52 protein-coding genes and 1 pseudogene (2 of these 53 cut by a window edge) are annotated in these 57671 nt (G+C 73.4%); 25 read left to right on the forward strand and 28 right to left on the reverse strand.

Annotation, left to right across the window (positions count from 1 at the left end):
- From QRN89_RS28050 to QRN89_RS28095, 10 genes are all read right to left on the reverse strand, one after another.
- Positions 1–810 carry the 5' portion of an MCE family protein gene (locus QRN89_RS28050; RefSeq protein ID WP_290352194.1) on the reverse strand. The gene continues 483 nt to the left of window position 1, outside the view, so 810 of the gene's 1293 nt are visible here — the first part of the coding sequence; it begins with the start codon at positions 808–810; its stop codon lies off the left edge, out of view.
- The gene (locus QRN89_RS28055) at positions 807–1970 is read right to left on the reverse strand and encodes an MCE family protein (protein ID WP_290352195.1); all 1164 of its coding nucleotides are present in this window, start codon (positions 1968–1970) and stop codon (positions 807–809) included. The genes QRN89_RS28050 and QRN89_RS28055 overlap by 4 nt, the downstream gene beginning before the upstream one ends.
- On the reverse strand, positions 1967–2947 hold the full coding sequence (locus QRN89_RS28060; protein WP_356948699.1) for an MCE family protein: 981 nt from the start codon (positions 2945–2947) through the stop codon (positions 1967–1969). The genes QRN89_RS28055 and QRN89_RS28060 overlap by 4 nt, the downstream gene beginning before the upstream one ends.
- A gap of 20 nt (positions 2948–2967) precedes the next feature.
- The gene (locus QRN89_RS28065) at positions 2968–4011 is read right to left on the reverse strand and encodes an MCE family protein (protein WP_290352197.1); all 1044 of its coding nucleotides are present in this window, start codon (positions 4009–4011) and stop codon (positions 2968–2970) included.
- Positions 4008–5249 (reverse strand): MCE family protein, encoded by a 1242-nt coding sequence (locus tag QRN89_RS28070; RefSeq protein WP_290352198.1) that lies wholly within the window; start codon positions 5247–5249, stop codon positions 4008–4010. The genes QRN89_RS28065 and QRN89_RS28070 overlap by 4 nt, the downstream gene beginning before the upstream one ends.
- A 5-nt stretch (positions 5250–5254) precedes the next feature.
- On the reverse strand, positions 5255–6082 hold the full coding sequence (locus QRN89_RS28075) for an MlaE family ABC transporter permease (RefSeq protein ID WP_290352199.1): 828 nt from the start codon (positions 6080–6082) through the stop codon (positions 5255–5257).
- 2 nt (positions 6083–6084) lie between these two features.
- Positions 6085–6855, reverse strand: a complete 771-nt coding sequence (locus tag QRN89_RS28080; protein ID WP_123189822.1) for an MlaE family ABC transporter permease — start codon at positions 6853–6855, stop codon at positions 6085–6087.
- Entirely contained in the window at positions 6852–7802 is a 951-nt protein-coding gene (locus QRN89_RS28085; protein ID WP_290352200.1) for an ABC transporter ATP-binding protein, read from the reverse strand. Before QRN89_RS28085 ends, QRN89_RS28080 begins: the two co-directional genes overlap by 4 nt.
- A gap of 364 nt (positions 7803–8166) precedes the next feature.
- Entirely contained in the window at positions 8167–9288 is a 1122-nt protein-coding gene (locus tag QRN89_RS28090; protein WP_290352201.1) for an RNA polymerase sigma factor, read from the reverse strand.
- Positions 9289–9343: 55 nt separating this feature from the next.
- A complete protein-coding gene (locus QRN89_RS28095; protein ID WP_290353889.1) occupies positions 9344–10453 on the reverse strand; it encodes a lytic transglycosylase domain-containing protein in 1110 nt (369 codons plus the stop codon).
- 178 nt (positions 10454–10631) lie between these two features.
- Between QRN89_RS28095 and QRN89_RS28100 the strand changes: the two genes are divergently transcribed.
- The 7 genes from QRN89_RS28100 to QRN89_RS28130 all read left to right on the forward strand — a co-directional run bounded on the left by QRN89_RS28100 (position 10632) and on the right by QRN89_RS28130 (position 16696).
- On the forward strand, positions 10632–10925 hold the full coding sequence (locus QRN89_RS28100) for a YkoF family thiamine-binding protein (protein WP_290352202.1): 294 nt from the start codon (positions 10632–10634) through the stop codon (positions 10923–10925).
- Entirely contained in the window at positions 10922–11299 is a 378-nt protein-coding gene (locus QRN89_RS28105) for a helix-turn-helix domain-containing protein (protein WP_290352203.1), read from the forward strand. Before QRN89_RS28100 ends, QRN89_RS28105 begins: the two co-directional genes overlap by 4 nt.
- A gap of 155 nt (positions 11300–11454) precedes the next feature.
- The gene (uraD, locus tag QRN89_RS28110; RefSeq protein WP_290352204.1) at positions 11455–11967 is read left to right on the forward strand and encodes a 2-oxo-4-hydroxy-4-carboxy-5-ureidoimidazoline decarboxylase; all 513 of its coding nucleotides are present in this window, start codon (positions 11455–11457) and stop codon (positions 11965–11967) included.
- Complete coding sequence (uraH, locus tag QRN89_RS28115; protein WP_290352205.1) at positions 11964–12353, forward strand: hydroxyisourate hydrolase; 390 nt, start codon at positions 11964–11966, stop codon at positions 12351–12353. Before uraD ends, uraH begins: the two co-directional genes overlap by 4 nt.
- A gap of 6 nt (positions 12354–12359) precedes the next feature.
- Positions 12360–13307: a factor-independent urate hydroxylase gene (gene pucL / locus QRN89_RS28120; RefSeq protein WP_290352207.1), complete on the forward strand. Its 948-nt coding sequence runs from the start codon at positions 12360–12362 to the stop codon at positions 13305–13307.
- 270 nt (positions 13308–13577) lie between these two features.
- On the forward strand, positions 13578–14969 hold the full coding sequence (locus QRN89_RS28125; protein WP_290352208.1) for an 8-oxoguanine deaminase: 1392 nt from the start codon (positions 13578–13580) through the stop codon (positions 14967–14969).
- A gap of 263 nt (positions 14970–15232) precedes the next feature.
- Positions 15233–16696 carry a nucleobase:cation symporter-2 family protein gene (locus QRN89_RS28130; protein WP_290352209.1) on the forward strand — a complete coding sequence of 488 codons (1464 nt, stop codon included), beginning with the start codon at positions 15233–15235 and terminating at the stop codon, positions 16694–16696.
- A gap of 238 nt (positions 16697–16934) precedes the next feature.
- Here QRN89_RS28130 and QRN89_RS28135 read toward each other — a convergent pair whose 3' ends face one another.
- Positions 16935–17573 (reverse strand): TIGR03086 family metal-binding protein, encoded by a 639-nt coding sequence (locus tag QRN89_RS28135; protein ID WP_290353890.1) that lies wholly within the window; start codon positions 17571–17573, stop codon positions 16935–16937.
- Between the two features lie 453 nt (positions 17574–18026).
- Here QRN89_RS28135 and QRN89_RS28140 point away from each other — a divergent pair, with 453 nt between their 5' ends.
- From QRN89_RS28140 to QRN89_RS28150, 3 genes are all read left to right on the forward strand, one after another.
- A complete protein-coding gene (locus QRN89_RS28140) occupies positions 18027–20189 on the forward strand; it encodes a hypothetical protein (protein WP_290352210.1) in 2163 nt (720 codons plus the stop codon).
- A gap of 8 nt (positions 20190–20197) precedes the next feature.
- Positions 20198–20518 carry an Rdx family protein gene (locus QRN89_RS28145; protein WP_290352211.1) on the forward strand — a complete coding sequence of 107 codons (321 nt, stop codon included), beginning with the start codon at positions 20198–20200 and terminating at the stop codon, positions 20516–20518.
- A 152-nt stretch (positions 20519–20670) separates the two neighbouring features.
- Positions 20671–21645, forward strand: a complete 975-nt coding sequence (locus QRN89_RS28150) for a fibronectin type III domain-containing protein (protein ID WP_290352212.1) — start codon at positions 20671–20673, stop codon at positions 21643–21645.
- Positions 21646–21756: 111 nt separating this feature from the next.
- Here QRN89_RS28150 and QRN89_RS28155 read toward each other — a convergent pair.
- Positions 21757–21870, reverse strand: a pseudogene (locus QRN89_RS28155) (hypothetical protein); the annotation flags it as partial.
- On the opposite strand from QRN89_RS28155, the gene QRN89_RS28160 reads away from it, so the two are divergent.
- A complete protein-coding gene (locus QRN89_RS28160; RefSeq protein WP_290352213.1) occupies positions 21869–22024 on the forward strand; it encodes a hypothetical protein in 156 nt (51 codons plus the stop codon). The pseudogene QRN89_RS28155 and the gene QRN89_RS28160 sit on opposite strands and share 2 nt — an antisense overlap.
- Positions 22025–22150: 126 nt before the next feature.
- Here QRN89_RS28160 and QRN89_RS28165 read toward each other — a convergent pair whose 3' ends face one another.
- From QRN89_RS28165 to QRN89_RS28180, 4 genes are all read right to left on the reverse strand, one after another.
- A complete protein-coding gene (locus QRN89_RS28165) occupies positions 22151–22999 on the reverse strand; it encodes a glutaminyl-peptide cyclotransferase (protein ID WP_290352214.1) in 849 nt (282 codons plus the stop codon).
- Between the two features lie 187 nt (positions 23000–23186).
- A complete protein-coding gene (locus QRN89_RS28170) occupies positions 23187–24095 on the reverse strand; it encodes an LPXTG cell wall anchor domain-containing protein (protein WP_290352215.1) in 909 nt (302 codons plus the stop codon).
- A gap of 585 nt (positions 24096–24680) precedes the next feature.
- The gene (locus QRN89_RS28175; RefSeq protein ID WP_290352216.1) at positions 24681–25673 is read right to left on the reverse strand and encodes a GDP-L-fucose synthase family protein; all 993 of its coding nucleotides are present in this window, start codon (positions 25671–25673) and stop codon (positions 24681–24683) included.
- A complete protein-coding gene (locus QRN89_RS28180; RefSeq protein ID WP_290352217.1) occupies positions 25670–27295 on the reverse strand; it encodes a tyrosine-protein kinase domain-containing protein in 1626 nt (541 codons plus the stop codon). The genes QRN89_RS28175 and QRN89_RS28180 overlap by 4 nt, the downstream gene beginning before the upstream one ends.
- Before the next feature lie 210 nt (positions 27296–27505).
- Between QRN89_RS28180 and gmd the strand changes: the two genes are divergently transcribed.
- The 8 genes from gmd (at position 27506) to QRN89_RS28220 (ending at position 36630) form a co-directional block, all read left to right on the forward strand.
- The gene (gene gmd / locus QRN89_RS28185; protein ID WP_290352218.1) at positions 27506–28546 is read left to right on the forward strand and encodes a GDP-mannose 4,6-dehydratase; all 1041 of its coding nucleotides are present in this window, start codon (positions 27506–27508) and stop codon (positions 28544–28546) included.
- Positions 28547–28550: 4 nt separating this feature from the next.
- Positions 28551–29480, forward strand: a complete 930-nt coding sequence (locus QRN89_RS28190) for a glycosyltransferase family 2 protein (protein ID WP_356948664.1) — start codon at positions 28551–28553, stop codon at positions 29478–29480.
- A gap of 87 nt (positions 29481–29567) precedes the next feature.
- Complete coding sequence (locus QRN89_RS28195) at positions 29568–31064, forward strand: O-antigen ligase family protein (protein ID WP_290352219.1); 1497 nt, start codon at positions 29568–29570, stop codon at positions 31062–31064.
- 299 nt (positions 31065–31363) lie between these two features.
- On the forward strand, positions 31364–31909 hold the full coding sequence (locus QRN89_RS28200) for an acyltransferase (RefSeq protein WP_290352220.1): 546 nt from the start codon (positions 31364–31366) through the stop codon (positions 31907–31909).
- A 356-nt stretch (positions 31910–32265) separates the two neighbouring features.
- Positions 32266–32970, forward strand: coding sequence for a class I SAM-dependent methyltransferase (locus QRN89_RS28205; protein WP_290352221.1), 705 nt, complete (start codon positions 32266–32268; stop codon positions 32968–32970).
- A gap of 60 nt (positions 32971–33030) precedes the next feature.
- Positions 33031–34584: an oligosaccharide flippase family protein gene (locus QRN89_RS28210; protein WP_290352222.1), complete on the forward strand. Its 1554-nt coding sequence runs from the start codon at positions 33031–33033 to the stop codon at positions 34582–34584.
- A gap of 2 nt (positions 34585–34586) precedes the next feature.
- A complete protein-coding gene (locus QRN89_RS28215) occupies positions 34587–35747 on the forward strand; it encodes a glycosyltransferase family 4 protein (protein WP_290352223.1) in 1161 nt (386 codons plus the stop codon).
- Between the two features lie 115 nt (positions 35748–35862).
- Positions 35863–36630 (forward strand): class I SAM-dependent methyltransferase, encoded by a 768-nt coding sequence (locus QRN89_RS28220; protein ID WP_290352224.1) that lies wholly within the window; start codon positions 35863–35865, stop codon positions 36628–36630.
- Between the two features lie 102 nt (positions 36631–36732).
- Here the strand turns inward: QRN89_RS28220 and QRN89_RS28225 are convergent, their stop codons facing one another.
- The 6 genes from QRN89_RS28225 to QRN89_RS28250 all read right to left on the reverse strand — a co-directional run bounded on the left by QRN89_RS28225 (position 36733) and on the right by QRN89_RS28250 (position 43338).
- Entirely contained in the window at positions 36733–37563 is an 831-nt protein-coding gene (locus QRN89_RS28225) for an FkbM family methyltransferase (protein ID WP_290352225.1), read from the reverse strand.
- Positions 37550–38755 carry a glycosyltransferase family 4 protein gene (locus QRN89_RS28230; RefSeq protein ID WP_290352226.1) on the reverse strand — a complete coding sequence of 402 codons (1206 nt, stop codon included), beginning with the start codon at positions 38753–38755 and terminating at the stop codon, positions 37550–37552. Before QRN89_RS28230 ends, QRN89_RS28225 begins: the two co-directional genes overlap by 14 nt.
- Positions 38749–39996, reverse strand: coding sequence for a glycosyltransferase family 4 protein (locus tag QRN89_RS28235; protein WP_290352227.1), 1248 nt, complete (start codon positions 39994–39996; stop codon positions 38749–38751). Before QRN89_RS28235 ends, QRN89_RS28230 begins: the two co-directional genes overlap by 7 nt.
- 83 nt (positions 39997–40079) lie before the next feature.
- Complete coding sequence (locus tag QRN89_RS28240) at positions 40080–41417, reverse strand: glycosyltransferase family 4 protein (RefSeq protein WP_290352228.1); 1338 nt, start codon at positions 41415–41417, stop codon at positions 40080–40082.
- Positions 41414–42343: a WecB/TagA/CpsF family glycosyltransferase gene (locus tag QRN89_RS28245; RefSeq protein WP_290352229.1), complete on the reverse strand. Its 930-nt coding sequence runs from the start codon at positions 42341–42343 to the stop codon at positions 41414–41416. Before QRN89_RS28245 ends, QRN89_RS28240 begins: the two co-directional genes overlap by 4 nt.
- Positions 42340–43338, reverse strand: coding sequence for a UDP-glucuronic acid decarboxylase family protein (locus QRN89_RS28250; protein ID WP_290352230.1), 999 nt, complete (start codon positions 43336–43338; stop codon positions 42340–42342). Before QRN89_RS28250 ends, QRN89_RS28245 begins: the two co-directional genes overlap by 4 nt.
- 200 nt (positions 43339–43538) lie before the next feature.
- On the opposite strand from QRN89_RS28250, the gene QRN89_RS28255 reads away from it, so the two are divergent.
- Both QRN89_RS28255 and QRN89_RS28260 read left to right on the forward strand, forming a co-directional pair.
- Complete coding sequence (locus tag QRN89_RS28255; RefSeq protein ID WP_490235920.1) at positions 43539–44180, forward strand: sugar transferase; 642 nt, start codon at positions 43539–43541, stop codon at positions 44178–44180.
- A 42-nt stretch (positions 44181–44222) separates the two neighbouring features.
- Positions 44223–46049: a DUF4012 domain-containing protein gene (locus tag QRN89_RS28260; protein ID WP_290352231.1), complete on the forward strand. Its 1827-nt coding sequence runs from the start codon at positions 44223–44225 to the stop codon at positions 46047–46049.
- A gap of 84 nt (positions 46050–46133) precedes the next feature.
- Here the strand turns inward: QRN89_RS28260 and QRN89_RS28265 are convergent, their stop codons facing one another.
- The 3 genes from QRN89_RS28265 to QRN89_RS28275 all read right to left on the reverse strand — a co-directional run bounded on the left by QRN89_RS28265 (position 46134) and on the right by QRN89_RS28275 (position 49780).
- The gene (locus QRN89_RS28265; RefSeq protein ID WP_290352232.1) at positions 46134–46739 is read right to left on the reverse strand and encodes an arsenate reductase/protein-tyrosine-phosphatase family protein; all 606 of its coding nucleotides are present in this window, start codon (positions 46737–46739) and stop codon (positions 46134–46136) included.
- Positions 46740–47214: 475 nt separating this feature from the next.
- On the reverse strand, positions 47215–48837 hold the full coding sequence (gene aceB, locus QRN89_RS28270; protein WP_290352233.1) for a malate synthase A: 1623 nt from the start codon (positions 48835–48837) through the stop codon (positions 47215–47217).
- Between the two features lie 331 nt (positions 48838–49168).
- Positions 49169–49780 carry a nucleotidyltransferase family protein gene (locus tag QRN89_RS28275; protein WP_290352234.1) on the reverse strand — a complete coding sequence of 204 codons (612 nt, stop codon included), beginning with the start codon at positions 49778–49780 and terminating at the stop codon, positions 49169–49171.
- Positions 49781–50148: 368 nt separating this feature from the next.
- On the opposite strand from QRN89_RS28275, the gene QRN89_RS28280 reads away from it, so the two are divergent.
- Positions 50149–50460 carry a DUF5955 family protein gene (locus QRN89_RS28280; protein ID WP_290352235.1) on the forward strand — a complete coding sequence of 104 codons (312 nt, stop codon included), beginning with the start codon at positions 50149–50151 and terminating at the stop codon, positions 50458–50460.
- Positions 50461–50587: 127 nt separating this feature from the next.
- The gene (locus tag QRN89_RS28285; RefSeq protein ID WP_290352236.1) at positions 50588–51301 is read left to right on the forward strand and encodes a class I SAM-dependent methyltransferase; all 714 of its coding nucleotides are present in this window, start codon (positions 50588–50590) and stop codon (positions 51299–51301) included.
- 257 nt (positions 51302–51558) lie between these two features.
- Here the strand turns inward: QRN89_RS28285 and QRN89_RS28290 are convergent, their stop codons facing one another.
- The gene (locus tag QRN89_RS28290) at positions 51559–52365 is read right to left on the reverse strand and encodes an IclR family transcriptional regulator (protein ID WP_290352237.1); all 807 of its coding nucleotides are present in this window, start codon (positions 52363–52365) and stop codon (positions 51559–51561) included.
- A gap of 334 nt (positions 52366–52699) precedes the next feature.
- Here QRN89_RS28290 and allB point away from each other — a divergent pair, with 334 nt between their 5' ends.
- Positions 52700–54052, forward strand: a complete 1353-nt coding sequence (gene allB / locus QRN89_RS28295; protein ID WP_290352238.1) for an allantoinase AllB — start codon at positions 52700–52702, stop codon at positions 54050–54052.
- 4 nt (positions 54053–54056) lie between these two features.
- The gene (alc, locus tag QRN89_RS28300) at positions 54057–55178 is read left to right on the forward strand and encodes an allantoicase (RefSeq protein ID WP_290352239.1); all 1122 of its coding nucleotides are present in this window, start codon (positions 54057–54059) and stop codon (positions 55176–55178) included.
- Between the two features lie 154 nt (positions 55179–55332).
- On the opposite strand, the gene QRN89_RS28305 is transcribed toward alc, so the two are convergent.
- Together QRN89_RS28305 and QRN89_RS28310 are read right to left on the reverse strand one after the other, a co-directional pair.
- Entirely contained in the window at positions 55333–56520 is a 1188-nt protein-coding gene (locus QRN89_RS28305; protein ID WP_290352240.1) for a DUF418 domain-containing protein, read from the reverse strand.
- A 342-nt stretch (positions 56521–56862) separates the two neighbouring features.
- Positions 56863–57671: the 3' portion of a glycerol-3-phosphate dehydrogenase/oxidase gene (locus QRN89_RS28310; protein ID WP_290352241.1), read on the reverse strand. 748 nt of this gene lie beyond the right edge of the window; the window shows 809 of its 1557 coding nt (coding positions 749–1557); its start codon lies off the right edge, out of view; the stop codon is at positions 56863–56865.

Genomic DNA, 57671 nt, shown 5'->3' on the forward strand with positions numbered 1-57671 from the left:
CGCCACGGTGTCGTCCCGCGAGGCGTTGATCACCTGAGTGCCGGTCTTCCCCAGCTTCGACAGCGACGTGAGCATGGCCGTCAGGCTGCGCCGCTGGTCGGCGAGGACCTTCAGCGCCGGAGGCACCGTGTCGAGGGCCCCGGCGATGGTCTTCTTCTCCCGGGCCAGCCGCTTGGCGAGCCGGTCGACGCCGGCCAGCGCGCGGACGATCTCCATGCGCCGGTCGTCGAGGCCGCCGATGAAGGTGTCCAGCTCCGTCAGCAGGGACTTGACCCGGTTCTCACGGCCTTCCAGCGCCTTGTTGAGCTCGGTCGTGATCGTCTTCAGCTGGGCCACCCCGCCGCCGTTGAGCAGCGCGGACAGGGCGGACAGCACCTCCTCGATCTCCGGATTGCGGCCGCTGCGGGAGAGCGGGATCCGGGCGCCGTCCTTCAGCCGGCCGGCCGGGGCGGCGTCCACGGGCGCGGACAGCGCCACGTACTTCTCGCCGAGCATGCTGGTCTGCCGCAGTTCGGCCACGGCGTTGGCGGGCAGCTTCACCGAGTCCTCGATGCGCAGCCGCACCCGGGCGTGCCAGCCGTCCAGTTCGACCTTCTCCACCGCGCCGACGGTGACGTCGTTCACCTTCACCGCAGACTGGGGCACGAGGTCGAGCACGTCCCTGAACTCGACGGTCACCCGGTAGGCGTTGCCGTCGGCCGCCGCGCCGCCGGGCAGGCCGACGTCGTGCAGTCCGCTGAACTCACAGCCCGTCAGCAGCAGCGCACCGGCCGCCGCCCACACCGCTGTGCCGGTGCGCAGCGCCCTCATGCGCGGGCCTCCAGGATTCCGCCGAGCGTCCGGTCGACCGCGCCGGTCCCGGACACCGCCCGCGTGCCGGCAGGCCCGAGCTCCGGCAGGGAGTCGAACAGTTTCCGCAGGTCCGCGCAGTCCTTGCTCTTCGCGTCGCCGGTCGTCCGCAGCAGCGAGCAGAGCAGCGCCGCCGGATCCTGCGGATGGTCGGGGTTGTTGCGGGTGTCGAGCGTCCCGGCGGACGGGTTGTAGGCGTTCTGCAGGTTGGACAGTCCGGCCGGGGCGACCTCCAGCAGCTCCGCGAGCGCGGCGCGCTGGGTGACCAGCACCTTGGTGACCTTGCTCAGACCCTCCACGTTCGACGCCAGCGACCGCTTGTTCGCCCGTACGAAGTCGGACACGTCGGCGAGCGCCACTCCCAGGTGCCGCAGCGCCGCCGCGAGGTCCTTGCGCTCCGCGGCGAGCTGCCCGGCCACCTTCGCGAGGCTGTCGTTGAACGACCGGACGTTCTTGTCGTCGGCGGCCAGCGCCGCGGTGAACACCTGGAGGTTGCGGACGGTGGAGAACAGGTCCTGCCGGCCGTCGGACAGCGTGGTCACCGCCAGGGAGAGGTCCTCCACCGACTGGTGGATCGCGCCGCCCTGCCCTTCGAGGTTGTCCGCGCTCACACCCAGCAGCCGCGACAGCGCGCCCTTGTCGTTCGCGCCGCGCGGACCGAGCGCCTCCGACGTCGTGTGGAGACTGTCGAAGACCCGGTCCAGCTCCACCGGTACGGCCGTGCGCCGCTCCGGGATGACAGCGCCGCTGCGCATCACCGCGCCGTTCCGGTACACGGGCAGCAGCTGCACGTAACGGTCGCTGACCACCGAGGAGTTGATGATCGCGGCCTTGGCCGCGGCGGGGACCTTCCGCCCTGAGTCCCACTCCAGTACTACCCGCACCCGGCGTCCCTCCGGGGTGATCTCCTTGACCTCGCCGATCCGGACGCCCAGCACCCTGACGTCGGATCCGGGATAGATGCCGACCGTCCGCGGGAAGTACGCGGTGACTCGGACCGGATCTTCCCGCGGCCACAGGACCACGGCGCTCGCGGCGGCCAGCGCGAGGGCGGTCACCAGCGCGACCCTGCGCAGCACGGGTGTGCGCGGGACGCGTATGCGCGACAGGGGCGCTTTCACGAGGGACCTCCCGTCCGCGGGACCACCGGAGTGGCGACCATGTTCTGGATGTAGCTGTCGAACCATCGGCCGTTGCCGAGGGTGTTGGTGAAGACGCGCACGTAGGGCGCGAGCAGCCGCACGCTGCGGTCGAGAGCGGCCTGGTTGCGTTCGAGCATGCCGACCACCTGGTTCAGGCCCTTGAGCGCCGGCCCGATCTCCTTGCTGTTGTCCTCGACCAGCCCCGACAGCTGGATCCCCAGCGCGGCGGAGCTCTTGAGCAGGGCGTGGATCGCCGCCCGCCGCCGGGAGATCTCCTGGAACAACGCGTCACCGTCCTTCACCAGAACGGAGAACTCGCGGGATCGCTCGGCGAGGACCCCGCTGACGCCGTTGGCGTGGTCGAGGAGTTCGCGCAGCGCCCGGTCGCGGGAGGCGACCGTGCGGGAGATCTGCGACAGGCCCTTCACCGACTCCCGTACCTCGGCGGGGGAGTCCTCGAAGGTGGTGGAGATCGTGTTCAGCGCCGTGGCCAGCCGCTGGGTGTCGACCTTCTCCGTGGTCGTGGTCAGATCGCTGAAGGCGGTCACGACGTCGTAGGCGGGCGTGGTCCGGTTCAGCGGGATCTCGCTGCCCGGCCTCAGCCGGCCCGGGCCCTCGGGCCTCAGCGCCAGGTACTTGGCGCCCAGGATCGTCTTGACGCGGATGGCCGCACCCGTCCTGGTGCCGAAGGCCGGCTCGCCCTTGACCCGGAAGACCACCCTGACGTGGTCCCCGTCCAGATCCACCTCGTCGACCTTGCCGACCTTCACCCCGGCGATGCGGACCTCGTCGCCGGGCTTCAGGCCGCCCGCCTCCGAGAACGCCGCGGTGTACGTCTCGCCGTCGCCGATCAGCGGCAGGTCGTCGGCGTTGAACGCGGCGACGGCCAGCAGCGCCAGCGTGGTGAGGCCGACCGCCCCGATGGTCACGGGATTCCGCTCCCGGAACGGGATCATGCGCATCCTCAGGCGTCCCTTCATGCGCACCTCGCCCGGGCGACATGGAGCTCCGGTGTGATGACCTCCCTGGTCTTCGGCAGCACCACCCGGCCGTCGAAGTCACAGAGGTAGAAGTTGAACCAGGAGCCGTACGAGGCGGTCCCCGTCAGCTTGTTGAGCTTGTTCGGCAGCCGCTTCAGCACGCCCTCCACGGTCTTCTCGTTGTCGTTCAGCGTTCCGGTGAGGTCCCGCAGCTCCGCGATGTCGTCGCGCAGCGGAGGGCGGGCGTCCTCCAGCAGGCCCGAGGTCGCCTCCGTCAGCTCGTTGATGTTCACCAGCGACTCGCCGATCGGCTTGCGGTCGGCGGAGAGACCGGAGACCACCCGCTGGAGCTGCTTGATCAGCCCGGAGAACCGGGCGCCGCGCTCGTCCAGGGTCGTCAGCACCGTGTTGAGGTTGTCGATCACCGACCCGATCAGCTCGTCGCGGTCGGCGAGGGTGCTGGTGAGCGAAGCGGTGTGCGCGAGCAGGCTGTTCACCGTGCCGCCCTCGCCCTGGAGCGTCTTGATGATCTCGGTGGCGAGCTGGTTGACGTCCTCGGGGCTGAGCGCAGCGAACAGCGGCTTGAAACCGTTGAGCAGCGCGTTCAGATCGAGCGCGGGCTGGGTGCGGGAGAGGGGGATCAGGCCGCCGGCCGGCAGCCTCGTGCCGTCGCCGGGGCCCTCCGTCAGCGCGATGTACCGGGAGCCGACCAGATTGCGGTAGCGGATCACCGCGCCCGTGCCGGCGTACAGCGGGCGGTTCTCCGTCACCGTGAACGTGACCTCCGCCAGTGTCCGGTCCCGTATGCCGATCTCCCGCACCTCCCCGACCCGCACCCCCGCGACGCGGATGTCGTCGCCCTCCTCCAGGCCGGTGACATCGCTGAACACGGCCCGATAGGTGTGCTCGGGGGCGAAGGAGAAGGTGGCGATGGTCGCCGCGAGCAGCGCCGTCGCGAGCACGGTCACCACCGCGAAGAGGCTGAACTTGATCAGCGGCGACGCGGTCTCGCCCGCCCGTCGCAAACGCACCGACCTCATGCGACGCTCACCGCCGTCCCCCGGGCCATCGGGCCGAACAGCAGGGTGGCCACCGCGGGCACCTCGTCCGCGGGCACACCCATGACGGGCGCGACGAGCGACCCGACGGCGCGCTGCTCGGCCCCGGTCGCGGACACCGGCCTGCCCGCCGCTCCGCCCGGGGTGACCCTGGCGGTGCCGTCGTCCAGCTTCACGTCCGGTGCCGGGACCTGCGGCCGGGGCATGCCGTGGCAGTTGGGTCCTGAGCGCTCCCCCCAGCGGGGTTCCTCGCCGGGCCGGTACCCGGGCCGCGGACGGACGAACTCGAGGGTGATGTGCATCTTCCCGCCTCTGAAGGTCTGTTCCGACGCGGCCTCCTGCCTCACCAGCCCGTCCAGGAGGCAGGGATACTCCGGCGAGTAGCGGGCGAACAGCGCCAGCGTGGGGCGCGAGACCCGGCCCAGGGTGATCAGCCGCTCCCCGTTGTCGTCCAGGAACCCGTCCGCGGTCCCCGCGACGCCGGCCGTCGCGGTGAACATGGCGGCCAGCTGCTCCTGCTTCGCCACGACGGTGCGGCTGGTGGTGAGGGTGTTCCGCAGGATCCTCATCAGGTCCGGCGCGGCGTCCCCGTACACCTCGGCCACGTCCGCGAACCGGGAGATGTCCTCCTCGAGCGACGGCAGATGGGGATTGAGCCGGCGGAGGTACCCCTCGACCCGCGTGAGGTTGTCGCCGATCCGGTCGCCCCGGCCCTCCAGCGCGGTGGAGAACGCCGAGAGCGTGGCGTTGAGTTCGGCGGGGCGGACGGTGCGCAGCAGCGGCAGCAGATCGTTCATCAGCCGCTGCACCTCGATACCGGCCGCGGTGCGGTCCTGGGTGATGACGTCACCGGCGCGGATCGACCGCGCCGGGGGGCCGCCGGGGGCCGCCACCAGGTCGACGTACTTCTCCCCGAACAGCGTCTTGGGCAGCAGCCTCGCCCGGACGTCGGCCGGGATGCGCGGGACGTGCTCCGGGGCGAGCGCGAGGTCGAGCGTTGCCTTCTCCCCGTCGGCCCGCACCCCGCGCACCTCGCCGACCAGCAGCCCGCGCAGCTTGACGTCGGCCTGCGGCTCCAGCTGGTTGCCGAGGACGCCGGTCTCCAGCGTCACCCGGACGACGGGGGTGAAAGCCTTCCGGTACACGGCCACGGACAGCGACAGCAGCAGCGCCAGCACGGCGATGAAGACGATTCCGTGGATCCTCCGTCGGACACGCATCGGCCCTACCCCGCAATCCGTACGGTCGTGCTGGCGCCCCAGATCGCCAGGCTGAGGAAGAAGTCCAGGACGTTGATGGCGACGATGGAGGTGCGCACGGCACGGCCGACCGCGACGCCGACGCCGGCCGGGCCGCCGCTCGCGTGGTAGCCGTAGTAGCAGTGCACCAGGATGATCACGACGGCGAAGACGATCACCTTGCCGAACGACCACAGCACGTCGACCGGCGGCAGGTACTGCTGGAAGTAGTGGTCGTACGTGCCGGCCGACTGGCCGTGGTAGCCGGTCGTGATCGTCCGGGCGGCGAAGTACGAGGACAGCAGCCCGATCACGTAGAGCGGGACGACGGCGACGAACCCGGCGACCATCCGGGTCGTCACCAGGAACGGCAGCGACGGGACGCCCATCACCTCCAGGGCGTCGGTCTCCTCGCTGATCCGCATCGCGCCGAGCTGGGCGGTGAAGCCGGCCCCGACGGTCGCCGACAGCGCCAGGCCGGCCACCAGCGGGGCGATCTCCCGGGTGTTGAAGTACGCGGAGAGGAACGCGACGAAGTTGGAGGTGCCGAGCTGGTTGAGGGCGGCGTACCCCTGCAGGCCCACCTCGGTGCCGGTGAAGAAGGACAGGAACGCGATCACGCCCACGGTCCCGCCGACGACGGCGAGCGCGCCGCGGCCGAAGCTGACCTCGGCGAGCAGCCGCAGGACCTCCTTCCGGTAGCGGCGCAGGGTGCGTCCGGTCCAGGCCAGCGAGCGTCCGTAGAAGGACAGTTGGGCGCCCAGCTCCTCCAGGGAGCGCAGCGGTCGCCCCACGAGACGGTCGATCAGCGCCACGGTCAGCCCTTCTGCGGAACGACTTGGAAGTACACGGCGGTCATCACGAAGTTCGTGACGAACAGCAACATGAAGGTGATGACCACCGACTGGTTCACCGCGTCGCCGACGCCCTTCGGACCGCCCTTGGCCGTCAGCCCCTTGTACGAGGCGACGATGGCCGCGATCGCCCCGAACACCAGCGCCTTCAGCTCGGCCGCCCACAGGTCGGACAGCTGGGCGAGCGTGGTGAACGACGCCAGGTAGGCGCCGGGAGTGCCGTTCTGCAGGACGACGTTGAAGAAGTAGCCGCCCGCGACCCCGACCACCGACACCAGGCCGTTGAGCAGCACCGCGACCACCATCGACGCCAGCACCCGGGGGACCACCAGACGGTGGATCGGGTCGATGCCCAGTACCTGCATCGCGTCGATCTCCTCGCGGATCTTGCGCGCGCCCAGGTCCGCGCAGATCGCGGTGCCGCCGGCGCCCGCGATCAGCAGGGCCGTCACGATCGGCGACGCCTCCCGCAGCACGGCGAGCACCGAGGCCGCGCCCGAGAAGGACTGGGCGCCGAGCTGCCGGGTCAGACTGCCGATCTGCAGCGCGATCACCGCGCCGAAGGGGATCGAGACCAGCGCCGTCGGCAGGATCGTGACACTCGCGATGAACCAGGCCTGCTGGATGAACTCCCGTATCTGGAAGGGCCGTCGGGGCAGCGTCCTCAGGACGTCCAGCGCCATCGCGAACAGGCTGCCGGAGTGCCGGAGCGCCCCGGTGGGGGAGAGGCTCATGCTCCTGCCACCTCCTTGCGTCCGCGCAGCTCCGCCTCGCGCCGTGCGATGGCCTCCCAGCGGGGCGGCCGGGTGATGCCCGGGCTCGGCAGCAGTCGGGGGGTCATCCCGTGGGCTCCCCCGTCGTCCCCGGCTCCCGTGCCCCGGTCCAACTGCGCGAGCTCCCGCTCGACCTGGGCGGCGTCCTTCTCCTCCGCCATGCCGATGGGCCCCTGCATCCGGCCGTGGAGGAACTGCCGCACGACGGGCTCGTCACTGGTCAGCAGCCGCTCGCGGGGACCGAACATCACCAGCTCCCGGCGGAACAGCAGCCCGATGTTGTCCGGGACCTGGCGGGCGGAGGCGATGTCGTGGGTGACGATGAGGAAGGTGGCGTCGATCTGCGCGTTGAGATCGACGATCAGCTGGTTGAGATAGGCCACCCGTACCGGGTCGAGTCCCGAGTCCGGCTCGTCGAAGAGGATGATCTCCGGGTCGAGCACCAGGGCGCGGGCCAGCCCGGCCCGCTTGCGCATCCCGCCGGAGATCTCGCCGGGCAGCTTCTCCTCGGCGCCGATCAGACCGACCATGTCCATCTTCTCGAGGACGGTCCGCCGGATCTCGGTCTCGGACCTGCGGGTGTGCTCGCGCAGAGGGAAGGCGATGTTGTCGTACAGATTCATCGACCCGAACAGAGCGCCGTCCTGGAAGAGGACGCCGAACAGTTTCCGCACCTCGTACAGGTCGTGCTCGCGCAGCCGGGTGATGTCCCGGTCGGCGATCCGCACCGACCCCCGGTCGGGTCGGAGCAGCCCGACGAGCGTCTTGAGGAACACCGACTTCCCCGTGCCCGAAGGGCCGAGCATGACCGAGATCTCCCCGGCGGGCAGCGTCAGCGACACGTCCTGCCAGATGATCTGCCGGCCGAAGGACTTGGTCAGTCCCTCCACGCAGATCTCGACACCCATCCGGTACACCCTTCAGCCGTTGAGCAGCTCCGACACCTGCTCTACGGGGAGGGGCGGGGCGTCCGTCGCGGCGAGGACGAGATTTTTTCGCCGCAGGGCGGAGGGGTGCTCAGGGTCGCGCCGCGGTGCGTGCGCGCCGGGACGGGCGAACGGCTACGGAGGGGCCCGCCCGCGGTGCGTGCGCGCCGGGACGGGCGAACGGCTACGGAGGGGCCCGCCCGCGGTGCGGGAACGGCCCGGCGGGCGCGTTCCCGCGCGCCGGGGGTTGCGGGCGGGGCCTGGTCCGCGGGTACGGGAGGGTGCGGGGTGGGGCCAGGGGGAGTGGTGTCGCCTCCGGGACCGGCGGGTGCGGCCCGGCCCGGGGTCAGGGCGAGGGCGTCTTCCCCGGGAGCGACGGTGCGGACGACGGCTCCGACGGCAGGACCCGGTCAGGGACGCTGAGGGCCGGAGCGTCCGCGGTGGGAGCTTCGGCAACGGCCTGCCCGGTCACGGCGGGTGTGGGCGGGGTGTCCGGAGCGGTCGGCAGCCCGGGCAGCGCCGGCAGATCGGAGACCGCGGGCACCTTCGGCACCTTCGGTACGTCGGGGACCGACGGCACCGCGGGCGCGGGCACCGGCGGCAACGAGGGCAGCGCCGGGTCCGGCAGGAGCAGCGGCGCGACCGGTCCGGCGCCGGTCGGCCCGTCCGGCGTGGGCGTCACGGGGCCGGAGGAGGCCGTCGCCCCGTCGGCGCCGCGTGCCGCGTCGTCGGCCGCCGGCCACACGTCGGCCGTCTCGGACGTGGCCGGGGCCGGTCCCGGAGTGTCCCCCTCGTAGGCGTACGGCACGACGAAACCGGCGACCGCCAGTGTCGCCGCGGTCGACGCCGCGACCACCAGATGAGCGTGGCCGCCCGTCCGGGGCCGGCGCCCCAGCAGCCACAGGACCAGCCCCAGCGTGCCCGCGAGCGACGCGCGCAGCGTCCGCCGCGCCCGGGCCAGCAGCGACTCCACCGTCCGGTAGCTCAGCCCCATCTCCCGGGCGACCTCACCGACGTCGAGGTCCTCGGACTTCAGCCGCAGTGCCTCGGCCTGCCGCGCGGGCAGCTCACCGCTGCGCACGGCCAGCCACCTGGCCTCGGCCCGGTCGCAGACGACCTCGTCGACGGGCGCCGGCCGCGGCGCCACCAGCCGCGGGCTGCTGCGCACCTCCGCCTCCCGGTTGACCTGCCGGTACCGGTCGACGCACAGCCGCATCGTCACCGTCGTCAGCCACGCACCCAGCCGCTCGTCGTCGAGATGCGGGTTCTCCGCCGCGCGCAGCATCGCCTCGTGCACGGCGTCCTCGGCGTCCTCCGGGCTCATCGAACGCCGGCGCGCCACCTTGAGCAGGTCCTCGCGGTGGCTCCAGGCGCGCTGCCAGCGTTCCTGCGACCGCTCGCGCGGCGGGCCGTACGCCGCCCGATTCTCCAGCCCGCCCGAATGCGTCGCATGCGTGTCCGTCGCCATGAGGGCCCCTTCGCACTCACCCCGCCGGTCCCGTCCTGCCCGGCGGGGGGCGACATTACCGCCCGGTATCGAGGGTTGTGGAGGGGGTGCGGCGCATCGAGTCCGTACCGTTGCCGACCAGCGGATCCGTGCCCGAGGGCACTCCGCCGCCGGGCAGCGGTGTCACGGGCCCCGGGACGGGCGGCACCGGGCCGGCGGGGCCCGCGGGTCCCTGCGCGCCCCCCTCGGCGGGCCGGGGATCGGGGGCCGCGGTGGACCCCGGGGGCCGGGTGCCCTCCCCTCCGCCCGGTCCGTCCGGGCGCGCTGAAGCGGACGGCTGGGACGCGGCGGGCCGGGGCGTACGGGACGGCGCCGGCTGCGGACGGGGAGCGGCCGGACCCGCCGCTCCCAGGTCCGGCACCACCAGGTGTCCTTCCAGGAAGTAGGCGTACCAGGCCCGCACCGTGCGCAGATAGGCCCTCGAGCGGTTGTACCCGAGGACCGCGCGGTCCAGGTCGCCCGGGTCGGACAGGTCCCGTCCGCCCGCGCACAGATACCGGCCCGCGGCGAGCGCCGCGTCGTAGACGTTGGACGGGTCCGCGCGGCCGTCGCCGTTGCCGTCGGCGCCCCAGACCGCCCAGGTCGACGGGATGAACTGCATCGGCCCGACGGCGCGGTCGTACACCGTGTCCCCGTCGTACGCGCCGCCGTCCGTGTCCGTGATCCGCGCGAAGCCGTTGCCGTCCAGCCGCGGCCCGAGGATCGGCGGAGACGCCGTGCCGTCCGGGCCCACCCGGCCGCCGCGCGCCTGCCCGGACTCCACCTGGCCGATGGCGGCGAGCAGCTGCCGGCGGAGCCCGCAGCCGGGCGTGCTGCGCGACAGTTCCGCTTCGGCCCGCAGGTAGGCGGCGAAGACGGTGGAGGGGAGCGTGCCCCCGGTCGTCACCGCGCTCCCGTCGACCGCGCCTTCCGGGGCCATGCCCTCGCGCCCGCGCGGCCGCAGCGGCGGTAGTTCCGTGCGGTAGGCGGAGTCGCCCGAGACGCTCGGTCCGGGCGCCGCCGGTACCCCCTCCGTGCCCGCGGTCGCCGAGGGCACGGCCCCCTGCGCCTGCGAGGCGGTCAGCACCGCCATCGCCGCCGCCGCGACCGCCGTCCCCCGCACCGCTCTGCGTCCGTGACCCGTCAACACGGCCCACCCCTCCCTCGTCGTGCCGCCGCACCGTTCCGACCGGGGGTGCGGCTTCCGTCATCGGCTCTACGCGGGACGCGGGCGGATCCGTCGCACGGCGGCCGCTTCTTTCCGGTGTCGCTGTATTCCGGCACCGCCCGGCGGACGCCCGTGCGGGCGGGCTTAACGTGGGGGCATGCGATTGCGAGTGGAGTTCACGACAGAACCCTTCGACCTCGACGAGGCCCCGGCCCATGCGGTGGTCGCCCGCGAGGTCATCCAGGCCGCCGACCTGGACGCCGTGGACGTGGGCCCCTTCGGCAACACGGCCGAGGGCGGCGCGGACGCCGTGCTCACCGCAGTCGACTCGCTGCTGCGCCGGGCGTTGGGCGCCGGGGCCACCCGGGTCTCGCTGCAGGTCAACGTGATCGGGCAGCACGACGCCGCGCCGGCGGTCCGTGACGGCGCGGACGAGGAGGGGGAGCAGTGACCGAGCCCGGAGACCACCCTCTGGTCAACGCCGTGAAGCCGCTGGTGGACGCGATGGGCGCGGAGATCCTCCGCCCCGAGCAGGCCCAGGCGGACGATGTCGTCCTCTCCTGGGAGGGCGCCGAGGTGCTGGCCGTGCGGCTGCCGCAGCTGTCCGACTCGCTGGACCACATCCTGGCCGCCATGGAGCGGCGTCACGGCATGCCGCTGTCGGCCCTCGACCGCAAGGCGAAGCAGTCGGTGGTGCGGACGCTGGAGGCACGCGGGGCCTTCTCCGTACGGCACGGGGTGGAGACGGTGGCGAGCGCCCTCGGGGTCAGCCGGTTCACCGTCTACAACTACCTGAACAGGGAGAACGCCGCCAAGGGTGACTAGGTGGCCACGATCCGTACGCAGCCGCCGTCCATATGTCGGGACGGCGGCTTTTCTGTCCACGAAGTTTCAACAAAGTGTTGACGGGCTGTCGGGGGAAGGCGTTAGCTATCCGCAGCCCGTCCGACGCACCCTGCAGAACAGCCACGGAGGCTCCCGTGTCTTCGACTTCCGTACCGGGCCTCACCCGGTTCAACACCTCGACGGACAGCGAGGCCCAGGCCGTGCTGCACGAGGTGTGCGCCAGCTCGGCATGGGGCGGCGAGCTGCTCGCCCGGCGCCCCTACGCCACCGTCGAGGCCCTCTTCGCCGCCAGCGACGCCGCCATGGCCGGGCTGACCGCCGAGGACCTGGCCGAAGCGATGGCGGGGCACCCGCCGATCGGCCGGCCGAAGCCCGGGGACCCGACCTCCTCCCGCGAGCAGAGCGGGATGGCCGATGCCTCCGAGGAACTCAGGGCCGAGATGCTCGAACTCAACCTGGCCTACCAGGACAAGTTCGGCCATGTCTTCCTGATCTGCGCCACCGGCCGCACCGGTGAGCAGATGAGGGACGCCGTCCGGGAGCGGATCGACCACTCGCCGGAGCAGGAGCGCGAGATCGTCCGCGCCGAACTGGGGAAGATCAACCGGATCCGGCTGAACCGTCTCGTGGAGGAGGAGAGCGCATGAGCACCGACACCACGGCGTCCGTGTCCACCCACATCCTGGACACCAGCGTCGGCCGCCCCGCCGAGGGCGTCGCCGTCTCCCTGTCGGCCCGCGAGGGTTCCGGCGGCGAGTGGAGGGCGCTCGGGGGGTCCGCGACCGACGCGGACGGCCGGTGCAAGGACCTGCCGGCGCTGCCGGAGGGCACCACCCACGTACGGCTCGACTTCGAGACCGAGCCGTACTTCGCGAAGAAGCAAGCCGAGGCCCAGCAGGACGCCCCCGCGAATCGGGACAGCGGTGCGTTCTTCCCGGAGGTGGCGATCACGTTCGCCGTCGTGTCGGGCGAGCACTACCACGTACCGCTGCTGCTCAACCCGTTCGGCTACTCCGTTTACCGAGGGAGCTAGCAGACAATGACAGCCACATCCCGACCCGGCCGCCCCGTACTCCTGGGACAGAACCAGTACGGCAAGGCCGAGAACCGCGTCGTGAAGATCACGCGGGACGGCGACACCCACCACATCAAGGACCTGAACGTCTCGGTAGCGCTCTCCGGCGACATGGAGGACGTCCACTACTCCGGTTCGAACGCCAACGTGCTCCCGACCGACACCACCAAGAACACGGTGTACGCGTTCGCCAAGGAGCACGGCATCGAGTCCGCCGAGCAGTTCGGCATCCACCTCGCCCGCCACTTCGTCACCTCGCAGGAACCGATCCACCGCGCGCGCATCCGCATCGAGGAGTACGCCTGGGAGCGCATCGCGACCTCCGACGCCAACTCCAGGTTCATCGGCGCCGACGAGGTCAGGCACTCCTTCGTCCGCAAGGGCCAGGAGACCCGCCTCACCCAGATCACCTACGACGGGGAGTCGTGGGAGGTCGTCTCCGGGCTCAAGGACCTGGTCGTCATGAACTCGACGAACTCCGAGTTCTGGGGCTACGTCAAGGACAAGTACACGACGCTGCAGGAGGCGTACGACCGCATCCTGGCCACCGAGGTCTCCGGCCGCTGGCGGTTCAACTGGACCGACGACGAGCAGAAGGCGCCCAACTGGGAGAAGTCCTACGAGCAGGTGAGGAAGCACATGCTCCACGCCTTCGCCGAGACCTACTCCCTCTCGCTGCAGCAGACGCTGTACCAGATGGGCGCGCGCATCATCAACCACCGCGCGGAGATCGACGAGGTCCGCTTCTCCCTGCCGAACAAGCACCACTTCCTCGTCGACCTGGAGCCGTTCGGGCTCAAGAACGACAACGAGGTCTACTTCGCCGCCGACCGGCCCTACGGCCTCATCGAGGCGACGATCCTGCGGGACGGCGCCGAGGCGCGGATCCCGGTCGACCTGACCAACCTCTGACGGGCCGCCCCGGCCCCGGAGGCCGGGGGAGGTCGCCCGTCGGACGGGACCGGCCGCGGCCCCGTCCGTCCGACCGGACGGGGCCGCACCGGAGACGAGGGAGCAGGTGGTTTCCTTGACACGTGCACGTGGGGCGGACCGCCCGCGGCGGTCCCGCCCACCCGGTCCTCCCACCCTTTTCGGCACCCACGGTCCCCGGACCGTGGCACTCAAATCCTCCAGGGTCCTGCCGTGCCCGCACCGCCACCGAAAGACAAAGGACGCACCGCCATGGCAGCATCGGCAGCAGCCCCGCGCATCGTCATCGAGAACTGTTCGATCGCGACCGTGGACGCCCATGACACCGAGTACGCCTCCGGCCACATCGTCGTCGCCGGCAACCGCATCGAGTCGGTCGGTCCGGGCAGGGCGCCCGAGAACCTGGAGAACGTGGTCCGCCGCGTAGACGGCACCGGCCACCTCGCCACCCCCGGCCTGGTCAACACGCACCACCACTTCTACCAGTGGATCACCCGCGGTCTCGCCACCGACCACAACCTGTTCGACTGGCTCGTCGCGCTCTACCCGACCTGGGCCCGCATCGACGAGCAGATGGTGCACTCCGCCGCACAGGGGTCCCTGGCGATGATGGCCCGCGGCGGCGTCACCACCGCGATGGACCACCACTACGTCTTCCCGAAGGGCTCCGGCGACCTCTCCGGCGCCATCATCCGGGCCGCGTCCGGGATGGGTGTCCGCTTCACCCTGGCCAGGGGCTCCATGGACCGCAGCGAGAAGGACGGCGGCCTGCCGCCGGACTTCGCCGTCGAGACCCTCGAAGGGGCCCTGGCCGCCACCGAGGAGACCATCGACACGCACCACGACGCCTCCTTCGACGCGATGACGCAGATCGCCGTCGCCCCCTGCTCCCCGTTCTCGGTCTCCACCGAACTGCTCAAGCAGGGCGCCGAACTGGCCCGCCGCAAGGGCGTACGCCTCCACACCCACGGCAGCGAGACCGTGGAGGAGGAGAAGTTCTGCCACGAGCTCTTCGGCATGGGCCCCACCCAGTACTTCGAGTCCACCGGCTGGCTGGGCGAGGACGTGTGGATGGCGCACTGCGTCCACATGAACGACTCCGACATCGAGGCGTTCGCCCGGACGAGGACCGGAGTCGCCCACTGCCCCTCGTCCAACGCCCGCCTCGCCGCCGGCATCGCCCGGGTCCCCGACATGCTGAGGGCCGGCGTTCCCGTCGGCCTCGGCGTCGACGGCACCGCCTCCAACGAGTCCGGCGAACTCCATACCGAACTGCGCAACGCGCTGCTCATCAACCGCCTCAACCCGGTGCACCGCGAAGCCGCGCTGAATGCGCGTCAGGCGCTCCGCCTGGGCACGTACGGCGGCGCCCAGGTCCTCGGCCGGGCCACGCAGATCGGGTCCCTGGAGCCGGGCAAGCTCGCCGACCTGGTCCTCTGGAAGCTGGACACCCTCGCCCACGCCTCCATCGCCGACCCGGTGACCGCCCTCGTCCTCGGCGCGGCGGCCCCGGTCACGCTCTCCCTCGTCGACGGCGAGCCGGTCGTCGAGAACGGCCGGCTGCTCAAGGCCGACGAGGACGCCATCGCCCGCTCCACGCGGGACGAGGCCCAGCGCCTCGCGCGGATCGCCGCGCAGGCCTGACACCCCGGTTCTCCGGCCGAGGGGGACGGCCCTCGGCCGGCGGGCCGCGGACCCGAGCGGGGTCCGCGGCAGCCGCCTCCGGGAGGTGTGCGCCGACACGGCACACGCCTCCCGGAGACGGTGGTTTCTTTTGTGCCGGCATCCCACGGCACCTCCACACGGGCGCACACCAGCACCACCTGGAACACCTGCATCACGCATCACTTCTGACCTCCCTGACACCCACGTCGCAGCCGACGTGTCAACCGACCGGAGGAATTGCCGTGGCAGCCAAGCCAAGGTTCCGCAAAGACGCAGATGCCGCGCCCGGCGACCAGGAGCATCCCGCCCCCGGCGACCCGGCGCACCCGGGTGACGGAGACCGCAAACACCCGGTCGACGAGACGCTCCCGCCGTTCAGGATGTTCACCAGCGGCCTGCAGCACGTGGCCGCCATGTACGCGGGTGTGGTCGCCCCGCCCATGATCGTGGGGCCCGCGGTCGGCCTCGGCGCCCGGGACACCGCGTTCCTCATGGGCGCGAGCCTGTTCACCGCGGGCATCGCCACCCTCCTCCAGACGCTGGGCTTCTGGAAGGTCGGCGCCCGGCTCCCCTTCGTCAACGGCGTCTCGTTCGCCGGTGTCACCCCGATGATCGCCATCGGCAGGGACCGGGGCCACGACGGCATCGCAGTGATCTTCGGCGCGATCCTCGTCGCCAGCGTGCTGGGCTTCGTCCTCACGCCGTACTTCTCGAAACTCGTACGGTTCTTCCCGCCCGTCGTCACCGGCACCGTCATCACGCTCATCGGTGTCTCCCTGCTGCCCGTCGCCTTCAACTGGGCCCAGGGCGGCGACCCCGCGGCCCCCGACCACGGTTCGACGGAGAACATCGGCATGGCCGCGCTCACCCTCGTGATCGTGCTCGCGCTGCGGAGACTGCTGCGCGGGTTCCTGCAGCAGATCGCCATCCTCCTCGGCCTCGTCGCCGGCACGCTCGTCGCCGTCCCGCTCGGTATGACCGGCCTGGACGCCCTGCGCGGCGCGGACGTCTTCGGCTTCCCCACGCCGTTCCACTTCGGTGCGCCGCAGTTCGAGATCGCCGCGATCGTCTCCATGTGCATCGTGATGCTCGTCTGCATGACCGAGTCCACCGCCGACATGCTGGCCCTCGGCCGGATCGTGGACCGGCCGGCGGACGAGCGGATCATCGAGGGCGGGCTGCGCGCCGACACCCTCGGCAGCGCGATCAGCCCCCTCTTCAACGGCTTCATGTGCAGCGCGTTCGCCCAGAACATCGGCCTGGTCGCCATGACGAAGGTCCGCAGCCGCTATGTCGTGGCGGCAGGCGGCGGCATCCTGATCCTGCTGGGCCTGTGCCCCGTCGCGGCCTCCGTCATCGCCCTGGTCCCGCTGCCGGTCCTCGGCGGCGCGGGCATCGTCCTCTTCGGCTCGGTCGCCGCCAGCGGCATCCAGACGCTGGCCGCGGCGGCCCTGGAGAAGGGCGAGAACGCACTGATCGTGGCGGCCTCCGTGGGCATCGGGCTGATCCCGATCGCGGCACCGGAGTTCTACCACGCCTTCCCGAAGGACCTGCTGGTGGTGCTCGACTCCGGTATCTCGACCGGCTGCGTGGTCGCCATCGTGCTTAACCTGGCCTTCAACCACCTCGGCCGCGACCGGGCCCGGGCCGCCGGGGCGTCACCGTCCGAGGCGCACCGCGAGCCGGATCCGGTCCCGGTGCACTGAAGCGCCGCCGCCACTGGCGTACGGCGACGGCGCCCCGGCGCGCCGTCGCCGTCGCGGTGCGGCGTCAGGGACGGGTTCGGGCACGGCCCGTCGGCCCGTCGGCCCGTCGGCCCCCAAGCCCCCGACTCCCCGACTCCCCGACTCCCCGGCTTCCCCGGCCCCACGGAGCCCTGGGGCGGTCTGCGGCCGGACGGGACCTGGGACCCCGGTGCACGGGCCCCTGCCCCGCAGCCCCGTCTCAGTCCCCGGGACGCCAGTCCGGCCGGCGGCCGCTGAGGCCGATGACCCGGTCGAGCAGCGGGGCGTCGTCCGGTACGGGGACGACCGGGCCGAACATCCCGTCGCGGCCGCCGTCGTCCGCGGCCGGGGCCATCAGTCCGTACGACACCCGCAGACCGGCCTCGTCGGGCGTGTAGTCCTGGCCCGTGGCGCGCGCCAGGTCCCAGCCGTGGACCAGGAGCTCGTTGAGGGCGACCCTCCCCGCGGCCGCCGCCGGGAAGGTGATCCCGCCCGCCCGGGTGTCGCCGTCCCAGGCGCCGGGTGCACGCCAGGCGGTCACCAGCTCGTCCAGCAGCCTCGGCAGTTCCGCGCGCCAGTCGTCCGCCAGGACCCACTCCACGGCGCCCGGGTCGACCGCGGTCGACGGCCCGAGGTCCTTGCGCGCGGCGTCCCGGAAGGCCGCCGACAGCCCGATGACATGGGCGAGGAGTTCCCGTACCGCGTACTTCGGGCACGGGGTCGGCTCCCCGAGGCTCGCGTCCGTGACCCCCTCGGCCAGATGGGCCAGCGCGGTGGCCACCGCGCCCAGGTCCGGCGTCTCCGTTCCGGCCGTGCCGGTCGTTCCGGTCGTGCCGGCCGTGCCCGTCGTGCCGTCCATGCCGTCCATGCCGTCCACTCCGTTCCTGCCCAGCCTGCCGGGCGGGCTGTCCGTGCTGTCGGTCCCCAGGAAGTGCGGACCGATCGACGGGCCGGAACTCATCGGTGGGAGTCCCGCGGTGCCCGGCGCCGTGACCGGAAGGGCCCACCGGCTCCCGACACGCCCTGCACGGCGCCTCGCCGCGTTGCCGCCCCCGGGTGCGTCCGGTACGAGGGCGATGCTCCGCGGCGCGCCGCACCGCACCGGACACCCCGACCTTCCCGGCGGACCCCGGCAGACCTCCCCTGCCACGGCACAGCGGGCCGGACCCGCCCGCGGGGAACCCCGGGCGCGCCACCGCCGGGCCCGTACGGTGCCGCCGCGTCGCACGGTCCGGCGGCCGCTCTCGCCCGATCGGGCCATCCTCCGCCGGGCAAGCGCCCCTGCCCCGGTGTACGCCCATACGCTCCCCAGGTGACCCGTACCACTGCCCTGAACACCGGCCTCGACGCATTCCTCGACTGGGCGGAGACGGAGCGGAAGACCGTCCTGCCGCCCCGCCCCGCGGACGCGGTGCTGACCCTGCTGGCGCTGCACGGCGCCGACCGCCGGGCGGGCGTCCCCGAGCCGACGCCCGAGCTGGTGCGCCGGGTGCTCGCCGAGGACCTGCCCCTGCTGCTGTGGGCGAGCCCGGACGAGACCGACGCCGTCCCGTCCGTCCTCACCGCGCTCACCGACCGCGTCCGCGACGCCGGCCGGCTGAACGCCAAACGTCATGCGCGAGTCCTCGCCGCGGTCGACGACGCCGTACCCGTGTTCGTACGTGCCCTCGGCGACCCCCGGAATCTGACCTGGCCCCGCTGGTACGCGTCGCTGCTGCGGGCGGACGGGGTCGACGCGGACGACCCCGAGGCGGTGCGCGCCTGGCTGGCCGCGCTCGCCGCCGCGCCCCATGCGGAGCGGCCCGCGCTTCCCGAACCCCTGCACCGCTCGGACGTCACGGCCGCCACCTTCGCCGCCCGCATCCGGCTCACCGACGCGCTGCTGTCGGCCTTCGCCCACGACGTGGAAGGGCCCTCGCCGGCGGGGCCGCTGCTGCCCGCGACACCCGTCCTGGAGGCCGCCCGCCCCGAGGAGGCGCTGACGTCGGAGCTGGAGGCGCTGGCGGTGGCCCTGACCGACCGCTGGACGGCCGCGGGCCTCGCCGAGGCCCTCTCCGGCCCGTACGAGGGTCTCGCCCCCGGCCCCGAGGCGCTGCCCCATGTCGTCCTCGCCGACCGCTTCCTCGACGAACACCTCGACCAGCACGGGGACTCCGCGATCCCGCTGCCCCCACCGGCCGCCGTGCCCGGGTCCGGTGAGATCCGGGCGCTGCTGCACGCGGCCCCGCTGCCCGCGGCACTCGCGGCCGGGAGCGACGACGTCCGGGACCTCGCCGAGCAGTGCGGGTTCCCCGGTCCGGCGGAGGCCGTCTGGACCGACGGCACCCCGCAGGAACTCGTCGAGCTCGGTGCCGACGTCCTCGCCGCCGTCGTGGAGCGCATCGCCGCCGGGTCCGCCCCGGACAGCGCCGCCGACGAGGAGTACGCCCTCGACGCGGCGCATGTGCTCTACGGGCTGTACGCCCGCGGCGGCACCCCCGAGTCCGTGGCGCGCAAGGCGTCCGGCCACACCGACCTGACCGTCCCGCCCGAACTCGAGGACGCCCCCGCGACCGTCCCTGCCTCGGCCCCGCCCGGGTACGAGACCCCGGCGCTCGCCGAACTGTCCGCACTGCTCGGCCTCCCCGGTCTCACCGAGGAGGACCGCTCGGTGGTCGACGGCCCGGCACGTGCGCTCGCCGAGGTGGTCGACGAGCTGACCCGGACCGGCTGTGTCTTCCGCACCGGCGACACCTACGGGCTCACCCCGCTCGGCAACGCCGTCGTCCGCCACGTCCTCGCCGTGGGCCATGTCGCCGCGCCCGACGAGCACGAGATCACCTCGTGGGACGCCGCACGGACCGTCGCGGCCGTCCAGTACTGGCCACCGGCCGTCGCCGCGGCGGCCGTCACCGCGTGGACGACGGCCAGGGGCGCCACCGACCCGGTGTGGAGCGAGCTGCTGGACGCCGTCTCCGCGGCCAAGTCCGCCGACTTCTACCGCACGCTGACGACGGGTCTCTTCGACCGGCTGGATCGCGCGCGCATCCCCGACGGGCCCCTGCGGGCCGCCCTCACGGACCCCGTCACCGGCGCCCACGCCCACCGGCTCCTCCGCTCCCGGGGCGAACCCGCCGACGAGGGCCTCGTGCCCCTCACCGCCCGGGCCACGCTCCTGCTGGAGGACCTGGACGCCCGCTGGACCGCGGACATGCGGGTGTTCGTGGCCGCCGCCGACGAGGACCGCGCCCCCGAGCCGGCCCCCACCGCTCTCATCGACGCCTTCGACGAGGCCGCCGCCGGCTGGCCGGGCGGCGCCGCCTCCCTGCTGCCGGCGCTGACGGAGGTCGATCCGGCGAGCGCGGTCCGCGTCCTGGAGGACCTGCGTGGCCGTCACCCGGACGGCAGGGTGGCAGACTTGGCGGCACACGCCGTGAAGACGGCGAAGGCGACGGCGAAACGGTCCGCGGCACACCACCGCGGCACGGGAGGGTGAGGCGCCAGGTGCCCGAGGCGGACGAGGCGCCCGGACCCGGGGCGGATCGGGGAACGGCCGGGCACCGGCTGCAGATCGAGTACTGCACCCAGTGCCGCTGGCTGCCCCGCGCCGCCTGGCTCGCCCAGGAGCTCCTCGGCACGTTCGACCGATCCGAGCTCAACGAAGTGGCGCTGAAGCCCGGGATCGGGGGCGTGTTCGTCGTACGCGTCGACGGCGAGGTCGTCTGGGACCGCCGTGAGCAGGGCTTTCCCGAGCCCACCGCGGTGAAGCGGGCCGTCAGGGACCGGGTCGCGCCCGGGAGGACGCTGGGCCACAGCGAACGGTAGGCGGCGGACCGGCCTCCCGCCGCGGCGGTCTCCGCCGCCGTCGCCCCTGCCGTCGCCTTCGTTCGGTCCCCTGCCCTCCGCCCTCTTGCCCGGTGCGGCCGGACTGTGCGATACAGGTCTGGACCAATGCCCCGGCGGACGGAGGCAGTCCGGTGCAACGCCCCCTGTTCTTCCCCGTGTTGACGTGCGCGTCCGCACTGCTGCTCACGGCGTGCGGCGGCGACGCCCGGGCCGCGGACACCCGCAGCCCCTCCGTGCCGAGCGGCGTCACCGCCCAGGCGAGCAGTGCCACGTCCGTGCACGTCATGTGGGAGCACGCCACGGACGACACCGGCGTGAGCGGCTACGAGGTCTTCCGCGCCGGCACGAAGGTGAAGTCCCTCCCGGCGGCCACGCACATGACCGACATCGACGGCCTCGCCCCCTCCACCGCCTACGCGTTCACGGTCCGCGCCCTCGACGGCGCCGGCAACGCGTCGGCGCACAGCGCGCCGGTCCCCGTCACCACACTCGCCCCCGCCGTCGAGGACCGGCGCCCGCCCGGCCGCCCCGGAGCGCCGACGGGGCGGGCCGAGGGGAGCCGTGCGGTCACCCTGTCCTGGGGGGCCTCGGCCGACGACCGCGGAGTGACGGCGTACGACGTCTACCAGGCGGACTCCCGCATCCACAGCGTGCCCGGCACCACCACCACGGCCCGGGTCACGGGCCTGCGTCCCGGCACGGTCTACACGTTCACCGTCCGTGCCCGGGACGCGGCCGACAACACCTCACCCGACAGCGCCCCGCTCGACCTGACGACCGCCACGGCTCCGGGCGGCGGCCCCAACACGGCCCCCACCCGGCTCACCGCCGTCATCCGGCCCTCGGCGCCCCCGGCCCACGCGGTCGAGCTGACCTGGACACCCCCGGCCACCGGCGCCCCGGTCCGGGAGCACCAGCTCTTCCTCAACGGCAGACTCGCCACCACGATCGTCTGGGGGGCCGAACCGCCGCCCGGTCCGGCCACCTACACCCTCACCGTGACCGACCCGCCGGGCACCCGCTACTCGCTGAAACTGCGCGCCAGGCTCCCGGACGGGAACTGGGGGGACTTCTCGGCGCAGCGGACCGTGGTGGTGGGGGACTGAGGCGCGTCCCGGCCACCGCACCGGCGCCGCCCCCTGCTTCAGCGCACCGCGGAGGGCCCGCCGGTCGTCGTGGTCCCGGCCGCCGGGGGAGTGGACGGGCTCGCCGTGGCCGCGGCAGCCGGGAATACCGGCGACCTGCACCGGCACGGCGCTGTCGGCGGCGGTCCCGTTCCCCAGCCGGCCCAGGGAGTTGCTGCCCCAGGCGCGCACCGTGCCGTCACCCATGAGCGCCGGACTGTGGCTGTCCCCGGCCGCGACGGCCGGCGCGCCCGCCGCGCAACCCCGCGGGCCTGCCGCGGACGCACCGGGCACCGACACCGACACCGACAACACCACGGAAAGCCCCGCCAGCAGAGCGTCGGTCGACTTCCCGGCATGACGGTGCGCATCGACGGCAGGCCCGTCGGGCGGACAGGGGGCGGGTGGCACGGCCCCGGAACGCGGTGGTCCCCCGCGTGGGGCCCGCACGGCGACCGGGCGCACGCACGGTATCGGCGTCGGTCCTTCAGGAGGTCCGGAGCGGGGTGCCGGGGGCGGGCGACACGGGTACGAACCGCACCCGGAACATCTTCGGCCACCACTTGCCGGTCAGCAGGAACTGATCCGTTTCCGGGATCGCCGCGATCCCGTTGAGGACGTCCGTGCGCCGCCGCTCGGCCGCGCCGATCAGGCCGGACGCGGCGATCTCCCCCGTCACCCGTCCGCTGCCGGCGTCGATCCGTACGATCCGGTCGGTGGGCCAGACGTTGGCGTACACGAGGTCGCCGACGCACTCCAGCTCGTTGAGCCGGTCCACCCGCCGGCCGTCGAGGGTGACGACGACCGAGCCCGTCCTCCGGAGGGTCCCGGGGTCGCGGAACACGAGCCGGGACGAGCCGTCGCTCGTCACCAGACGGTCGTGCCGCGACTGGTGGCACACCCCCCAGCCCTCACCGTCGTACGGGACCCGGCGGAGCTCGGTCAGCGTCCTCGCGTCGCGTTCGATCGCGACGCCGTCGCGCCAGGTGAGCTGCCACAGCGTCGGTCCCATGACCGTCATCCCCTCACCGAACAGCGGCGCCGCCAGCCGCTCGTGCCGGGAGGGCGGGGCACCCGGCGGACCGGACCCGATCGCCGACCGGCCGCTGACACCCGTGCTCTCGTAGAGCCTGCCGTGGGCCATCTCCAGGCCCTGGGTGAAGGCGTCCGGGTCGTGCGGCAGGGTCTCGACGACCTCCACCCGCAGCCGCTCGACCGGCGCCGCCCGTCCGTTCACCCCCGGCGCCCCGTCATCGGCACCGCCCGCCCCGCAGGACGTCACGGCCCCCGCGGCGAGGACCAGGGCGGCCAAGGGGGCCACGCACGCGACACGCATGTCCCGCACCCTCGCACGACGCCCCGGCCCCGGGCGGTGTCCCTGCAGCGGCTCACCGGGGGATTCGCCCCCATGCCGTATCACCGTGCCGCGCTCCCCGGACGCGGGCGAGCTCCCGGACGGCGCGGTGCCGTCCGGGAGCTCGCCCGTACCTCGGTGGTGCCGCCGTGCGAGGCGGTCAGTCCGGTCAGCCCCGCTGCGAGGCGTTGCGCCGGCGCTTCGCGACGACCAGCGCGCCACCGCCGAGCAGCAGCAGACCGCCGGTCGCGGTCAGCAGGACCGCCGTTCCGTCGGAGGAGCCGGTGTCGGCCAGCGAGGGCCCGGAGTCCTTGTCGTCGTCCGAGTCGTCGTGGTCGGACTTGCCGCCGTCCCCGTGGTCGTCGTCATCGTCGTCGTCGTAGTCGTCGTCGTGGCCGCGACCGTCGTGGTCGTCACTGCCGTTGTGGCCGTGGTCGTCGTCACCGCCGCCGGGACGCCCGTGGTCGTCGTCACCGCCGCCGGGGCGCCCGTGGTCCCCGTCCCCGTGGTCCCCGTCCCCGTCCCCGTCGCCGTCGCCGTCCCCGTCGATGGTCACCCGGACGGTGAGGACGAGGTCGGACCGCGCGCCGCTGAGCTGGAAGTAGTAGGCGCCCTCCCGCGTTCCCTCGGGGACGGTGAAGGTCGCGTCCACGACGCCGTTCGCGTCGGCGGTCCACGTTCCGAGCGTCACGACGGGCCGGTCGCCCCGGCCGGTCGACATGGTGGTGGACGGGCTCGGCGAGGGGCTGGACTTGGGGTCGGCCGCGGTGAAGGTCTGCGGGACGGCCGCGGAACGGCCCAGCGCGGCCGCGCCGCCGGGTCCGCCGGCACCGCCACCGCCACCGCCACCGCCCACGGGCACGAGGCGGCCGGTGGTCTGCTCATTCGGAGTGAAGCCCCGTCCGAGGAAGTCGACCACCTGGCCGAGCTCCAGGACGAGGTCCACGTCCTCGACGGTCAGATTGGGGGCGGGCGGGTACTGCGCGAAGGCCGGCTGGGCGGCGATCAACGGGGCTGCGGCAACAAGGCTTGCGGCAGCGGCGGCCACGACGAGTCGCCGTACGGAGCGTCTGGGCATGGTTTCTGGCTCCTTAGTGGAAGACGCTTGACGAGTGGTGATCGTTATTGCTTTTCGAAAGAGAAGTTCGAACCGCTTTGCAGGACAGGTTGTTCGCCGCACCGACGGCGGACCGTGGCCACCGCCCCGGCGCCCGGGGACGGCCGCGAGGCGGGCGACCGCGCTGTGCCCGGCCACCGGGCGTTCGGCGGCCGGACCGAGCCCGTGTGCTGCTCCGGGACTGCGGCGCCTTCTGCTCGCCGTCGTTCGTTCGCATGGGTAGGTCAGAAGCAGACATCGACGTGCCTTTCGCACCGCCTCCACCGACACTCGTGGTCGTCACTCCGTCCGACCGTTCGTGAAGATCAAGCGCTCGATCCGTAGACATGAACCGGCCCGTCCGAAACAGGCGCACCACGGGGTTCGGCAGGACGGTGTACGAGCAGCACTCGGATGGCCCTGGCCGGTCGCGTACGGGGGCCGGACCGTGGTCGCGGAATCGTGGTCACGGCTCCTGGGGGACGTCTGCCGCGGGCCCGGAGCCCCGGATCGCACGGCCGTGCGTCCGGTCCCCCCGACGCGGGTGGGACCGGACGCCCCCGGCGGTCAGAGCCGCAGCGCGCCGGTGTCGCGGTGCTCCGTGTACCAGGCGTACGTCCGGGCCAGGCCCTCCCGCAGGCCGATCCGCGGCTCCCAGCCCAGGGCGGTGATCCGGGAGATGTCGAGGAGCTTGCGGGGAGTCCCGTCCGGCTGACGCGGGTCCCACTCGAGGGTCCCCCGGTAGCCGACGACCTCCGCCACCAGTTCCGCGGCCTCACGGATCGTCAGGTCCGTGCCCGTGCCGACGTTGACCGGGCCGTCCGCGTCGTAGTGCTCCAGCAGATGGAGGCAGGCCCGGGCCAGGTCGTCCACGTGCAGGAACTCCCGGCGCGGCGCCCCGGAGCCCCAGTTCACGACCTGCGGTGCGCCCTCCCTGCGGGCCTCGTCGAAGCGCCGGATGAGCGACGGCAGCACATGGGAGTGCTCCGGGTGGAAGTTGTCCCCGGGGCCGTACAGATTGGTCGGCATGGCGCAGATCCACGGCAGCCCGTACTGGCGCCGCACCGCCTGGACCTGCTGGATCCCGGCGATCTTGGCGATGGCGTAGGCGTCGTTCGTCGGCTCCAGCGGGCCGGTGAGGAGCGCTTCCTCCCGGATGGGCTGGTCGGCGAACTTGGGGTAGATGCAACTGGACCCCAGGAACAGCAGCCGGCCGGTGCCGTGCTCCAGCGCGGCGTCCAGCACGTTGACCTGGATTCGCAGGTTGTCGGAGAGGAAGGCGGCCGGCCGGGTGGCGTTGGCCCTGATCCCGCCCACCCGGGCGGCGGCCAGCACCACCACGTCCGGCCGGGCGGCGGCGAACCAGTCGAAGACCTCACGGCGCTCGCGCAGGTCCAGCTCCGCGGAACCGGGCCCCACGAGGTCGGTGAAGCCCTCCCGCGTCAGATGCCGCCACACGGCCGAACCGACGAGGCCGCGGCTTCCGGCCACGAGCACGCGGGCCGAGCGGTCGAGGGGGCGGCGGACGGCCCCGTACGGCTCGGACACCACCACGGTCATGACTGCACGCTCCGTTCGACGGCCACCGGGCGGGGTGACTCGTCGGCGAGCGCATGCACGGGCGCGGTGAGCCGGGCGTCCGGCCCGCCGCCGGGGGTGGGCAGGGCCGCCGGGGCGGTGCCGGCGGGCCGTGATCGGCGGACGGCCCGCGCGAGCAGGGCCAGGCCGAGGACGCGGCCGAGGAAGCGGCCGAGCCGCGCCGGACGGAGGGGGCGGGCGAACCTCGCGAGGCGGCCGAACCGGCCGGTCGTGTGGGACTGCGGCCGGTACTCGTAGGCGTACCCGTGAGCGCCGCGGTCCTCCTTCGGCGACGCCATGTTCAGGACCGTGCCGACCACCGAGGCGCCCACGTGCCGCAGGGCGCGCAGCGCCTCGGCGATCTGGTCGCGGCTGGTGCGGGAGGCCCGTACGACGAGGAGGTAGCCGTCCACCTCGGACGCGATCACGGAGGCGTCAGCGACGGGGAGGACCGGTGCGGTGTCCACCACCACGTGGTCGAACTTCTCGGCGAGGCCCCGCAGTACGGCCCTCAGCTGAGCACTGCCCAGCAGCTCGGTGGGGTTCGGTGGCACCGCGCCGCTGGTCAGTACGGAGAACGAGCCCGCGGACTGCAGCAGTTGCTGCACCTCGGCACGGCCGATCAGCGCGGTGGTGAGCCCGGCGTCACGGATCAGCCCCAGCGTGCGGGCGGTGGAAGGGCGCCGCAGGTCGGTGTCGACCAGGCACACCGAGGCTCCGGTCTCGGCCAGTGTCGCGGCGAGGTTCACCGCGACGCTGGTCTTCCCCTCGCCGGACAGCGGGCTGGTCACCGCGATCACCTTCGGCGGCCGGTCCACGTCCACGAACTGCAGACAGGTGCGCAGCCGCCGGAAGCCCTCGGCGCGGAGCCCGTGCATGTCGTCGCGGAGCGCCAGCGGCCGGCTGGTCGCCTGGGGGTCGTGCACGATGCTGCCGAGCACGGGCGGTCCGCCGAAGCCGGCCAGGGCGTCGGTCAGCGCCTTGGACGTGCGGACCGACGAGTCCAGCGTCTCCCTCGCCAGCGCGAAACCGGCCCCGAGGATCAGCCCGGCCAGGAGCCCGAGTGCGACGTTCACGGCCGGCCGCGGCGAGAAGGGCGCGGCGGGCACGGAGGCCGGCTCGGTCACGCTCAGCCGCACCGGCGACGACTCGGCGTCGACCGGGCGCTCGAGCCCGCGGATCACCTCGGTGAACCGTTCGGCGACGGCGTTGCTGATACGCGCCGCCCGTGCCGCCCGGGTGTCGGTGACGGTGAGCTGGAGGAGCACCGTGTCGGGCTGGGCCGTGGCGCTGATCTTGCCGCTCAGCGCGGCCGGCGACATCTTCAGCTTCAGCTGCTTGACGACGTGCCCGGTCACCAGGGGGCTCGTCGCCACCTCGGCGTACGACCGGACACGGGCCTGCGTGAAGAGGTTTCCCTGGGCGAGCTGGGCGGTGTCCTCGTCGGTGCTGCCCTGCAGTGAGACGAAGAGCTTGGCGGTGGCCCGGTACTCGGGGACGGCCGTGTAGGTGAGGAGTACACCGGCCGCCGTGCCGAGCAGCGTCAGCACGGTGATGGCGCGCCAGCGGCGAGAGAGGACTCGTAGGTAGTCGCGAAGGTCCAAGGTGTCCGTCCCCGATCGGATCCGGTGAAGGGGTGGGTGGTGATGGGTGGGGCGGTGCCCCACCTTACGGCGAAAGGGGCGAAAGGCGACATAACGCCACATTGCATAAGAAATGCAGTAATTGTTCCCTACACTGGTGAGGTGCCGGGGCGCCCACCTGCAAGGGAGCCTTCCGTCGCTTCGTGAAACCTCATCAGCCAAGGAGCGCGTGTGACCGTCAAAACGGCACTCATCACCGGCATCACGGGCCAGGACGGCTCCTACCTCGCCGAACTGCTGCTGGAGAAGGGGTACCGGGTGCACGGAATCGTCCGCCGCGCCTCCACCTTCAACACCGAACGCATCGAGCACCTCTACCGCGACCCGCACGACCCGGAGGCACGCCTCTTCCTGCACTACGGGGACCTCACCGACGGGACGCGGATGACGGGCCTGCTGGAGCAGGTGCAGCCGGACGAGGTCTACCACCTCGCGGCCCAGTCGCATGTGCGGGTGTCGTTCGACGAGCCCGAGTTCACCGGGGACACCACGGGGCTCGGCACCACCCGGCTGCTGGAGGCCATCAGGAGGACGGGCCTTCCCTGCCGCTTCTACCAGGCGTCCAGCTCGGAGATGTTCGGCGCCGCCCCGCCGCCCCAGGACGAGGGCACCCCCTTCCACCCCCGCTCGCCCTACGGGGCGGCGAAGGTGTACGCGTACTGGGTCACCCGCAACTACCGCGAGGCATACGGCATCCACGCCGTCAACGGCATCCTGTTCAACCACGAGTCCCCGCGCCGCGGCCCGACGTTCGTGACCCGGAAGGTGGCCGTGGCCGCCGCCCGGATCAAGGCCGGCCTGCAGGACGTGGTCCACCTCGGCAACCTCGACGCCCGCCGGGACTGGGGCTACGCCGCCGAGTACGTCGAGGCCATGTGGCTGATGCTGCAACAGGACCGGCCGGACGACTACGTGATCGCCACCGGCGCCAGCCACAGCGTGCGCGAGTTCGTCGAGCAGTGCTTCGCCCACGTCGGCCTCGACTGGCGCGACCACGTGCGCTTCGACGAGCGCTATCTGCGCCCGACCGAGGTCGACCACCTCATCGGCGACGCCACCAAGGCGGAGAAGCAACTCGGCTGGCGCGCGACGGTCCACGCACCCGAACTGGCCCGTCTGATGGTCGATGCGGAGCTGGGCGCCCTCCAGCACGGCACCGCCCCCGGCGACCACTCCGCGCCGCCCGTCGTCCCCGCTCCGGCCGCGCGGTGACCCGGTGCCCGCCGATCGCATTCCGCCCGGAGGCGCCCCGCGCGGCGTAGCAGTCCTGATGACCTGTCACAACCGCCGGGACAGGACGCTCGCGGCCCTCGCCTCGGTGCACGCCCAGACCGGTCTCCCGGCCGGCACCCGCTGCACGGTCCACCTGGTCGACGCCGGCAGCTCCGACGGCACGGCCGACGAGGTGCGCGCCGCCTTCCCCCGCACCGACGTGGTGACGGTCGGCACGGACGTCCACTGGGGCACCGGCACCGGGATCGCCGCCACCCGCGCCGATCCCGCCGCCCATGTGCTGTGGCTCAACGACGACGTGGTCCTCGACCCGGGGGCCCTCGCCGCACTGCTGCGCACCGCGGCACCCCTGGACCGCCCGGCCGTGGCCGTCGGCGCCATGCGCTCCGGCGACGGAACCCGCACCACCTACAGCGGCTACCGCCTCGTCCGGCCCCGGCTCCGCCCCCCGGTCCTGGAACGGGTCGAGCCGGACGACCGGCACGCGAAGCCGTGCGACACCTGCAACGGCAACGCTGTCCTGGTCACCGCCCCCGCCCGGCGTGTGCTGGGCGACCTCGACCCCGCCTTCCCGCACCGCATGGGGGACCACGACTACGGGCTCCGTGCCCGCCGGGCCGGTGTCCCGCTGCTGCTCGCACCGGGCCACGTCGGCATCTGCGACGACAACTCCGGTGCGGTGAAGGGCACTTCGGCCGAACCCGGGCTCGACGCGCGCACCGCGCTGCGGAGGCTGGTGTCGGTGCGGGAGCAGCCGCCGGCACCGTGGTGGCGGTACTGCCGCCGCCACCTCGGCCCCTGGGCGCCGCTGGTCTTCTGCTCCCCGTACGTCAAGACCGCCCTGCGGTCCACCGTCCGCCGGCCGGGAGCCCTGCCGCGGCACCGGCCCTCGTCCCTCCGCGCCGAACCCTGACCGGCCGGGCACGCGGCCCGGCCGCACCGCCCGGCCGCGCGGCCGGGTTCACCCCCAGCGCGTTCCCCCATCCCAGAACGGATCACGGTGCGACTCCTACCCGTTGACCCGCAGACCCTGCTGGTGGTCCTCGCGGCGCTCCCGCTCGTGGGGCTGCTGCTGTGGGTCTTCGCCCGGCACTGCGGGATCGCCATCGGGCTGCTGCTGGCCGTGCCCGTGTGGTCCGTCGCCGTCGACGGGCAGACGGCCAGTCTGGACCTCGGCGTCCGCCTGTATCCGGCGGACGTCCTGACCGCCTGCGCCCTGTGCGTCGCCGCGGCCCGTCTGCCGCGTCGCGACCTGCGGGCCCGTTCGGGACTGCTGCCCGTCCTGGTGCTGGTCGCGCTGGCCGGCTGGTCGACCCTGCGGGGAGTCGCCGCCTTCGGTATCGAGGCCGCGGGCAACGACGCCCGGGTCTACTTCTGGCACTTCCTCGCCTTCGCCCTGTACGTGGCCACCCTCCCCCTGAACGCCCCGCTGAGCAGGGTCGTCCCCCGGGCCTGGCTGGCCTCCGCGGCGGCGTACGTGCTGCTCAGTCTGGCCGGCTGGCTGGGCCGAGGGCTGCACTCGCTGACCACGCACGTGGCGGTGGACGGGGTGACGGTAGACCCGAGGCCCGTGCCCGCCGGCGCGGCGCTGGTGATCGCGCAGGGCGCGATGCTGCTCCTGTGCCTCCCGGCGCGCGGCCGCTCAGGGCCCGCTTCGTCGGAACCCGGCACGCGGAAGGCCGCACGGCGGGGTGTGCTCGCGGTGCCGGCGGCCTTCCTCCTCCTCGTGCTCGTGGCCCTGCTGCAGCACCGCACGGTGTGGGTGGGGGCCGTGGCCATGGCGCTCGGCTGGTGGGTGCTGCGTCCCGCGCGCGCCGGTCAGCGCATGACCTCCGCGATCGCGGGGGCAGTGGTGCTCTCCTTCGCGGCACTGCTGTACTCCATCGGCGCGTTCGGCTCGATCGGCGCGTCGCTCGCGGACTCCTTCAACGAGACCCAGGGCACCCGCAGTTCGTTCGTGTGGCGAGTGCTCGGCTGGCAGGAACTGCTGAACGCGGCGCGTACACCGATGCAGTGGCTCCTGGGATCCCCGTTCGGCTCCGGTTACGCGCGCTCCATCGAGGGAGGGCTCGTCACGGTCTCCCCGCACGACTACTACCTGCACCTCGTGCTGCGCCTGGGCCTGGTCGGACTGGTCGCGCTGCTCGCCCTGTACGTGGTGGTGTGGCGCCGGCTCGACCGCGGAGGGGAGGGGAACCTGGCCCCGCGGCTGGTGATCATCGGCCAGTTGGTGCTCTTCGTCGCCTACTCGGCGCCGCCGGAGCAGGCGGTGCTCCTCGGATGGTGCCTGTGGCAGGCACGCGCCTCGGAGGCGGACGCGGCCCGCCGGCCGTCCCCCGCCGGCGCCGGCACGCCCGCGCCTCCGCCGGGGCACGTTCCCGCTCCCGCGACCGGCGTGCCCGGACCGGCGGCTGTCCCGGGCGGCGACGCGGTGGGCGCCGCGCCCGCCCCTGCCGGGGCGCGGTGGCCCGGCGGACACGGACGGCACGGCGTGTGAACACCGCGGTCCGCACGCAACGGCGTCACGCGGCCTGCGTCGGGCCGTTCCCGGCCGGGGTTTCGCGTACGGGACGAGAACGCCGGAGCCGTCCCGGGCATCGTGTTGTTCCACGCTCCGGAAAGCCGCGGAGGGTAGATCTGACCTTCACGGACGGATTGACGAGACGGACGTGCGGCGTCGTCGACCGCGGAGCGAGGAGAACACCGGTGGAGTGGACACGCACTGCGGGAACCATCGCCCAGCGAATCGCGGGATGGGCCACCCTCGCTGTTTCGAGGGTGACAGTGGCCCCGAAAGTGACGGCGATCGGCCGTCCGATCGTGTGTCAGGCCGAGGGATCCAGTATTGAAATCGGCTCCGGTACCACGCTGATCTCGCGGGCTCCGAACACTCCCCTCGGAGTGGCCCGTCCGGTCATCCTGCGCACTCTGCGACCTGGCGCCCGCATGGTGATCGGGGAGCACACCGGACTGAGCGGAGCGACGATTTGCGCATCGATTTCCGTGACGATCGGAAATCGCGTTCTGATGGGTGCCGACGTGCTCATCGCGGATTCGGACTTCCATCCGGTCGACATGGTTCCCCGTCGATTCGAGCCCGAGTCCCGGGCCGCCGCCGCCCCGGTCGTGATCGGTGACGACGTGTTCCTGGGCGCGCGCAGCATCGTCCTCAAGGGCGTCGAGATCGGTGCCGGGACCGTTGTCGGCGCAGGCGCCGTCGTCACGTCCTCGCTCCCCCCCGGTGTGGTGGCCGGGGGAGTCCCGTGCCGCGTTCTGCGACCCCTGGCGCCGGCCTCGCACGACGGGAGCGGGAGGCAAAGCCACGGGACTCGGGCCTTCTGAGGCCCCGAACGCCAGGGCGGCCCGCCGGAGGACGGGCCGTGCGGGCCCCGGGAACAGGGCTCCCGGTGTCCGTACGTCCCGGTGCACGGATCACCGAAGCAGGCGGACGTTCACGACACGGACTTCCTCCGTTGATCCGGCCGGTATTTTCCGCGTTGTGGAGAATTCCCCGGGGTGGCCTTTGCGGACCGGGTCATGACGAGGGCGTGTCAGTTCCGAGCCGAAAGAGCGCTGGGATAGCCTGTGGATTCGGCGCGGCTGCATCCGTGCATGCCGATATCCGTTTCCTTTCGGGCGTGCCGGCGTCGTATCCCGTCCGCCCGGCGCGATGTGCAGCAAGTTTGAGGAGAGGCGTCATGCCACATCCCGGATTCTTCGTCCATCGTCTGCCCGTGGGGCCGGTCATGCCCGAGCGGGACGCGCTCCTGCTCGAACTCTGCGCCGGGCGCCGGGTGCTGCACATCGGCTGCGCCGACTCACCGCTGACCGAGGAGAGACTGGACGACGGATCGATCCTCCACGCCAGGCTGCTGAAGACCGCCTCCGCGGTGCTCGGGGCGGACATCGACGCCGAGGGCATCGAACTCCTGCGGAACCGGCTGGGCGGGGAGTACACCGTCATGGACGTCTCCGACCCGGCCGACAGGTCCGTCGCCGCCGCGTTCAAGCCCGACATCGTCCTGGCCGGCGACGTCATCGAGCACGTACGGGACGCCGCCTCGTTCCTCCGGGGCATCGCGGACCTGATGCGGGAGGCGGGCAACGGGGCCGAGTTGATCCTCTCGACTCCCAACGGCCTCGCGTTCAAGGGAATGGTCAACACCATGAGGGGGTGGGAGAGCATTCACCCCGACCACGTGTACGTGTTCACCCCCGCTTCCCTGGCCCGCCTGGTCTCGGACTGCGGACTGCATCCGAGCCGGTGGCTCTTCTACCACGTCCTCGGGTCCGGAAAGCGCGTCCGGGAACGCTTTCTGCGGGCCGCCTCCCACGCCGCCGTCAGACTCCGCCCGGCGTTCTCCGAGGGCCTCGTCCTCGTCTGCAAGGCACCCTCGCTCTGACCTCCCGAAGCCGGTCACGGTACGGCCGTTCCCCTTCGTGCGGCATGAGGTGGTTCCTGCGTGAAACCCGCTGACGCCGACCACGCCCCCGCGGTCGGGGCCCGGTCCGCCCTCCACTGGCTGGGGTGGAACTGGTCCGGCTCCGCCGTGCTCCTGGTGCTCCAGCTCGCGTACACCATGTACACCGGGCGGACCGTGACGCCCGGCGCGTTCGGCGCGTACGCCATCGCCCTCACCATGATCCAGTTGCTCGGGTACGTGTCCAACGGCGGGCTGGCCACCTATGTACTGCGGGCCGGGGTGCTGACGCGGCCCGCCGTGCGCGCCGCCTGGCGACTCGGGACGGCCTGCGGGGTCCTCTGCTTCCTGGTGGTCCAGACGGCGGCCCCCCTGGTCGGCTCGCTGTGGGACATGCCCGAGATGACGCCGCTGCTCCGCCTGCTCGGCTGCCAGTTCCTCGTCCAGCCGGCGGCCACGGTGGTGATCGCCACGCTGCGCCGCACCGGGCGGGCCCGCACGGCGGTCACCTGCGAACTCGCAGGCCAGGCGAGCGGCATCGCCGTCGGGGTGGCCCTGATCGCCCTCGGGTGGAACCCCCTCGGGCTGGCCGCCGCACAGCCCGCGGCGGCGGCCGTCACCCTGGCGATCGTCACGCTCCGGCCCACCGCCCGCCCCGCGCTGCCCCCCGGCCCTCCGGTCCGGGCGCGAGAACTGCTGGCGCCCTCGGGGTTCCTGGCCGGCTTCGGCCTCCTGGAGTTCGTCGGCACCAGCTCGCCCACCTGGACGGCCGGCCACCTCTTCGGGGCGGGCGCCACCGGTGCCTACTCCCGCGCCTCCTACTTCGTCGGCCTCCCCTCCCAAGTCCTCTTCCAGGGCCTGAACTCGGCGGCCACCCCGCTGCTCGCCGAGCGCCGGGCCTCGGACCGCCTCGTCGGCGGCCGGGCGGCGGAGCACGTCGTGTGCGCCGCGTCGGCGGCGACCTTCGTCGGCTTCGGGGCACTGTGCGGGCTCGGGCCGGCCGCGCTCGGACTGCTGCTCGGTCCGGGCTGGACACTCGCCACCGCCCTGGTGCCCCTCACGGCGGCAGGGGCCGGCATGGCTCTGCTGTGCCGGTCCGGAATGATCGTCGACCAGACCCGGCACGCGGGCGGGGTGGTGCTGGCGACCCAACTGACCGTGCTCTCCACCACGTTCGCCGGTATCGCCGTCGCGGTCGCCGAGCAGAGCCTCGTCCTCCTCGCCGGCGCGGCGGCGCTCGGGCAGGCGGCCGGGCACCTGGTGCAGATCGGCGGCTGGCACCGGGCCGGCCTGCTGCACACGGGGACGGCGCTGCGCATGCACGCGATCCACGCCGTCATCGGTGCCGGGCTGGGTGGTGCGGCCGCGCTGGGGGGCGCGGGCCGTCCCCCGGCCGCCGGACTCGGCTACGGCCTCGTCTGCATGCTGCCGGTCGTCCTGCTCTGCGCCCTCCTGCGCCGCCGGATTCCGCTGTACGCGGTGGCCGCCGCGACGGGGATGCTGCGTGCCCCCCGAGCACGGCACGCCGGCCCCGAACCACTCGGAGCGGGAGTCCGGTTCGCCGCCGCGGCCCGTGACGACGTGAAAGGAAGCTGACCATGCACATCGGCTTTGCCGGTCCCGTGGACCTCACGACGCTCCGCGACCGGCTGCCGGAGGGCGTCCCGCCCGTCTACGCGTTCCCGTACACCGGCTGGCTGGTGCGCACCTGGCTGGAACAAGGACACCGGGTGACCGCCTACGCCCTGAGCGCCGAGGTGAGCGAGCGTCGTGTGTACGGGGACGGCGATCCGCTGCGGATCGTCGTCGTACCGCAGCGCCCCCAGGCCCGGCACCGCGCGCGCGACTTCTTCCGCCGCGAGCGCCGGGAGCTGGCCGCGGCCATGCGTGCGCACCCCGCCGACGTGATCAGCGCCCACTGGACCTACGAGTTCGCCCTCGCGGCGGCGGACAGCGGACTGCCGTCCTGCGTCACCGCCCACGACGCGCCCCTCCGCGCCGCCTGGGAGATGCGCAGCGCCTTTCGCTGGACGCGCCACAGCCTGGCCCTGCCCGCCGTGCACCGGGCCACCGCCCTGAGCGCCGTCAGCCCGTACACGGTGCGGCATCTGCGGCGCTGTCTGGGCGTGCGGCGACACGTCCAGGTGATCCCCAACGGCGTGCTGCTCGACTCCCTGCCACGGGCCGGGGCTCCCCGCCGCGACGCGGAACCGGTGTTCGCCTCGGCGTTGCAGGGGTGGGGCCGGCTGAAGAACGGAACCGGGCTGCTGCAGGCCTTCCGTCTCGTGCGCGACCGGCTTCCCACGGCACGACTGCTGACGTTCGGCCATGGATTCGGCCCCGGCGGGCCCGCCGAGAGCTGGGCCGTGGGGAAGGAGCTCCACCACGGGGTGGACTTCGTCGGACGCACCGACCATCCGCTCATGGCGCAGCGCCTCGCCCGGGAGGCCGACGTGCTGGTCCACCCGTCCCTCGCGGAGAACCTCCCCCTGACGATCCTCGAGGCCATGGCGATCGGCGTGCCGGTCGTGGCGGGTGCCCGGAGCGGAGGGGTGCCCTGGGTGCTCGACGGCGGTCGCGCGGGCGCCCTGACGGACGTCGACGACCCGGCGGTGCTGGCCTCGACCATGACGGAGCTCGCCCGGGACCACGAGCGGCGGGCACTGCTCGCCGAGCGGGCCCGGAAGCGCGTCGAGGGCGACTTCCGGCTCCAGGACGTGGCCCGTGCCTACGTCGACTGGTTCCGTACGGCCTGCTGACCCCGCACCGCCCGCCGCCTCTCGCCCGGACCCCGTACGCCGGGCGGGCGTCCACCACCACCGGCCTCCTCCCCATCGAATCCCGACGCACGCGCGAACCGGCTCTGGAGGGCCCATGTCACAGCACCAGCTCACGAGGCACTACGACACCAAGTACGCGGCGGACGCGACGAGCGAGGCACCCGTCCCGCTCAGCCTCGACCAGCCACTGCCCAGGGACCGGTTCTCCGCGGCCGTGGCCGAACTGCCCCGGAGGCTCCCGAAAGGCGCGGACGTCCTGGAACTCGGCGCCGGCAACGGCCTGATCGCCCGGAGTCTGCTCGCGGGGGGAGTGCCGTTCGGGTCGTACACCCTCGGCGACCTGTCCGAGGCCCGGATGGCCGGACTGCGGCGGAACTTCACCGACCCCCGGTTCCGGTTCGCGCAGACGGACGCGGAGCGGCCCTCCGCGACCGTCCAGGGGCCCTTCGACGCCGTGCTGATGGTGGCCCTGATCGAGCACCTCGTGGATCCGCTCCGGGCCATGATCGATGTCCGCTCGCTCCTCAGGCCCGGCGGATTCGTGTACGTGGACACGCCCAACATCGCCAAGTGGACCCGCCGGGTGAAGCTCGCGCTCGGGCGCTTCCCCTCCACGGCCTCCGACAACGAAGGGCTCACCACGTACGCCGGCCGCGAGGTGGACCTGCACGACGAGGGCCACCTGCACTACTTCACCTACCGGTCACTGGAGCTCATGCTGACCGGCCGCTGCGGCTTCTCACGGGTGGAACGCACGGGCTACTTCATCGGCCCGCGGCCCATCGACGCCCGTGTGGGGACCCGGCTGGCCCGCAGGTACCCGACCGTCTTCTCGGAGATCGCCTGCTTCGCCTACGCGTAGGGGACGTAGGACGGGCCCGCGCCGCCGTCCGGACGACCGCCCGGGCCACCGAGGACGCCCTGCTCCGCCGAGCGGACGCGGCATCCGCGGCGGCCCGGGTCCTCACGCGGGCCTCACGGACGCCAGGTAGTTGCTCACCCCGCGGAAGTGCTCGAGTTCCTCGGTGTACTCCCGCACGGGCAGCAGGACCCCGCCGGGGCAGATCCGCCACATCCGGTAGCCGAGCGGGGAGAGCAGGTCCCAGAAGTCCCGGAAGAAGGTGCGGGAGTAGACGTTGGCCGAGCCGAACTCGAAGGCGATGGTCGTCACCCTCCGGTCCCTGAGGCTGCCGGCCGCCCCGCGCAGGGCCTGGAACTCCGCTCCCTCGATGTCGAGCTTCAGCAGGTCGATCCGCTCGACCCCCCACCTCTCGACCTCGCGGTCGATGGTGGTGACCGGCACCTTCTCCTGATGTGCCGTCATATCACCGAAATAGGAGTCGCGGCGGCGGTGGACGGACGCCACGCCCGAGCCCGGAGTGTCGGCGAAGATCGTCGCGGAGCCCTCCTCGTCGCTCACCGCGGCGGGAATGACCACCTGGTTCGGGATCCTGGCCCCGGCCAGGGCCGACTGGCACGCGGGCTGTGGTTCGAACAGGAAGAAGCGGCCGTTCCGCGTGCCGAGGGCGGAGCGCAGCCCGGCCGACCACTGGCCGTAGTTCGCACCCACGTCGAAGACCACCGGGGCCTCGACGCCCCGGAGGCAGCGCCGCGCGGCGACGATCTCGCCACGCAGGTCCCAGCCGGTCCCGGCGCCCCTTCCCTGGAGGATCTCCAAGTAGATCTCGAGCAGACGGGTCCCCTGCCGCATCCGCCGGCTGCTCGCCAGCCGGCACAGCTGGGGCGCCGCGGCCTTGGCGGTCCGGCCGAGGAGGCCGGCTTCATGTACCTGCATGCGGATTCCTTTGGTCTCGTTCCATCGCCTGCAGCAGCCCGTCGCCGAAACGCGCCGCCATGCCCTCCGTCGTGTACGCCGCGACATCGCTCCGGCAGGCCGTACGGAGGGCCTCCAGCCGTGCGGGGTCGCGCAGCAGCGCGGTCACGGCGCCGACGTAGGCCGTGGGGTCGTCCGGCGCGACCAGCGCGTTGCGGCCGTCGGCCAGGTACTCGAACTCGGGGGCGTGCCAGGGCCAGTCCGTGGTGACGACGGGCGTGCGCAGGGCGAAGGAGTCCACCGCGCAGAGTCCGACCCGGCCCGGCATCAGCATGACGTCGCCCACCGCCCCGAGCGGCCCGGCGCTCGCTCCGCCCCGCCGGCCCACCGCGACGACCGGGCTGCCGGGCCGGTTCGCTGCGGCCTCGACCAGGTGGCGGTCGGCGCCGTCGCCCGCCACCAGCAGCCGGAAGCCCGGGAGTTCGGCGGCGATGCGGTCGGCGCACTCCAGCAAAAACGGGATCCGCTTGGGCGCGTCCAGCCCTCCGAGGTACAGGGCGGTGCGCCCCTCGGTCAGGCCGTACCGCTCGCGCAGCAGCGCCGCCTCGGCGAACTCCGCCGTCCCCGGCCGCACGGCCCGGGCGCGCGCGGCGACGAGCTCCGCGGTGTCGACGGAGTTGCGCACCACGGTGATCCGGTCGCGGGGGAAGCCCCGGGAGGCGACGTGCGCCGCTCCGCCCTCGGTGTAGGCGAAGAACCAGGATCCGAGCCGGGTCAGGGCGCCCTTGGCGACGGCTTCCACGCGGCTCGGCGGCTTGGTGTAGGTCCGGCCGTGCCCCCAGAACGCGACCCGGGGGGCGCGCCGCGGGCGGCCCGTCGACCGGAGGAGCAGGGGGTACGCCTCCAGGTTGTGCAGCGCCTGCTCCAGGACGACGAGGTCGGCGGAGGCGGCCCGGCGCCGCACTCGGCGCCAGAGCAGGGACCTTCCTCCCGGCAGGGCGACGCGCCGGGTGTCGACCTGGGTCGCGCAGGCGCAGGACGCGGCGTCCCCGCGTTCGGCCTGGTGCGCGGGCGCGGGCCCGTGCAGCACTTCGAGTTCCACACCCTCGGCGGCCAGCCGTGTCTGCAGCCGGTCGAAGAAGGACGTGCGGTAGCCCGGGACGTACGGCTGCACCACGACCACGCGGCGCCGGCCGCTTCCGGCGGTCACCACGACGGCTCCGCGACAGCGGCCGCCGGCCGGCTCGCGGCCCGCGCCAGGGCCTGCGCGTACACGGCCTCGATGCCGGCCGTCCAGGACCGTGCGCTGTACCGCTCGGCGTGCACCCGGCGGCAGTGCTCACGCAGCAGGGGGAAGCGCTCGCGTGCCGTCACGAGGGCGTGCGGCAGCTCGCCCGAGGCGCCGTAGACCGCCCCCGTACCGTCCCTGCGCACACTGTCCGCCGCCGCCGAGCCCGCGAGGGCGAGCACCGGCACTCCCGCCGCCAGCGCCTCCTGGCACACGAGCGCGGTGGCGGACTCGGGGCAGACGCTGGGGAAGACCAGACCCGTGTAACGCGGCAGCCGGGCGGCGACCTCCTGGCGCGGGAGGGGGCCGAGCAGCCTGACCGCGCCGGGTGCGACCTCCCTGCACGCCGACTCCAGCGGTCCGGAACCGATCACGTCGAGGGGTTCGCTCTCCGGCCAGTTCCGGAGCAGGGGCAGGATGCCCTTCTCCTCGCTCAGCCGTCCGGCGTACACCCATCGCGCGGCCGCCGCGGGCCGGTCCCCGGGGCCGGTCCCCGGACTCCCCGACGCGACGAAGTTGGGTACCAGGGCCAGCTTTTCCGGGGGCACCCCGAACCGCTGGTACAGGTCCCGGCTGCGCTCGGAGAGCACCACCAGCCGCTCGGCGCGCCGCAGAAGGGGATGGGCCGCCGCTCCGTGCCGCCCGGCCCAGGTGAGGGGGAGCGTCGCGCCGCGCCGGCCCCGGTAGCACCCGTGCCGCAGTCCTGTCCACCGGTCGCCGTCGGGGCACGCGGTGCAGGTCTTCCCGTCGCGGAAGAGCGTGGCGGCCGCGCACACCGGCCGGTAGTTGTGGAGCGTGGCGACCACGGCGCCGGGCCAGCGGTCCAGCCAGTCGGTGGCGAAGTTGGGGAACAGGTTGTGCACGTGCACCACGTCGGGGCCGAGCCGGCGGAGTTCTGCCAGCGGCGACCTGCCGCGGCCCGTGGCGACCCGGACCGCCGCACGCAGGGTGTAGCCGCGCTCGGTCTCCAGCGCGTCGGTGTGGGCGGCGACCAGGGTGACGTCGTGCCCGGCGGCGCGCAGCGCCTCCGCCTGGTCGAGCACGGCGGCGTTCTCCCCGCTCGGCCGGCGGGAGGAGTAGAAGCTGTGCACCAGCGCCACGCGGTGGGCCGCCGGGTTGCCCGGTGGACGGTCCGTCCGGGGACGGGGTGCCTCTTGTGCTGGCATGCGGTCTGCTGCTCTTTCCGGTCGCGGATGGGCGGTGGGCGGTGGGCCGGCCGTGGGACGACGGCCCGCGCCGGCCCGGCACGTCAACGACGGTTCAGTACGGCCTCGTACAGCCGCTCGGCGAACTCGGCCTTCGCGGCCCAGGTGTGCTGCCTGGCCCACCGAGGCCCGGCCTCCGCCGTGCGGCGGCGGGCCTCCTCGTCGGCGAGCACCCCCGCCAGCGCGTCGGCGAGGCGCCACGGCAGGTCCGCCGGGTCGCCCAGCGGTACGGGGGCCGCGCAGCCCGGCGCGGAGAAGTCCCCCACGCCCTGGTGGTCGAGATGCACCACGGGCAGCCCGCGGGCCCACGCCTCGAGGTTCTGCACGCCGAAGGAGTCGCGGAGGCTGGTGAAGAGCAGCACGTCCGCGTCGTCGTACGCGGCGAGGGTGTCCTTCCAGGGCAGCCGGCCCCGGAAGGACACGGAACCGGTGAGGCCCAGCCGGGCGGTGAGCCGCTCCAGGTCCGCGCGGAGCGGGCCGTCCCCGAGCACCACGAAACGGGCGTCGGGAACGCGGTCCGAGAGGAGCGCGAACGCCCTCAGGGCCAGTTCCGGCGCCTTGATGGCGGTGAGCCTCCCGACCCAGAGCACGGTCGGCGGGCGGTCCGGCCGCTCCGGCCCCTCCCGCGCGGGCTCCCGCAGCAACTCGTCGGGCACACCGTCGCTGAGGACCATGCGGGGATCGGCGCGGCCCAGGCGGCGGGCCCGTCGCGCGGTGTCGCGATTGGTGGTGAGGACCAGGGCCGCCTCCCGGACCGTCGCACGGCACGTCGGACGCAGGCTCATGCCCCGCACCCACAGCAGCTCCCGCACCATCTCCTGGAAGTACGCGGGTCCCAGCCAGCGGCGGTGGCTGCGCGGCGCGGTCTGCCCGCCGCCCACGGGGCCGAACACCAGCGGCGGTCCGAGCCGCCGCAGCGCGCTGCCGCCCACGAGCGAGCCGTACGACACGTGGTGCACCAGATCGGCGCCGCCGAGCCCGTGGCCGCGCGCGTGTTCCAGGGCGCGCCGCTGCCATCCGTCGTAGTGGACGAACTCCAGGGCCTGGCCGCGCAGGAAGCCCGGCAGCAGACGGACCCACCAGGGGCGGGGCGGGGCCGGCACGACATGCGTCCTGATCCGCCGCCCCACCGGACCGAGGGCCTCGATCCGCCTGCCGATGTGCTCCGTGTTGCCGCCGTGGGGGCGGGTCAGCAGCTCGACCGTGTGTCCGCGCCGGGCCAGCGCCTCGGCCCAGGCCCAGCCCATGCCCGGCTCGGTGCCGCGGCTCGGGTCGCACGCGTACGACGCCAGGACGATGCGCAGGGCCCGCGAGGCGGGGGCGGGCGGGGGGGCGTCGTGCCGGTGGCGTACGTCCGGGGCCTCACCGGTCGGAGCCGTCAACGCGCCCTCTCCCGCCTGCTGACGAGCGCCGTCCCGGCGTCCGGGGGGCGCGTCGGCGGGGCGGACGCGCCCGGTGGCGTCCGGAGGGCCGCCTGCCGGACGACACCCCCGACGAACCGGGCGTTGCCGAACAGATAGCGCCGCCACAGCCGCCGCGGCTCGCAGCCCAGCCGGAACAGCCATTCCAGTCCGCCGTTCTGCATCCAGGGCGGTGCCTGCCGTTTGCTGCCCGCGATGAAGTCGAACGCGGCGCCCACCGCCACGCTCACCACGGGCAGTGCGGCGCTCAGTTCGGCCGCCCGGTGGTCCTGCAACGGGGTGCCCAGGCCCACCCAGACGATGTCGGCACCGACGGCACGGATGTCGTCCTCCTGCCCCCGCAGCTCCTGGGAGGTCAGCGACCGGAACGGCGGGGAGCAGGTCCCGGCGAGCACGGCCCGGGGGAAGCGCCGCCGCAGTTCGCGCTGCAACGCCGCCAGCACCTCCGGTGTGGAGCCCAGCAGATAGTGGCGCAGTCCCGTGCCCTGGCTCATGGAGAAGACGTCCAGCATGAGGTCCGGGCCGTACACCCGTCTGCGCGGCAGGGCCGTGCCCCGGTGGAGGAGTTGGTTCGCCCAGACCACGGGCTGTCCGTCGGCGAGATTGAGGAACGCCGAGCGGAGGGTCCTCAGCAGGGCCGGATCCCTGTCGCCGAGGGCGAGGGTGTAGGCGTTGCACAGGTGCACGTCACTCCCCACCGGGGCGGCGGCGGTTCCGCCGCCTTCCCCCGCCCGGTGAGCCTCGCGCGCCTTTCGGACGTGCAGGGCGCGGTGCACCACCCGGCGCGCCGCGCCTTCACGGGTGTGCGCCGTGACGGGCACGCCCAGGCACGAGACCACGGGGGCGGCCGCTGTGTCGTTCGCCGTTCGATCGCCGAGCGCCGTCATCGACGGGCCGTGCCGTTCAGCACGGTGACGGGATGCCGCCGGGGGACGGTGCCGAAGTCGTCGAAGTCGATCCGGCGGCGGAAGTCCTTGATGGTCTCGCGAAGGCCGTGCTCGACCGGTGTCGTGGGATTCCAGTCCAGCAGTTCGCGGGCGAGGGTGATCGCCGGACGGCGCTTGCCGGGATCGTCCTGCGGCCGGGGGACCAGCACGATCTCGGACGGGGACTCGGTGAGCTTGCTGATCCACTGGGCCAGTTCGAGCATGGTGATCTCGTGCGGATTGCCGAGGTTGACGGGCCCTCCGTGGCTGCTCCCGATCATCCGCAACAGCCCGTCGACCAGGTCGTCCACGTAGCACAGGGACCGGGTCTGGGTGCCGTCCCCGGTGACCGTGATCGGCTCTCCCCGCAGTGCCTGGCGGATGAACGTCGGGATCGCCCTGCCGTCGTCCGGACGCATCCGGGGACCGAAGGTGTTGAAGATGCGCACGATCTTGGCGTCCACGCCCCGGTCCCTGCGGTACGCCATCGTCAGGGCCTCGCCGAAGCGCTTCGCCTCGTCGTACACGGAACGCGGGCCCACCGGGTTGACGTGACCCCAGTAGCTCTCCGGTTGCGGGTGGACCTGCGGGTCCCCGTACGACTCCGAGGTGGAGGTCAGCAGGAAACGGGCGCCCTTGGCGGCTGCCAGGTCGAGGGCGTGCCAGGTGCCGGCCGACCCCACGCGCAGCGTCTCCAGGGGCAGTCTGAGGTAGTCCGCGGGGGAGGCGGGCGAGGCCAGGTGGAACACGGCGTCCACCGGTCCGCTCACGCTCAGGCCCGCGGTGACGTCCCGGCACTCGAACCGGAAGCGCGCATCGCCCATCAGGTGGGCGACGGTGTCCTCGCTGGACGTCACGAGGTTGTCCACGCACAGCACGGAGTGGTCTGCGGCGAGCAGGCGCTCGCAGAGATGGGAGCCGATGAACCCGGCCCCACCCGTCACTACAGCACGCATGAAGGTCCTCTCGACCGCCACGTCGCGGGTCGGCGGCGGCAAGGTGATGTGTCATTGCCGAGGCCTGCCCCGACATCGTGTTTGCATCTATTTGTCGGTTATCGACTATTCGAGACGTTAGGTGACTGAATATGCCTCCGCGATGGGCAACTTTCCCCCGTTCAGTTGAAGAGGACGGTGGGGCGGCCTCACCCGTCGCAGTGACGGCCGCTCACCGTCCCGCTTGGTCCGGACGGCCGAAGCCCGGACGTCCGGCCGTCAAACGGACGATCGACGTCGTCGGAGCCGCCGCCCTGCTCCTGCTGCTGTCGCCGCTGCTCCTCGCGGTGGCCGTGGCGGTGAAGGCGGACTCCCCGGGACCGGTGCTGTTCCGGCAGAAGCGCACGGGCCGGTACGGCCGGGAGTTCGAGGTCCTCAAGCTCCGCACGATGCACGTCGGGGCGGAGCGGATGAGGGACGCGCTCGACGCCCGCAACGAGTCCGACGGGCATCTGTTCAAGATCCGCGAGGACCCCCGGGTCACCACGACGGGCCGCTGGCTGCGCCGCTGGTCCCTGGACGAACTGCCGCAGCTGGTCAATGTGCTCAGGGGCCAGATGTCCCTGGTCGGCCCGCGGCCGCTGCCGGTCGGGGACTCCGCGTTCACCGAGGAGGCACGCCGGCGGCTGCTGGTCCGGCCCGGCCTCACCGGGCTGTGGCAGATCGGCGGACGGTCCGACCTCGGCTGGGAGGAGGCGCTCCGTCTGGACCTGGAGTACGTGCGCGCCTGGTCGATCCGCATGGACCTGCGCATCCTCGTGCGCACCCTGCCGGCCGTCGCGCGCGGCGACGGCGCCTACTGACGCGGCGTGCGACGCACGGCCGCCCCACGGAGGGAGACGCGCATGCCGCGTCCGGAACAAGGCTTCGTGCCGCGCCTCGTGCGCCGGGCGGGGCGATGGTGCCGACGCCGGCCCGTCCTGGCCGCGGTGTGCGGTGCCGCGGGACTGATCGTGGCCGGCGCCGTCTGGATCGTCGTCACCGGCGTGCTCGCCCGCCACGAACTGCTCGCCGCCCAGCGGAGCCTGGAGTCCCTGCGCCACCAGGCCGCTCCCGGCTCGCCTGCCGCTCAGGCCACGCGCACCCCCGAGGACGCCGTGCGCGAGGCGTCCGCCCGGGCGGCCGGAGCACACCGCCTCACCACCGGCCCGGCCTGGTACGCGGCCGCGCACATGCCCGTCATCGGCGGTCCCGTCCGTACCGTGCGCGGCGCCGCCGAGGCGGCCGACCGGCTGACTCGCGACGTGCTCTCCCCCCTCGCCGGCACGGCCGGTGAACTCGTCGCCGGCAGCGGGACGGACGCCGGGCACCTCGACCTCTCCGCACTGCGCCGCGCCGCTCCCGCCCTGCACGAGGCAGCGCGCAGCGCCTCCGACGTACGCGCCGACGTGGCCGGTCTGCCCCGCAGCACCTGGCTGCCGGCCGCCGACCGGGCCCGGGCCCTGCTCGCCGGACAGCTCGACCGCATCGTCCCCGCCACGGTCGAGGCCGCGGCCGCGGCGCGGGTGATGCCGTCCATGCTCGGCGAGAGGAGCCCGCGACGGTACCTGGTGGTCTTCGAGAACACGGCGGAGGCCCGCGGAACCGGCGGGCTGCCCGGCGCGTTCGCGATCCTCACCGCGGACCGGGGCCACCTGGGATTCGAACGCTTCGGCAACGACAGCGAGTTGGCGAAGGTCCGGGCGTCCGTCGACCTGGGGGCCGAGTACACCGCGATGTACGGCCGTCACGTGCCCACCGGTGTCTGGGTCAACTCCAACGTCAGCCCGCACTTCCCGCACGCGGCACGCATCTGGAGCGCCATGTGGCGGGAGCACAGCGGCCAGCGGCTGGACGGCGCGTTCTCCCTCGACCCCGGCGCGCTGGCAGGGCTCCTCGCCGCCGTCGGCCCCGCCAGGCTCCCCGACGGAACCGCCGTCACCGCCGCCAACGTGGTGGACCTGACCGAGCGCACCAGCTACTCGGCCTTCCCGGACACCGCCGAACGGAAGGCGTTCTTCCTCGACGTCGCCCGCGCCACGTCGGAGGTGCTGCTGGACGGCGCCGACGACCCGGCGCGACGCTCGGCGCTGTTCGCGGCGCTGCGCGGCCAGCTGAGGGAGGGGCGGGTGAAGGTGTGGAGCGCCCACGCGTCCGAGCAGCGCGAGCTGGCGGCACATCCCTTCGCCGGCGTCCTGCCCGACGGCCCCGCCCCGTTCGCCGGACTGGTCGTCAACAACGCGGCCGGCACCAAACTCGACTACTACCTCGACCGCCGCATGGACTGGAGGGCCGGACGGTGCACGGCGGCCGGACGCGAGGTGACCGTGACCGCGTCGCTCACGAACCGGGCGCCGGGCTCGGGTCTCCCCGACTACGTCACCCAGCGGGTGGACCGCCCGCCCTACGGAACCCGTCCCGGCGACAACCGGCTGCTCGTCTCGTACTACGCGACCGAGGGGGCACGGCTGGCGAGGGCGACGGTGGACGGCCGGCCCGCCATGCTCAACCAGATGACCGAACGCGGCCACCCGGTCTACACGGTCGACATGGAGCTGCCCCGCGGCGCCACCCGGACCTTCGTGCTGAAACTCGTCGAGCGCCCTTCGGACCGCGCGCCGCGGCTGCTCCAGCAGCAGCTCGTGCAGCCCTTGCGGATCACGGCACGGGCGCCCCGCCCGTGCGACGGCTGAACCGCCGGTCCTCGCGCCCGCCGGGATGGGCCGCACCCGCGCGACCGGGTCCCGCGCGCGGCGTGAGGCCCGCGCGGCCGCCGGTCAGCGGAGGCCGGCGAGCAGGGCCGCGGCGATCCGGTCCACGGGTTCGGCGATCCGCCGGGCCACCTCGCGGGCCGTCTCCGGAGGCGCGCCGTGCGGGTCGGCCACATCGTCGTCGTCCGAGCGGCCCGTGTTCCCCCGCCGGGCGGCGGCCCCCTCGACCAGGGCCGCGGCCCGCCCGGCGGGGTCCACCACGCCCGCGGCGTCCTCCGGCCTCAGCAGCCGGGCGAACTCCCGCAGGGTGAAGGCACGCCGAAGCGCCCACAGCGGGGAGAGCCGCACGACCGCCTCCCGGTGTTCCGCCGCGGCCCCCAGGACGAGGTCGGAGTCCTCCACGTGGTCCGCGGTCAGCCGGCGGGCGAGGGCGCCGCGGGGTTCACCGCCGAGTTCGACCAGAAGGGACGCCGCGACGGGATCCATCGGGGCCCCCGTGGTGCCGACGGTGCCGGCGCTGCTCACCTCGAACGTTCCGGGTGAGGAGGCGAGCCTGGCCGTCAGCAGGCGTTCGGCCAGCGGCGAGCGGTGCAGATTGCCGGTGCAGACGACGAGTACGCGGAAGGGCCGGACCACCCGTTCCGGGTCCGGCGCGGAAGGGGAAAGGAGCACAGCGGGATTCTCCCGCCGGTCGTGGCCTTCGGCCGTGCGCCTCGCCGGGGCGGCGGTCCCGCCGGGCAGGAGGCCCGGCCCCGGGACGGGGCGGCCGCCGCCCGGGACCGGCATCGCACCCCGCGGACTTCCGTGCAGGCATCCGTCCGGTAGATCCGTGCAGACGTCCGGGCAAGGGAAGACCCCGGTCGGCGGGGGGACCGACCGGGGTCGTCAGCGGGGGCTGCGGAGGGCGGTCGCCTCTCGGCGAAAGGCTCCATGGGGCTTCAGCCGAACGATCTTCCCCATGGGCGATGGGTGGGGCCCGGGGACACTGTCCCCTCCGCAGCCACGCACAGATGAACGGTCAACCTTCGGGGATTGTTCCGGGGCATATCCGGCGGACGGTGTGGTTCCGGTCACGTTGCCGAGCGGACGGCCGACGCCCCCTGGTGCTGTGCGGTACCAGGGGGCGGCGGGTCGGGACGACGTGCGGTCAGCCGGCGAGCTGCTCGTACGCCGGCAGGGTCAGGAAGTCCGCGTAGTCCGCGTCGAGTGCGACGTGCAGCAGCAGGTCGTGCGCCTGCTGCCACTTGCCCGCCGCGAAGGCCTCCTCGCCGATCTCGTCGCGGATCGCTGCCAGCTCCTCGGCGGCGACCCGGCGGGCCAGCTCGGGAGTCGCCCTCTCGCCGTTCTCGAAGACGACGCCCGCGTTGATCCACTGCCAGATCTGCGAGCGGGAGATCTCGGCCGTGGCCGCGTCCTCCATCAGGTTGAAGATCGCGACGGCACCGAGACCCCGCAGCCAGGCCTCGATGTAGCGGATGCCGACCTGGACGGCGTTGCGCAGGCCCTCGTACGTGGGGTGCGCGCGGAGGGACGCGATGTCGATCAGGTCGGCGGCCGTGACGTGCACGTCCTCGCGGAGGCGGTCCTTCTGGTTGGGCCTGTCGCCCAGCACCGCGTCGAACGAGGCCATGGCGATGGGCACCAGGTCCGGGTGGGCGACCCAGGAGCCGTCGAAGCCGTCCCCGGCCTCACGGTCCTTGTCGGCCTTGACCTTCTCGAAGGCGACCTTGTTGACCTCGGCGTCCTTGCGGGACGGGATGAAGGCCGCCATGCCGCCGATGGCGTGCGCGCCCCGCTTGTGGCACGTGCGGACCAGCAGTTCGGTGTACGCGCGCATGAACGGCGCGGTCATCGTGACCGCGTTGCGGTCCGGGAGGACGAACTCGGCCCCGCCGTCGCGGAAGTTCTTGACGATCGAGAAGAGGTAGTCCCAGCGCCCGGCGTTGAGGCCCGCCGCGTGGTCGCGGAGCTCGTAGAGGATCTCCTCCATCTCGTACGCGGCCGTGATCGTCTCGATCAGGACGGTGGCGCGGACGGTGCCCTGCGGGATGCCGACGTGCTCCTGGGCGAAGACGAAGACGTCGTTCCAGAGGCGGGCCTCCAGGTGCGACTCCGTCTTCGGGAGGTAGAAGTACGGGCCCTTGCCGAGGTCGATGAGCCGCTGGGCGTTGTGGAAGAAGTAGAGCCCGAAGTCGACCAGCGCACCGGGGACCGGGCGGCCGTCGACGAGCAGATGGCGCTCGTCCAGGTGCCAGCCGCGGGGGCGCATCACGACGGTGGCGAGCTCGTCCGCGGGCCGGAGGGCGTACGACTTGCCCGTGCGCGGGTCCGTGAAGTCGATGCGGCGCTCGTAGGCGTCGATCAGGTTGAGCTGGCCGAGGACCACGTTCTCCCAGGTGGGCGCCGACGCGTCCTCGAAGTCGGCGAGCCAGACCTTCGCGCCAGAGTTCAGGGCGTTGATGGTCATCTTGCGGTCGGTCGGGCCGGTGATCTCGACGCGGCGGTCGTCGAGCGCCGCCGGGGCCGGGGCGACCTTCCAGTCCTCGTCCTCGCGGATCCACGCGGTCTCCGGGAGGAAGTCGAGCGTGCTGGTCCGGGCGATCTCGGCGCGACGCTCGGCGCGGCGGGCGAGGAGCTCGTCACGCCGGGGGGTGAACCGCCGGTGCAGCTCCGCCACGAAGGCGAGTGCCGCGTCGGTCAGCACCTCCTCCTGCCGGGGCAGTGGTTCGGCTTCGACGATGGCCAGCGGCGACGGCGCTGGTGCGGACATGAGCTGTCACTTCCTTCAGCGAGCTTCACGGGCGGTACGGGCGGCTGCGGGACCCAACGGAGTGGCACTCGGTGCCAGGCCCTGTGAGGCGCGGCCGTCGGCGCCGTTCATGGGGTCGGCGCTTCTGATCAGTGGATAGTAGTTATCGCATGGTGGAAGTTCAATGGTTTGTTGATGTCGAGATTCTTCTGCTCGACATACTGTGGCGCTCGGTGCCACGGTCCTCACGCGACGCCACGCGAAGCGACCGGACCTCGGTGGTGGTGGCGGCCGCGCACCGGTGGTGGTACCGGTACCGGCCCGACGTGCCGGGTGCCCGGTCCCGTCCGGCTCACTCGAGGCGGGCCAGATCCTCCGGTGTGTCGATGTCGTACACCTCCGCCACGTCCCCGCACTCGACGAGGGCGATCTCCTTCTCGTGCTCCGCCAGGTAGTCCCGCGCGCCGCGGTCGCCCGAGGCCCGCTCCGCCACCGCCTCCCAGCGGCGGGCGCCGAACAGCACCGGGTGGCCCCGGCGCCCGTCGTAGGCGGCCGACACCAGGGCGGAGGGCGAGTCGCACGCCGCGACGACCCGGGCGACGGCCGCCGCACCGATACCGGGCTGGTCCACCAGCGACACCAGGGCGGCGTCCTGGCCCCCGCCCGCGGAGGCGAGTGACGCCAGACCCGCGCGCAGCGAGGAGCCCATGCCCTCCTCCCAGTCCGGGTTGACGGACACGACACAGCCCGCCAGGTCGGCCCGCCGCATGACCTCGTCCGCGGCCGCCCCCAGTACGACGTGCACGGACCGGCACCCGCCCGCCCGCAGGACCCGCACCGCGTTCTCCACCAGGGGGCGTCCGCGGTGCTCCAGCAGGGCCTTCGGGCGGCCGCCCAGCCGGCGCCCCCCGCCCGCTGCCAGCACCAGCCCTGCGACCTGCGGTTTGTCTGAAGTGTGCGCCATGCTTCCTGCTTACCTCATCGGGCGGCGCCGTGGCGCGACGACCCGGTCCCGGTGCCGAGGTCCGTGCCCCGGCCCGTGTCCCCGTCGCCGGTGTGGCGGGCGGCCCGCGCCGTGCGCGTCCCGTGCCACCGGTCCGCGGCGGTCCGGCGGCGTCGCGACCGGGACCCGCCGCCGGCCGGGGCTCGCATGCATCCCGTACGCGCGGTGTCCAGCCAGGCGCCGGAAGTGGACACGTCGAGCTGAAATTCGTACCGCGGAGTGGCGGAGTGCCTACGGAATGGCGTTAACTGGCCCGCGCCCCCAGGCGTTTGACCACCGTCCGGCGGGTCGTTCACCGGGCAGCACAACGACGTGCGAGGGGGAGGGCTTTGTTGCGGAGCGTGGGGCAGACGCGGGAGACACGGAGTGGCGAGGACCCGAGAGTGACGGAGTTGCGTGCCGCCGTCTCCCGGCTCCGACGCGAACTCGCCGGTCATCCGGCCGAGTTCGCCGACCGCGGCATCGCGGACGACGAACTGGCGGCGATGGACGCGATGGCGCTCAGCGGCGTGCCGGAGATCCGGCGGCTCCGCCGGTCCCTGCTCCTGATCGCCGGAGCGGTCGGCTCGGTCAGCGCACTGGCGGCCGGACTGACCAACGTGCGGAACGCGGTGGAGCTGTTCGGCGAGCCGAAGGGCTGAAGTCCCGGCGCAGGGCCCGGCCCGGAGACGGAGTCCACCGGGCGCGCCCCACCGTGCCCGCACCGACCGGGTGCGATCCCGCCGGTCGGTCCCCCTTCCGCGCCCGCGCTGACTACCCTGGTGGCTGATGTTCACCTCCCAGGGACCCACCCTCCGCGAACTCGCCGTGCAGGCGCTGTCGTCGGTCGAGCGCGGGTACGATCTGCTCGCGCCCAAGTTCGACCTGACGCCGTTCCGTACCCCGGACCGCATCCTCGACGAGACGGCCGGCGCGCTGAGAGCGCTGGGACCCTTCCAGGACGGGCTGGACGTGTGCTGCGGCACGGGCGCCGGCACACGAGTGCTGCGCGAACTCTGCGCGGAACGGACCGTCGGGGTCGACTTCAGCGCCGGGATGCTGCGTGAGGCCCGCCGGGCCCGCCCCACGGCGGACTGGGTCCGTGCCGACGCCCGCGCCCTGCCGTTCCGCCCGGTCTTCGATCTGGCGGTGAGCTTCGGTGCCTTCGGGCACTTCCTGCCGGCGGAGCGCCCGAGGCTCTTCGCCCAGGTGTACTCCGCGCTCCGACCAGGCGGGGTCTTCGCCTTCCCCGTCGGCGCGCCGCCGCACTTCGGGACCTTGCCGTACTGGGCGATGCTCGGATTCGACACCGTGATGCGCGTGCGCAACCGCGTGTGGCGGCCCCGCTTCGTCATGTACTACCGCACGTTCCCGATCGGCGAGGTGCTCGCCGAGCTGCGACAGGTCGGCTTCGACGTGGAGTTGACGCCCCTCGACGGTCTCGGGCGCCGGTCCGACGGGACCCCGCGCTGCGCGATGGTGGTGGCACGGCGCAGGGCGTGAGCGTCGCGGGTGGCGCGCCCCGCGTCCATGGGCGCGTTCGCGAGCGTCCCCCGGCGCGGGCGGGGCGCGCGCGAGCAGCGGCCGGAACCCGGGCCCGCGCGCCCCGGCCAGGCTCATTCGGCTGCGGCGGCTGACGCCCTCGTCGGGGCCACCGGGCCACCGGGCCGCCGGGCCGCCGGACGGGACGTGGCGGGCACCGGGCGTCGGCGCCGGGGGTTGCCCACCGGGCGTCGTGCCCCGCGCGGCGCGGCCGGTGTCTACTCCCGGGGCGCCGACGTGTTCGCCAGCGCCTCGGAGAGTTCCTGCGCCACCGTCTGCAGGACCGGGACGATCTTCTCGGTCGCTGCCTCCGTCACCCGGCCCGCGGGGCCCGAGATGGAGATCGCCGCGGCGGTCGGGGAGTCGGGCACCGGGACGGCGAGGCAGCGCACCCCGATCTCCTGCTCGTTGTCGTCGACGGCGTACCCCGCGCGGCGCACCTGCTCCAGTGCCTCCAGGAAGCCCTCGGGGGTGGTGATCGTCTTCTCCGTGGCGGCCGGCATGCCGGTGCGGGCGAGCAGGGCCCGGACCTCGTCCGCCGGGAAGTGGGCGAGGAGCGCCTTGCCGACACCCGTGGAGTGCGGCAGCACCCGGCGCCCGACCTCGGTGAACATCCGCATCGAGTGCTTGGACGGCACCTGTGCCACGTACACGATCTCGTCGCCGTCGAGCAGCGCCATGTTCGCCGTCTCGCCGGTCTCCTCCACGAGGCGCGCGAGGTACGGGCGGGCCCAGGTGCCGAGCAGCCGGGAGGCGCTCTCGCCGAGGCGGATCAGCCGGGGGCCGAGGGCGTAGCGGCGGTTCGGCTGCTGGCGGACGTAGCCGCAGGCGACGAGGGTGCGCATGAGACGGTGGATCGTGGGCAGCGGGAGCCCGCTGCTCGCGGAGAGCTCGCTCAGCCCGACCTCGCCCCCGGCATCGGCCATCCGCTCGAGCAGGTCGAAGGCGCGCTCGAGGGACTGCACACCGCCGCTGTTCGCGGCGGGCTTGGCGGCGTCGGTGGTGCTGGCGCTGGACGTCGGCACGTCAACGGTCCTTTCAGGCGGACGGGCAAGGTAGCAGCCTACCGGGCGGTGTCGCGGCGCACACTGCTCGCGCGGAGGCGTCGAGGCCGGTCAGGGCGCGTTTGTCCGCGTGTGGCCGGTCATCTCCGATGGTCCCGCGACGACCCCGCTGTGCATAGATACGTTCTGCTTCTCGAAATTATAGTTCCACTCTGTGGAAACCTCTGATCGTGACCGAGGGGGCGGGATCGACCCGGGGAGGCCTTGACTGTCAGGAGGCGGAGGGGAAGACTCTTTCAACAGTTCGTTGAATTTCGCTGTGCGGAAGTGCGGCGGTACGGAAGCGAGGGGCAGAGTGTCCGACAGGCACGTCACGGACGTGAATCTGGTGCTGCGCTCGACGCGTGTCATCACCCCCGACGGCACGCGGCCCGCGTCGGTCGCCGTCGCCGGCGGAAGGATCGCGGCGGTGCTTCCGCACGACGCCGAGGTGCCGTCAGGCGCCCGGCTCGAGGACGTCGGCGACCATGTCGTCCTGCCCGGTCTCGTCGACACGCACGTCCACGTCAACGACCCCGGCCGCACCGAGTGGGAGGGCTTCTGGACCGCCACCCGCGCGGCCGCCGCCGGGGGCGTCACCACGCTGCTGGACATGCCGCTGAACTCCCTCCCGCCCACGACCACGGTCGGCAACCTGCGCGTCAAGCAGGACGTGGCGCGGCCCAAGGCGCATGTGGACACCGGGTTCTGGGGCGGAGCGATCCCCGGGAACGTCAAGGAGCTGCGCCCGCTGTACGACGCCGGTGTCTTCGGCTTCAAGTGCTTCCTCTCGCCGTCGGGCGTCGACGAGTTCCCCGAACTCGACCAGGAACAGCTCGCCCTCTCCCTGGCCGAGATCGCCGGCTTCGGCGGGCTGCTGATCGTCCACGCCGAGGACCCGCACCACCTGGCCGCCGCGCCCCAGCGGCCGGGCCCCCGGTACGCCGACTTCCTCGCCTCCCGCCCCCGCGAAGCGGAGAACACGGCGATCGCGAACCTCGTCGCGCAGGCCCGGCGCCTGGACGCACGGGTGCACGTGCTGCACCTGTCCTCCGCCGGCGCGCTGCCGCTGATCGCGGCAGCCAAGGCCGAGGGCGTGCGGATCACCGTCGAGTCCTGCCCGCACTTCCTCACCCTCACCGCCGAGGAAGTCCCCGACGGAGCCACCGAGTTCAAGTGCTGCCCGCCGATCCGCGAGGCGCGGAACCGGGACGTGCTCTGGCAGGGGCTCGCCGACGGCACGATCGACTGCGTCGTCTCCGACCACTCGCCCTGCACCGGTGATCTGAAGACCCCGGACTTCGCCTCCGCCTGGGGCGGCATCTCCTCGCTCCAGCTGGGCCTGCCGGCGGTCTGGACCGAGGCGCGCGGACGCGGCCACACCCTGGAGGACGTCGTCCGCTGGATGTCCTCCGCTCCGGCGGCGCTCGCCGGCCTCACGCAGAAGGGGGCCATCGAGGCCGGACGCGACGCCGACTTCGCCGTCCTCGCCCCCGACGAGACCTTCACCGTCGACCCCGCCGAACTCCACCACCGCAACCAGGTCACCGCCTACGCGGGCAAGACCCTGCACGGTGTCGTCAAGTCGACATGGCTGCGCGGCACGCGGATCGTGGAGAACGGCACCGTCGCCGAGCCCACCGGCCGGCTGCTCGAAAGGAACGACTGACACCGTGGCGATACCGTCCTTCACCGGCAACGCGCACCCGTACGGGGGCGGCGACCCGTACGCCGACTACCGCACCGCGGACTTCCCGTTCACCGGTCTCGCGAACCTCGCCGACCGCCGGCTCGGCGCCGGTGTGATCGCCGCGAACGACGAGTTCTTCGCCCAGCGGGAGAACCTGCTGGTCCCCGAGCCCGCAGAGTTCGACCCCGAGCACTTCGGCCACAAGGGCAAGATCATGGACGGCTGGGAGACGCGGCGCCGCCGCGGTGCCTCGGCCGAGCGGCCCTGGCCCACGGCCGACGACCACGACTGGGCGCTGGTCCGCCTCGGCGCGCCCGGCGTGATCCGCGGCATCGTCGTCGACACCGCGCACTTCCGGGGCAACATGCCGCAGGCCGTCTCCGTCGAGGGGACCGCCTGGGAAGGGGCCGAGGGCGCGCCCACCCCGGAGGAACTCCTCTCCGAGGGCGTGAAGTGGACGACCCTGGTGCCCCGCACGCCCGTGGGCGGTCACGCCGCCAACGGCTTCGAGGTCACCGCCGAACAGCGCTTCACGCATCTGCGCGTCAACCAGCACCCCGACGGGGGCATCGCACGGCTGCGCGTGTACGGAGAGGTCGTCCCGGACCCGAAGTGGCTCGCCACGCTCGGCACCTTCGACGTCGTGGCACTGGAGAACGGCGGGGCGGTGCAGGACGCCTCCAACCGCTTCTACTCGCCGCCCGCCAACACCATCAACCCGGGCCGCTCCCGCAAGATGGACGACGGCTGGGAGACCGCGCGCCGCCGCGACCAGGGCAACGACTGGATCCGGTACCGGCTGGTCGCCGAGTCCGAGATCCGTGCCGTCGAGATCGACACCGCCTACCTCAAGGGCAACTCCGCCGGCTGGGCCTCCCTGTCCGTCAGGACCGGCGAGGACGGCGAGTGGACCGAGTTCCTGCCGCGCACCCGCCTCCAGCCCGACACCAACCACCGTTTCGTACTGGACACCCCGGCGGTCGGCACGCACGTCCGCATCGACATCTTCCCGGACGGGGGCTTCTCCCGGCTGCGCCTCTTCGGCTCGCTCACCGGGCAGGGAACCGCGGAGCTGGCGGCCCGCCACCGGGAACTGGGCGGCTGACCCCGCGCCCCTCCGGACCGGTCACCGCCGGCACCTGCCGTGGGGCGGGCCACGACACCTGCCCCGCGGGGCCGGACGCGTCCCGGAAGGCGTGGGGCGCACCGGAGCCGCCGGCCCCGGTGCGCCTCGCCGCCCGTCGCGGTCGTGCGCGGCCTCAGCGCCGCAGGATCCTGATCTGCACCGACTCCAGCGGGCCCTTGGAGAACCTCCGCAGCCACAGCGCGGAGCCCGCCATCAGCACGGAGCACACCGCCGCCCACAGCCCCATCACCCACCACGGCCGGCCGGAATCGCCGAGCCGTGCCGCGAGGCCGAGACCGATGCCGTACGAGACGAGCACGCACAGGACGTTCTGCAGCACATACGCCGACAGCGCCGTCCGCCCGACCGAGGTGAGTCCCTTCGTGAGCGGGCCCTCGCGGCGGAGCCGGTCCACGACGGTGCCGATCAGGCCGATGTAGCCGACGGCCACCAAGGGGGCGGCGCAGTAGCGCCCGAGCAGGAAGCCGTCGGGTGCGGCGAGGGCGGACAGCGCGGTCAGCGGTACTCCCGGCCCCAGTCCCCAGCAGAGCATCCGGATGCGTATGCGCCGCCCGGCCGCGTCGGCGCCGAACGCCCCTGCCCGGTACAGCCGTACGCCGAGCAGGAACAGGAAGAGCAGCAGACCGAACGTCAGCACCGGCTCCAGACGCAGGGCGACGGCGTTCTCCAGGCGGAAGGCGATCTGCTCGGCGTAACCGGCGTGGGCGTACAGCTCGACGACCTCGGGCGGGACGCCGCCGTCGCCCCCGCCGCCCTCGTCCCCGAGCGCGACCAGGGCCGCGGTCACCCCGGCCATCAGCAGCAGGTGCAGACCGCCGGCCCACCACATCACCCGGCTGCGGGCCCGGTCGGAGCGGGTCAGCAGCCAGGCGACGAGCAGCGCCGTGACCGCGTACCCCATGAGGACGTCCCATGCGAAGACCAGGACGAAGTGCACGGTGCCCTCGGCGAGGAGGAACAGCGCCCGCCCCCGGTACGTGCGCGGCCAGGGCAGCCCGCGCCGGGCGGCGGAGTCGAACTGGATGGCGATGCCGACGCCGAAGAGGATCGTCAGCATGGAGAGGAACTTGCCGTCCGCGGCGAGCCGGAACAGGGACTCGGCCGCGTCGGGCAGGGAGGCGAACCCCGGCATGCCGCCTGCGCCCGCGAGGATTCCCCACTCCGCGCCGGGTGCGGTGAAGACCCACACGTTCGTCATCAGCGTGCCGAGGACGGCGGTCCCGCGCAGTACGTCGAGCAGGGCCAGCCGCCCGCCCGGGGGGCGTCGCGTGCCGGCCGGGGTGGACAGGGTCTCGGTCATGTCCTCATCGTCCGCGGCGTCGTGCGGCGATTCGTCATGGCGCGTGACGAACGGGCCGTACACCGAAGGATGTAGCGGAGACGGGGCCGGCTACGACTTCCCGGCACGCACGGCCCCGGACCGCGTACGACCTCCGGGCGGCGGGGCCCTCGGATCGCGTCCGGCATGCGCGACGTCCGAAGGGCCGCGCCCGCATGAGGACGAGGGCCCGGCCCGGCCGCCCCCTCGCCGGACCGCGGTCCGCCCGACGGGAGCGCGGAAGCGGCCCGGCGCGGGCGGCCGGGCGGCTCCCGCCCGCCGCCCGGCGGCAGGGCGGCCGGACCGCCGGGGTGGGAACGGCCGTCAGCCGACCCGCGCGGACAGTGCCTCGCGCGCCGCGTCCCGCGCGCTCTCGCGGTCGTGCGGCACCAGGCCGATCCGGGTGCGGCGGTCGAGGACGTCGGACTCGTCCAGGGCGCCTTCGTGCCGTACGGCCCACAGGAGTTCGGCCGCCGTGACGGGATGCCCGGGGACGACGGGCCGGGCCAGCTCGGGGTCGGCGAGGCCGAGGGCGTGGACGGCGGGGGCCTCGGACCCGTAGCGGCGGATCAGCCGGCGGGGCGCGTCCAGTGCGGCGAGCGCGTCCGGGCGGGCGGCGCCGACCAGCGGCAGCGATGCCGTCCGGCACCGCCCGGCGTGCAGTCCGCGTGCCCTGACCGCGGCGTCCACCGCGTCCTGGGCCATCCGCCGGTACGTGGTGAGTTTGCCGCCGACGACGGTGACGACACCGTCGCCCGAGGTGAGGACGGCGTGCTTGCGCGAGATGTCCGCCGTGCGGCCCTGCTCCCCGGTGCCGGAGGTGTCCAGCAGCGGCCGCAGCCCGGCGAAGGCCCCGACCACGTCCTCGCGCTCCACGGAGACGTCGAGCGCGGAGCCGAGGACGTCGAGGAGGAAGCCGATGTCCGTCTCGGGCACCTCCGGCACGTCGGGCACGTCGCCGTCGACCGGCTCGTCGGTCAGGCCCACGTACACCCGGCCGTCGCCCTGCGGCAGGACGAGGACGAAGCGGTTGGTCTCGCCGGGGATCGGGATGTGCAGGCCGGCCGAGAGGCCGCCGAGGACATCGGAGCGGAGCACCAGGTGGGTGCCGCGGGAGGGGCGCAGCCGTACGT

Source organism: Streptomyces sp. HUAS CB01, from assembly GCF_030406905.1.
Taxonomy (GTDB): domain Bacteria; phylum Actinomycetota; class Actinomycetes; order Streptomycetales; family Streptomycetaceae; genus Streptomyces; species Streptomyces chengbuensis.

Excerpts from the sequence above, each read along its gene's own strand:
- QRN89_RS28060 (WP_356948699.1), bottom strand. The coding sequence starts at position 2,947 with ATGATCCCGTTCCGGGAGCGGAATCCCGTGACCATCGGGGCGGTCGGC.
- QRN89_RS28065 (WP_290352197.1), bottom strand. The coding sequence starts at position 4,011 with ATGAGGTCGGTGCGTTTGCGACGGGCGGGCGAGACCGCGTCGCCGCTG.
- QRN89_RS28070 (WP_290352198.1), bottom strand. The coding sequence starts at position 5,249 with ATGCGTGTCCGACGGAGGATCCACGGAATCGTCTTCATCGCCGTGCTG.
- QRN89_RS28080 (WP_123189822.1), bottom strand. The coding sequence starts at position 6,855 with ATGAGCCTCTCCCCCACCGGGGCGCTCCGGCACTCCGGCAGCCTGTTC.
- QRN89_RS28085 (WP_290352200.1), bottom strand. The coding sequence starts at position 7,802 with ATGGGTGTCGAGATCTGCGTGGAGGGACTGACCAAGTCCTTCGGCCGG.
- QRN89_RS28090 (WP_290352201.1), bottom strand. The coding sequence starts at position 9,288 with ATGGCGACGGACACGCATGCGACGCATTCGGGCGGGCTGGAGAATCGG.
- QRN89_RS28100 (WP_290352202.1), top strand. The coding sequence starts at position 10,632 with ATGCGATTGCGAGTGGAGTTCACGACAGAACCCTTCGACCTCGACGAG.
- uraH (WP_290352205.1), top strand. The coding sequence starts at position 11,964 with ATGAGCACCGACACCACGGCGTCCGTGTCCACCCACATCCTGGACACC.
- pucL (WP_290352207.1), top strand. The coding sequence starts at position 12,360 with ATGACAGCCACATCCCGACCCGGCCGCCCCGTACTCCTGGGACAGAAC.
- QRN89_RS28125 (WP_290352208.1), top strand. The coding sequence starts at position 13,578 with ATGGCAGCATCGGCAGCAGCCCCGCGCATCGTCATCGAGAACTGTTCG.
- QRN89_RS28135 (WP_290353890.1), bottom strand. The coding sequence starts at position 17,573 with ATGGACGGCACGACGGGCACGGCCGGCACGACCGGAACGACCGGCACG.
- QRN89_RS28160 (WP_290352213.1), top strand. The coding sequence starts at position 21,869 with ATGAGCGCCGGACTGTGGCTGTCCCCGGCCGCGACGGCCGGCGCGCCC.
- QRN89_RS28165 (WP_290352214.1), bottom strand. The coding sequence starts at position 22,999 with ATGCGTGTCGCGTGCGTGGCCCCCTTGGCCGCCCTGGTCCTCGCCGCG.
- QRN89_RS28170 (WP_290352215.1), bottom strand. The coding sequence starts at position 24,095 with ATGCCCAGACGCTCCGTACGGCGACTCGTCGTGGCCGCCGCTGCCGCA.
- QRN89_RS28175 (WP_290352216.1), bottom strand. The coding sequence starts at position 25,673 with ATGACCGTGGTGGTGTCCGAGCCGTACGGGGCCGTCCGCCGCCCCCTC.
- QRN89_RS28205 (WP_290352221.1), top strand. The coding sequence starts at position 32,266 with ATGCCACATCCCGGATTCTTCGTCCATCGTCTGCCCGTGGGGCCGGTC.
- QRN89_RS28215 (WP_290352223.1), top strand. The coding sequence starts at position 34,587 with ATGCACATCGGCTTTGCCGGTCCCGTGGACCTCACGACGCTCCGCGAC.
- QRN89_RS28220 (WP_290352224.1), top strand. The coding sequence starts at position 35,863 with ATGTCACAGCACCAGCTCACGAGGCACTACGACACCAAGTACGCGGCG.
- QRN89_RS28225 (WP_290352225.1), bottom strand. The coding sequence starts at position 37,563 with ATGCAGGTACATGAAGCCGGCCTCCTCGGCCGGACCGCCAAGGCCGCG.
- QRN89_RS28235 (WP_290352227.1), bottom strand. The coding sequence starts at position 39,996 with ATGCCAGCACAAGAGGCACCCCGTCCCCGGACGGACCGTCCACCGGGC.
- QRN89_RS28245 (WP_290352229.1), bottom strand. The coding sequence starts at position 42,343 with ATGACGGCGCTCGGCGATCGAACGGCGAACGACACAGCGGCCGCCCCC.
- QRN89_RS28250 (WP_290352230.1), bottom strand. The coding sequence starts at position 43,338 with ATGCGTGCTGTAGTGACGGGTGGGGCCGGGTTCATCGGCTCCCATCTC.
- QRN89_RS28260 (WP_290352231.1), top strand. The coding sequence starts at position 44,223 with ATGCCGCGTCCGGAACAAGGCTTCGTGCCGCGCCTCGTGCGCCGGGCG.
- aceB (WP_290352233.1), bottom strand. The coding sequence starts at position 48,837 with ATGTCCGCACCAGCGCCGTCGCCGCTGGCCATCGTCGAAGCCGAACCA.
- QRN89_RS28275 (WP_290352234.1), bottom strand. The coding sequence starts at position 49,780 with ATGGCGCACACTTCAGACAAACCGCAGGTCGCAGGGCTGGTGCTGGCA.
- QRN89_RS28285 (WP_290352236.1), top strand. The coding sequence starts at position 50,588 with ATGTTCACCTCCCAGGGACCCACCCTCCGCGAACTCGCCGTGCAGGCG.
- QRN89_RS28305 (WP_290352240.1), bottom strand. The coding sequence starts at position 56,520 with ATGACCGAGACCCTGTCCACCCCGGCCGGCACGCGACGCCCCCCGGGC.